This window comes from Streptomyces sp. UG1 (genome assembly GCF_049974585.1).
Classification (GTDB): Bacteria; Actinomycetota; Actinomycetes; order Streptomycetales; family Streptomycetaceae; genus Streptomyces.
This window is the reverse complement of sequence record NZ_JBNGGG010000048.1, coordinates 1-57,671: the sequence shown is the minus strand read 5'-3', so window position 1 is coordinate 57,671 and position 57,671 is coordinate 1. Positions and strand designations below refer to the sequence as shown.

General features: G+C 70.5%; 47 protein-coding genes, 1 tRNA gene, 1 rRNA gene and 1 pseudogene (1 of these 50 running past the window's edge). 20 read left to right on the top strand and 30 right to left on the bottom strand.

Annotated elements, in window-relative coordinates:
- The 5 genes from ACP4J3_RS41150 to miaA form a co-directional block, all read right to left on the bottom strand.
- Positions 1-1,392: the 5' portion of a M1 family metallopeptidase gene (locus ACP4J3_RS41150; RefSeq protein ID WP_426541698.1), read on the bottom strand. 168 nt of this gene lie to the left of the window's left edge; only the first 1,392 of its 1,560 coding nucleotides appear in the window; its start codon is at positions 1,390-1,392; its stop codon lies beyond the left edge, outside the window.
- Between the two features lie 115 nt (positions 1,393-1,507).
- On the bottom strand, positions 1,508-3,679 hold the full coding sequence (locus ACP4J3_RS41145; protein WP_426541696.1) for a RelA/SpoT family protein: 2,172 nt from the start codon (positions 3,677-3,679) through the stop codon (positions 1,508-1,510).
- Positions 3,680-3,979: 300 nt separating this feature from the next.
- Positions 3,980-4,849: a diaminopimelate epimerase gene (gene dapF / locus ACP4J3_RS41140; RefSeq protein ID WP_426541694.1), complete on the bottom strand. Its 870-nt coding sequence runs from the start codon at positions 4,847-4,849 to the stop codon at positions 3,980-3,982.
- Positions 4,850-4,895: 46 nt separating this feature from the next.
- Complete coding sequence (locus tag ACP4J3_RS41135; protein WP_426541742.1) at positions 4,896-5,402, bottom strand: hypothetical protein; 507 nt, start codon at positions 5,400-5,402, stop codon at positions 4,896-4,898.
- 108 nt (positions 5,403-5,510) lie between these two features.
- Positions 5,511-6,449: a tRNA (adenosine(37)-N6)-dimethylallyltransferase MiaA gene (gene miaA / locus ACP4J3_RS41130; RefSeq protein ID WP_426541692.1), complete on the bottom strand. Its 939-nt coding sequence runs from the start codon at positions 6,447-6,449 to the stop codon at positions 5,511-5,513.
- 182 nt (positions 6,450-6,631) lie between these two features.
- Here miaA and ACP4J3_RS41125 point away from each other — a divergent pair, with 182 nt between their 5' ends.
- Both ACP4J3_RS41125 and ACP4J3_RS41120 read left to right on the top strand, forming a co-directional pair.
- Positions 6,632-6,901, top strand: a complete 270-nt coding sequence (locus ACP4J3_RS41125) for a hypothetical protein (protein ID WP_426541690.1) — start codon at positions 6,632-6,634, stop codon at positions 6,899-6,901.
- Between the two features lie 23 nt (positions 6,902-6,924).
- Positions 6,925-7,194 (top strand): antitoxin, encoded by a 270-nt coding sequence (locus ACP4J3_RS41120; RefSeq protein ID WP_426541688.1) that lies wholly within the window; start codon positions 6,925-6,927, stop codon positions 7,192-7,194.
- A 65-nt stretch (positions 7,195-7,259) separates the two neighbouring features.
- On the opposite strand, the gene ACP4J3_RS41115 is transcribed toward ACP4J3_RS41120, so the two are convergent.
- Both ACP4J3_RS41115 and miaB read right to left on the bottom strand, forming a co-directional pair.
- Entirely contained in the window at positions 7,260-7,988 is a 729-nt protein-coding gene (locus tag ACP4J3_RS41115) for a class III extradiol dioxygenase subunit B-like domain-containing protein (protein ID WP_426541686.1), read from the bottom strand.
- Between the two features lie 355 nt (positions 7,989-8,343).
- A complete protein-coding gene (gene miaB / locus ACP4J3_RS41110; RefSeq protein ID WP_426541684.1) occupies positions 8,344-9,870 on the bottom strand; it encodes a tRNA (N6-isopentenyl adenosine(37)-C2)-methylthiotransferase MiaB in 1,527 nt (508 codons plus the stop codon).
- A 325-nt stretch (positions 9,871-10,195) separates the two neighbouring features.
- Between miaB and ACP4J3_RS41105 the strand changes: the two genes are divergently transcribed.
- Positions 10,196-11,716 carry a 2,4-dienoyl-CoA reductase gene (locus ACP4J3_RS41105; RefSeq protein WP_426541682.1) on the top strand — a complete coding sequence of 507 codons (1,521 nt, stop codon included), beginning with the start codon at positions 10,196-10,198 and terminating at the stop codon, positions 11,714-11,716.
- An 85-nt stretch (positions 11,717-11,801) separates the two neighbouring features.
- On the opposite strand, the gene ACP4J3_RS41100 is transcribed toward ACP4J3_RS41105, so the two are convergent.
- Positions 11,802-12,278 carry a MarR family winged helix-turn-helix transcriptional regulator gene (locus tag ACP4J3_RS41100; RefSeq protein WP_426541680.1) on the bottom strand — a complete coding sequence of 159 codons (477 nt, stop codon included), beginning with the start codon at positions 12,276-12,278 and terminating at the stop codon, positions 11,802-11,804.
- 172 nt (positions 12,279-12,450) lie between these two features.
- Between ACP4J3_RS41100 and ACP4J3_RS41095 the strand changes: the two genes are divergently transcribed.
- The 3 genes from ACP4J3_RS41095 to ACP4J3_RS41085 are packed head-to-tail and all read left to right on the top strand — an operon-like array spanning position 12,451 to position 14,515.
- Complete coding sequence (locus ACP4J3_RS41095; protein ID WP_426541678.1) at positions 12,451-13,119, top strand: GTP cyclohydrolase II; 669 nt, start codon at positions 12,451-12,453, stop codon at positions 13,117-13,119.
- A 41-nt stretch (positions 13,120-13,160) separates the two neighbouring features.
- Positions 13,161-13,457, top strand: a complete 297-nt coding sequence (locus tag ACP4J3_RS41090; RefSeq protein ID WP_426541676.1) for a DUF2218 domain-containing protein — start codon at positions 13,161-13,163, stop codon at positions 13,455-13,457.
- Positions 13,458-13,501: 44 nt separating this feature from the next.
- Complete coding sequence (locus ACP4J3_RS41085; protein ID WP_426541674.1) at positions 13,502-14,515, top strand: NADP-dependent oxidoreductase; 1,014 nt, start codon at positions 13,502-13,504, stop codon at positions 14,513-14,515.
- Between the two features lie 35 nt (positions 14,516-14,550).
- Here the strand turns inward: ACP4J3_RS41085 and ACP4J3_RS41080 are convergent, their stop codons facing one another.
- On the bottom strand, positions 14,551-14,955 hold the full coding sequence (locus ACP4J3_RS41080) for a MazG nucleotide pyrophosphohydrolase domain-containing protein (protein ID WP_426541672.1): 405 nt from the start codon (positions 14,953-14,955) through the stop codon (positions 14,551-14,553).
- A gap of 133 nt (positions 14,956-15,088) precedes the next feature.
- On the opposite strand from ACP4J3_RS41080, the gene ACP4J3_RS41075 reads away from it, so the two are divergent.
- Entirely contained in the window at positions 15,089-16,084 is a 996-nt protein-coding gene (locus tag ACP4J3_RS41075) for a TAXI family TRAP transporter solute-binding subunit (protein ID WP_426541670.1), read from the top strand.
- A 26-nt stretch (positions 16,085-16,110) separates the two neighbouring features.
- Here the strand turns inward: ACP4J3_RS41075 and ACP4J3_RS41070 are convergent, their stop codons facing one another.
- Positions 16,111-17,502 (bottom strand): sensor histidine kinase, encoded by a 1,392-nt coding sequence (locus tag ACP4J3_RS41070; RefSeq protein ID WP_426541668.1) that lies wholly within the window; start codon positions 17,500-17,502, stop codon positions 16,111-16,113.
- Positions 17,503-17,511: 9 nt separating this feature from the next.
- Positions 17,512-18,198 carry a response regulator transcription factor gene (locus tag ACP4J3_RS41065; RefSeq protein WP_426541666.1) on the bottom strand — a complete coding sequence of 229 codons (687 nt, stop codon included), beginning with the start codon at positions 18,196-18,198 and terminating at the stop codon, positions 17,512-17,514.
- A gap of 288 nt (positions 18,199-18,486) precedes the next feature.
- On the opposite strand from ACP4J3_RS41065, the gene ACP4J3_RS41060 reads away from it, so the two are divergent.
- The 8 genes from ACP4J3_RS41060 (at position 18,487) to ACP4J3_RS41025 (ending at position 25,060) form a co-directional block, all read left to right on the top strand.
- Positions 18,487-19,263, top strand: a complete 777-nt coding sequence (locus tag ACP4J3_RS41060) for an amino acid ABC transporter ATP-binding protein (protein ID WP_426541664.1) — start codon at positions 18,487-18,489, stop codon at positions 19,261-19,263.
- A gap of 133 nt (positions 19,264-19,396) precedes the next feature.
- On the top strand, positions 19,397-20,236 hold the full coding sequence (locus ACP4J3_RS41055) for a glutamate ABC transporter substrate-binding protein (protein ID WP_426541662.1): 840 nt from the start codon (positions 19,397-19,399) through the stop codon (positions 20,234-20,236).
- A gap of 96 nt (positions 20,237-20,332) precedes the next feature.
- Positions 20,333-20,998, top strand: a complete 666-nt coding sequence (locus ACP4J3_RS41050) for an amino acid ABC transporter permease (RefSeq protein ID WP_426541660.1) — start codon at positions 20,333-20,335, stop codon at positions 20,996-20,998.
- The gene (locus ACP4J3_RS41045) at positions 20,995-21,897 is read left to right on the top strand and encodes an amino acid ABC transporter permease (RefSeq protein ID WP_426541658.1); all 903 of its coding nucleotides are present in this window, start codon (positions 20,995-20,997) and stop codon (positions 21,895-21,897) included. The genes ACP4J3_RS41050 and ACP4J3_RS41045 overlap by 4 nt, the downstream gene beginning before the upstream one ends.
- A 174-nt stretch (positions 21,898-22,071) precedes the next feature.
- Complete coding sequence (locus tag ACP4J3_RS41040) at positions 22,072-23,706, top strand: FAD-dependent monooxygenase (RefSeq protein ID WP_426541656.1); 1,635 nt, start codon at positions 22,072-22,074, stop codon at positions 23,704-23,706.
- A gap of 219 nt (positions 23,707-23,925) precedes the next feature.
- A complete protein-coding gene (locus tag ACP4J3_RS41035) occupies positions 23,926-23,973 on the top strand; it encodes a hypothetical protein (protein WP_309506048.1) in 48 nt (15 codons plus the stop codon).
- 86 nt (positions 23,974-24,059) lie between these two features.
- A complete protein-coding gene (locus ACP4J3_RS41030) occupies positions 24,060-24,608 on the top strand; it encodes a cysteine dioxygenase (protein WP_426541654.1) in 549 nt (182 codons plus the stop codon).
- Between the two features lie 32 nt (positions 24,609-24,640).
- Positions 24,641-25,060, top strand: coding sequence for a rhodanese-like domain-containing protein (locus ACP4J3_RS41025; protein ID WP_426541652.1), 420 nt, complete (start codon positions 24,641-24,643; stop codon positions 25,058-25,060).
- Positions 25,061-25,333: 273 nt separating this feature from the next.
- Here ACP4J3_RS41025 and recX read toward each other — a convergent pair whose 3' ends face one another.
- The 4 genes from recX to ACP4J3_RS41005 form a co-directional block, all read right to left on the bottom strand.
- Entirely contained in the window at positions 25,334-26,101 is a 768-nt protein-coding gene (gene recX, locus ACP4J3_RS41020) for a recombination regulator RecX (RefSeq protein ID WP_426541650.1), read from the bottom strand.
- Between the two features lie 3 nt (positions 26,102-26,104).
- On the bottom strand, positions 26,105-27,232 hold the full coding sequence (gene recA / locus ACP4J3_RS41015) for a recombinase RecA (protein WP_426541648.1): 1,128 nt from the start codon (positions 27,230-27,232) through the stop codon (positions 26,105-26,107).
- Positions 27,233-27,644: 412 nt separating this feature from the next.
- Complete coding sequence (locus ACP4J3_RS41010) at positions 27,645-28,916, bottom strand: AI-2E family transporter (RefSeq protein WP_426541646.1); 1,272 nt, start codon at positions 28,914-28,916, stop codon at positions 27,645-27,647.
- 60 nt (positions 28,917-28,976) lie between these two features.
- On the bottom strand, positions 28,977-29,171 hold the full coding sequence (locus tag ACP4J3_RS41005; protein ID WP_426541644.1) for a DUF3046 domain-containing protein: 195 nt from the start codon (positions 29,169-29,171) through the stop codon (positions 28,977-28,979).
- An 80-nt stretch (positions 29,172-29,251) separates the two neighbouring features.
- Here ACP4J3_RS41005 and ACP4J3_RS41000 point away from each other — a divergent pair, with 80 nt between their 5' ends.
- On the top strand, positions 29,252-30,196 hold the full coding sequence (locus ACP4J3_RS41000; protein WP_426541642.1) for a hypothetical protein: 945 nt from the start codon (positions 29,252-29,254) through the stop codon (positions 30,194-30,196).
- A gap of 6 nt (positions 30,197-30,202) precedes the next feature.
- On the opposite strand, the gene ACP4J3_RS40995 is transcribed toward ACP4J3_RS41000, so the two are convergent.
- The 3 genes and pseudogenes from ACP4J3_RS40995 to ACP4J3_RS40985 all read right to left on the bottom strand — a co-directional run.
- A complete protein-coding gene (locus tag ACP4J3_RS40995) occupies positions 30,203-30,511 on the bottom strand; it encodes an AzlD domain-containing protein (protein ID WP_426541640.1) in 309 nt (102 codons plus the stop codon).
- Positions 30,508-31,230, bottom strand: a complete 723-nt coding sequence (locus ACP4J3_RS40990; protein ID WP_426541638.1) for an AzlC family ABC transporter permease — start codon at positions 31,228-31,230, stop codon at positions 30,508-30,510. The genes ACP4J3_RS40995 and ACP4J3_RS40990 overlap by 4 nt, the downstream gene beginning before the upstream one ends.
- Before the next feature lie 26 nt (positions 31,231-31,256).
- Positions 31,257-32,093: pseudogene (locus tag ACP4J3_RS40985) on the bottom strand (AraC family transcriptional regulator); the annotation flags it as partial.
- Positions 32,094-32,247: 154 nt separating this feature from the next.
- Between ACP4J3_RS40985 and ACP4J3_RS40980 the strand changes: the two are divergent.
- The 3 genes from ACP4J3_RS40980 (at position 32,248) to ACP4J3_RS40970 (ending at position 39,093) form a co-directional block, all read left to right on the top strand.
- Positions 32,248-37,350, top strand: a complete 5,103-nt coding sequence (locus ACP4J3_RS40980; RefSeq protein ID WP_426541636.1) for an ATP-dependent helicase — start codon at positions 32,248-32,250, stop codon at positions 37,348-37,350.
- Positions 37,351-37,417: 67 nt separating this feature from the next.
- Entirely contained in the window at positions 37,418-38,296 is an 879-nt protein-coding gene (locus tag ACP4J3_RS40975; protein ID WP_426541634.1) for an Fpg/Nei family DNA glycosylase, read from the top strand.
- A gap of 32 nt (positions 38,297-38,328) precedes the next feature.
- Entirely contained in the window at positions 38,329-39,093 is a 765-nt protein-coding gene (locus tag ACP4J3_RS40970; RefSeq protein WP_426541632.1) for an SDR family NAD(P)-dependent oxidoreductase, read from the top strand.
- Here ACP4J3_RS40970 and ACP4J3_RS40965 read toward each other — a convergent pair.
- The 9 genes from ACP4J3_RS40965 to ACP4J3_RS40925 all read right to left on the bottom strand — a co-directional run bounded on the left by ACP4J3_RS40965 (position 39,041) and on the right by ACP4J3_RS40925 (position 53,482).
- Positions 39,041-39,337 carry a hypothetical protein gene (locus ACP4J3_RS40965; protein WP_426541630.1) on the bottom strand — a complete coding sequence of 99 codons (297 nt, stop codon included), beginning with the start codon at positions 39,335-39,337 and terminating at the stop codon, positions 39,041-39,043. The two genes, ACP4J3_RS40970 and ACP4J3_RS40965, sit on opposite strands and share 53 nt — an antisense overlap.
- Before the next feature lie 318 nt (positions 39,338-39,655).
- The gene (locus ACP4J3_RS40960; RefSeq protein WP_062700236.1) at positions 39,656-40,036 is read right to left on the bottom strand and encodes a helix-turn-helix domain-containing protein; all 381 of its coding nucleotides are present in this window, start codon (positions 40,034-40,036) and stop codon (positions 39,656-39,658) included.
- Positions 40,037-40,145: 109 nt separating this feature from the next.
- Positions 40,146-40,691 (bottom strand): CinA family protein, encoded by a 546-nt coding sequence (locus tag ACP4J3_RS40955; protein ID WP_426541629.1) that lies wholly within the window; start codon positions 40,689-40,691, stop codon positions 40,146-40,148.
- Positions 40,688-41,482, bottom strand: coding sequence for a CDP-diacylglycerol--glycerol-3-phosphate 3-phosphatidyltransferase (gene pgsA / locus ACP4J3_RS40950; RefSeq protein WP_426541628.1), 795 nt, complete (start codon positions 41,480-41,482; stop codon positions 40,688-40,690). Before pgsA ends, ACP4J3_RS40955 begins: the two co-directional genes overlap by 4 nt.
- Entirely contained in the window at positions 41,479-42,960 is a 1,482-nt protein-coding gene (rimO, locus tag ACP4J3_RS40945; RefSeq protein ID WP_426541627.1) for a 30S ribosomal protein S12 methylthiotransferase RimO, read from the bottom strand. Before rimO ends, pgsA begins: the two co-directional genes overlap by 4 nt.
- 94 nt (positions 42,961-43,054) lie before the next feature.
- Positions 43,055-43,891, bottom strand: a complete 837-nt coding sequence (locus tag ACP4J3_RS40940) for a helix-turn-helix domain-containing protein (RefSeq protein ID WP_426541626.1) — start codon at positions 43,889-43,891, stop codon at positions 43,055-43,057.
- 280 nt (positions 43,892-44,171) lie between these two features.
- Complete coding sequence (locus ACP4J3_RS40935; protein WP_426541625.1) at positions 44,172-46,913, bottom strand: DNA translocase FtsK; 2,742 nt, start codon at positions 46,911-46,913, stop codon at positions 44,172-44,174.
- Between the two features lie 160 nt (positions 46,914-47,073).
- Positions 47,074-47,754, bottom strand: a complete 681-nt coding sequence (locus ACP4J3_RS40930; protein ID WP_426541624.1) for a response regulator — start codon at positions 47,752-47,754, stop codon at positions 47,074-47,076.
- Between the two features lie 244 nt (positions 47,755-47,998).
- Positions 47,999-53,482, bottom strand: a complete 5,484-nt coding sequence (locus tag ACP4J3_RS40925; protein ID WP_426541623.1) for a HAMP domain-containing protein — start codon at positions 53,480-53,482, stop codon at positions 47,999-48,001.
- Between the two features lie 379 nt (positions 53,483-53,861).
- Here ACP4J3_RS40925 and ACP4J3_RS40920 point away from each other — a divergent pair, with 379 nt between their 5' ends.
- Positions 53,862-56,606 carry a SpoIIE family protein phosphatase gene (locus ACP4J3_RS40920; RefSeq protein WP_426541621.1) on the top strand — a complete coding sequence of 915 codons (2,745 nt, stop codon included), beginning with the start codon at positions 53,862-53,864 and terminating at the stop codon, positions 56,604-56,606.
- 62 nt (positions 56,607-56,668) lie between these two features.
- Here ACP4J3_RS40920 and ACP4J3_RS40915 read toward each other — a convergent pair.
- The 3 genes from ACP4J3_RS40915 to rrf all read right to left on the bottom strand — a co-directional run.
- Positions 56,669-56,741 (bottom strand) — tRNA-Thr (locus ACP4J3_RS40915).
- Positions 56,742-56,817: 76 nt separating this feature from the next.
- Complete coding sequence (locus tag ACP4J3_RS40910; RefSeq protein WP_426541740.1) at positions 56,818-57,480, bottom strand: DegT/DnrJ/EryC1/StrS family aminotransferase; 663 nt, start codon at positions 57,478-57,480, stop codon at positions 56,818-56,820.
- Positions 57,481-57,594: 114 nt separating this feature from the next.
- Positions 57,595-57,671, bottom strand: a 5S ribosomal RNA gene (rrf, locus tag ACP4J3_RS40905); the annotation flags it as partial.

The window sequence follows — 57,671 nt, the reverse complement described above, 5'->3', positions numbered from 1 at the left end:
GCGTCCGGAGACCTCCTCCGCGAGCGCGACGAAGTCCCGGGTCGAGGCGGCCCCGTCCCGGTGACGGCTCACCCACAGGCGCTCGAGTCGCTCGAAGTCCTGCCTCCCGATCTCCTGCCGCAGGGCGTAGAGGATCAGGGCGGCGCCGTCGTAGACGTTGGGCCGGAAGATCCCGGTCTTCTTGCCCGGGGCCGGCACCTTCGGCGCCGCGGGCGGTCCGCCTGCCGCGCGCCAGCGGTCGGAGGCGGCGTACGCGGCCTTCATCCGCGCCTCCAGCGGCCGCCCGGCCGTTTCCGCCGCGTACAGGGCCTCGTACCAGGTGGCATGTCCCTCGCTGAGCCACAGGTCGGACCAGGTGCGCGGGCTGACGCTGTCGCCGAACCACTGGTGCGCCAGTTCATGCACCATGATCGACTCGACGTACCACTTCGGGAAGGCGCTCTGGGTGAACAGTTCCCTCTCGAACAGCGACAGGGTCTGGGTCTCGAGCTCGAAGCCCGTGGAGGCGTGGGCCATGAGCAGCCCGTACGTCTCGAACGGGAAGCGCCCGACCTTCTCCTCCATCCAGGCGATCTGCCCGGGCGTCTTCTTCAGCCACGGCTCGAGCCGCTCTCGGTCCGCGCTGGGCACGACGTCCCGCAGGGGCAGTCCGTGCGGACCGCTGCGGTGCACGACCTTGGAACGGCCGATGGACACCTGGGCGAGCTCGGTGGCCATGGGGTGCCGTGTCCGGTACGTCCATGTCGTCGAGCCGCCCGCGCGGTCCACGTCCGTCGGGAGTCCGTTGGCGACGGCGGTGTAGCCGTTGGGCGCGGTGACCCGGATGGTGAACAGCGCCTTGTCGGAGGGGTGGTCGTTGCACGGGAACACGACGTGCGCGGCGTCGGCCTGGTTGGCCATGGCCAGCCCGTCCGCGGTCCGCACCCAGCCCCCCTCCCGCTTGTCTCCGTAGACGGGGTCGCTGGTGTGCCGCACGGTGATCCGCGTCCAACTGCCTTCGGACAACGGTTCCGAGGGCGTGACCACGAGGTCCTCACCCACGCTGCGGAACGCGGCGGCCTCCCCGTCCACCTCGACGGACTCGACCTTGCCGTGCGCGAAGTCCAGGTTGACGTGCTCCAGGTCCTGGGTCGTCCAGGCGTCGAGGGTAGTGACGGCCTGCAGGGGCCGGCTGTTCTTGCCGGGATAGGTGAAGGACAGGTCGTACGACGCGACGTCGTAGCCGGGGTTGCCCAGATGCGGGTAGAGACGGTCGCCGATGCCCAGCGGCGTGGCGGGGGCACTGGCGGCGAGCAGACAGAGGGAGACGGCGGCGGAGACCATCGCGGGCACCCTCAGGCGCCGGCGGGGACGTGGAGCGCGCCGAACCTCGTTACGGGGGGTGAGCAGCATGCCCCACGGCTATCAGCACACAGTCACAGGACGTCGACGACGCGCAACCGACCCACTCGAACGGGTGGGGACGAGTCGCGGCATGCCGAAGCCGCGCAAGCCGCCGCAGGCGCCCTCACGCCCCCTGTGTCTGCGGCTGCGCCCTGCTCACGTCATACACGCCGGCGACGTTGCGCATGGCCCGCATGAGCCCCGGAAGCAGTGCCGCGTCGGGCAGTTGGACCGTGTACGTGTGCCGCACGCGCTGCTGCGTGGGAGGCTCGACCGTCGCCGAGACGATCTCCGCGTCCTTCAGAGCCATCGCCTCGGTGAGGTCCGCCAGGAGATGCGGGCGAACGAACGATTCGGCGACCAGGGTGACCCGGCACTCGGCGGTCTCCCCCCACCGCACCCCGACCTCGGCCCGCCCCGCACGCTTCATCCGCGTCACCGCGGCGCACTCGACGCGATGCACCGTCACCACGCCCCCGCGCACGGTGAACCCGGTGACGTCGTCGGGCGGCACGGGAGTGCAGCACCCGGCAAGGCGCACACTCGCCCCGGGCCGGTCGACCAGGACGTTGGCGGCGGACCGGCCGACCGCCCCGTCCGCGGCCGACCGCACGGCCGAACCCTCGGTCGTGGGCCCGTCCGCAGCCCCCCGGAAGGCCACCCCGGACTCCTTGGCCTCGGAGCCGCCCGGCGAAGGATGCGCGGCCAGCCACCGCTGGATGGCGATGCGCGCGGCCGGCGTATGGGCGTGCTCCAGCCACTCCCTGGAGGGCTCCGAGGCCGGATCCTGTCCCATCAGAAGCTGTACGGTGTCGCCGTCCCGCAGCACCGTGCTGAGCGTCGCGAGGCGCCCGTTGACCCGGGCCCCGATGCATGCGTGCGCGTCCTCCCCGTACTGCGCGTAGGCGGCGTCCACGCAGGTCGCGCCCTCGGGAAGCCCCAGGGTGCCCCCGTCGGGCCGGAACACGGTGATCTCACGGTCCTGCGCGAGGTCCTCGCGCAGGGTGGACCAGAAGGTGTCCGGATCCGGCGCCGCCTCCTGCCAGTCGAGGAGACGGGACAGCCAGCCGGGTCGCGTGGGGTCGGCACGCTCACCGTCACCGGACACGGCCTGTTCCTCCGGGGAGGGAACGTAGGGATTGCCGAGCGCGACGACTCCGGCCTCGGCGACGCGGTGCATCTGGTGCGTGCGGATGAGGACTTCGGCGACCTGTCCGTCCGCACGGGCGACGGCGGTGTGCAGCGACTGGTACAGGTTGAACTTGGGTACCGCGATGAAGTCCTTGAACTCCGAGACCACGGGCTTCATACAGGTGTGCAGTTCACCCAGCACGCCGTAGCAGTCCGCGTCCTCGTTCACCAGCACCAGCAGCCGCCCGAAGTCGGCCCCGCGCAGCCGTCCGCGCTTGCGGGACACCCGGTGCACGGAGACGAAGTGGCGCGGGCGGATGAGGACTTCGGCCTGGATGTCGGCCTCGCGCAGTACGCCGCGGACCTCGTCGGCGATCTCGGCGAGCGGGTCGTCCGCGCGGGAGGCGTTGTCGACGATCAACTCCCGGGTGTGCTCGTACTCCTCGGGATGCAGGATCGCGAAGACCAGGTCCTCCAGTTCGGTCTTGAGCGCCTGGACGCCGAGCCGTTCGGCGAGCGGGATGAGGACGTCGCGGGTCACCTTGGCGATCCGGGCCTGTTTCTCGGGCCGCATCACGCCGAGGGTGCGCATGTTGTGCAGCCGGTCGGCGAGTTTGATCGACATCACACGGACGTCGTTGCCGGTGGCGACGAGCATCTTGCGGAAGGTCTCGGGCTCGGCGGCGGCGCCGTAGTCGACCTTCTCCAGCTTGGTGACCCCGTCCACGAGGAAGCGCACCTCCTCGCCGAACTCCTCGCGCACCTGATCGAGCGTCACATCGGTGTCCTCGACGGTGTCGTGGAGCAAAGACGCCGTCAAGGTCGTGGTCTCGGCGCCGAGTTCGGCGAGGATCAGGGTCACCGCGAGGGGATGGGTGATGTACGGCTCGCCGCTCTTGCGCATCTGGCCGCGGTGCGAGGACTCGGCCAGCACATAGGCGCGGCGCAGCGGTTCGAGGTCCGCGTCGGCGTGGTGGGCCCGGTGGGCGTCGACGACATGGCTGATCGCGTCGGGCAGCCCCCGGCGCGACGCGGGTCCGAGCAGCGCCGCCCGGCCGAGGCGGCGCAGGTCGACGCGGGCGCGGGCCTTCCTGCGCGGCACGGTAGGCGGCACGGGGCCTGCTACCGGGCCTGGCGTCGCGGAATTCGTGGCCTCCGCACTCATGGGCACCTCCGGCTGCGTGGACCGGCGGACGGGGTACCCCATGGCGGACACGGCTCAGGGGATGGCGACTTGATCCCCCGTCCGGGCCGGTGCTTGATGCTACCGAGCCCATCACGTGCGACTGACCGCCTCTCGCCGACCGTGAAACGGATCACCCATTCGAGCGAGGGTTTGCAGGTTTACGGTTTTGCGCCATACGACCAGCGGCAGTTCGCTTTTTCGAACCCGTACGGCGCACGGGAACCCCTACTCCCACGACCGCGACCGGCTCACGGCTCCGCTTCCAAGCCCGCGGATCACTCAGCGAGCGATCGTTTCCAGCCACTCCGCGTCGATCTCGCCCTCGGCCACGATCACCGCGGGGCCGGTCATCTCGATCTCGCCGTCGGGCCGCTCGGTGATCACGAGTGTGCCGCCGGGCACATCGACGGTGTACATCGCGGGGGCACCGGTGACTGCCGGGTCGGCGCCGTCCCGGCGCGCGGCGGCCACGGCGACGGCGCACGCGCCCGTGCCGCACGACCGGGTCTCGCCCGCCCCGCGCTCGTGCACGCGCAGTGCGACATGCCGGGGCCCGCGGTCGATCACGAACTCCACGTTGACCCCGTCCGGGTACGCCGAGGCCGGGCTGAAGGGAGGCGGGGAGTACAGGTCGCCGGCGTGCGCAAGGTCGTCCACGAAGGCGACCGCGTGCGGGTTGCCCATGTTCACGTTCCGCGCGGGCCAGGTGCGCTCGCCGACACTCACCGTGACGTCCCCTTCGGGGAGGCGGGCCTTTCCCATGCCGACGGTGACGTCGCCGTCCTTGTCGATGTGCACGGTCTTCACACCGCCGCGCGTGGCCACGGCGAGGTCGCCCTCGCCGACGTACCCGGCGCGCTGGAGGTAGCGCGCGAAGACGCGCACGCCGTTGCCGCACATCTCCGCGATCGAGCCGTCGCCGTTGCGGTAGTCCATGAACCACTCGGCCTCGGCCGCCAGGTCCCTGGCCTCGGGGTGCGCCGCGGACCGCACGACGTGCAGCAGTCCGTCACCGCCGATGCCCGCGCGGCGGTCGCACAGGGCGGCGACGGCGGCCGGGGGCAGGTCGATGACGTTCTCCGGGTCCGGGACGATCACGAAGTCGTTCTCGGTGCCGTGACCCTTGAGGAAGGCGATCCGCGTGCTCATTCCTCGATCGTACGGTGCCGCTACGACAGCCCGGACAGGAGAGCCCTCATCTCAGGCGGGCCACTCGCCACACGGCCAGGACGACGATCGCGGCGACGACCAGGACGTACGCCAGCACGACCCGCCAGTCCGGCCGGCGCCCGCAGCCCCGCTGCGGCAGCCCGGGCCACGTGTAACCGACGCGGCGGGCGGCCATCATGCCCCAGCCGGCCGCGCAGGAGCAGATGAGGAGCCCCAGCATGGCGATCACGGCGCCGCTGTCGCCGAAGTCGAAGGCCAGCGGGAAGGCGAACATCAGGGAGCCGACCGCGGCCAGGCCCACGATGGGCGCGAGCTGCCAGATGCGCAGCCGGCGCTGCGGGCGCAGTTCCACCTCGACCTCCGGGCCGGATGCGTACATCTCCTCCGGCTCGGGTCCGTCGTCGGTGACGCCGTCGTCGGTCGTCTCGTCGAGACCCTCGGGCATCGGACGGTCACCGTCCGGTTCCCGCTCACCCGTGTCAGTGGTGACGTTCTCGGTGCCTTGTGCGGTGTCGCGAGGGCCGGCCTCCATCGCCACGCGCCCTCCCAACTCGGACTCAACTTGGTCGATCGAAGCTCGATGATGGCATGGCGCCGGAGGCCGGGAAGACGGCCGGAGCGTCCCGATGCCATCACGTGATCAGGCTGTAACCGGTCGTTCGACCAACGCCAGGGCGAGATGCGGAAGTTCTGTGAGATCTGCCGCGGCCCCACTGAGCCAGTGCACCCGCGGGTCGCGCCTGAACCATGAATCCTGGCGGCGCGCGAAGCGCTTGGTGGCGCGGACGGTCTCGGCCCGCGCCTCTTCGAGGGTGCATTCGCCGGCGAGCGCCGCGAGCACCTGCTGGTAGCCGAGCGCACGCGAGGCCGTACGCCCCTCGCGCAACCCTTGCGCCTCCAGCGCGCGCACCTCGTCCACCAGCCCGGCGTCCCACATCCGGTCCACCCGCCGTGCGATGCGCTCGTCCAGCTCGGGACGGGCCACGTCGACGCCGATCTGGACGGTGTCGTAGACCGAGTCATGGCCGGGGAGGTTGGCGGTGAAAGGCCGGCCGGTGATCTCGATCACCTCGAGGGCCCGGACGATACGGCGTCCGTTGCTGGGCAGGATCGCCTGCGCGGCCTCGGGGTCGGCGGCGGCCAGGCGGGCGTGCAGCGCGCCGGAGCCGCGCAGTGCCAGTTCCTCCTCGAGCTGGGCCCTCACCTCGGGGTCGGTGCCGGGGAACTCCAGGTTGTCGACGGCACCGCGGACGTACAGCCCCGAGCCGCCGACGAGGATCGGCCAGCGGCCCGCGGCGAGCAGCGCGTCGATGCGCTCACGCGCGAGCCGCTGGTACTCGGCGACGGACGCAGTGACCGTCACGTCCCAGATGTCCAGGAGGTGGTGCGGGACACCCTCGCGTTCGTCGGGCGTCAGCTTGGCGGTGCCGATGTCCATCCCCCGGTAGAGCTGCATGGAGTCGGCGTTGACGACCTCGCCGCCGAGTTGCCGGGCCAGAAAGACGCCCAGATCGGACTTTCCGGCCGCGGTGGGTCCGACGACGGCGATGACTCTGGGGGCGGGAGGTGCACTGCTCACCGACCCAGTCTCGCAAACCTCGCGGGGTGGACTCGAACGAGTTACGTGACGGCACACCCGGAGGGTCGTTGCCTGTTGCGAGGTTTTCGCCGCCGGTTTCGTGGAGGCGGCGACCCGGGGGCGCAAACGGACGCACCGGACGACGCGGGATTTCGCCCGCACGAGTAACGTATGGAGTGGATATGGGCGTTTTCGCACGGATTTTTCGGCGGTCGAAGGTCGCGGAGGAGGCGTCAACCGCCGAGGCCCAGGCCGACACACCAACGGCCGAGCCCGCGGCGGAGGAGGCACCAGAGGCTGAGGCGTCGGTCGAAGTGAAGGCCGAGGACGCGGCCAAGTCGGCCACGGCGGAGTCCGTCGAGGGCGAGAGCGACGACGGCGTCGAGATCCCGAAGCAGCAGTCCGCCGACGCGGCGGCCGACAGCGAGGCCGGTGAGGGCGCCCGCACATAACTGCCCCGCGCGGAAGGTGAACGATGGGTCTCCTGGAGAATTTGAAAGCCAAACTCGCCCCGGCCAAGGACAAGGTCTCCCATTTCGCACAGCGACATGAGGACCAGGTCCAGCACGGCCTGGACAGGGCCGCCAAGGCCGTCGACAAGCGGACCAAGGGCAAGTACAGCGACAAGATCCAGACGGGCACGGGCAAGGCCAAGGGCGCCATGGACCGAATCGCGCACAAGGGCGACGGCACGGCGACCGGCGACAGCGCGCCGCCGTCGGACTCACCCCCGCCGACCACCTGAAACGGCATTTCGACGGACGGCCGCGGAGCTTGCCGGCTCCCCGGCCGTCCGCCGTTCTCCGCGGCCTACGACCAGGTCGCGACGAGGTACCCCACGCCGTACGGCGCGTCCTCGTACAGCAGGGCGCCCGACAGGTCCGCCTCCTCGGCGGCGGCTGCCAGGACCTGCCAGGGAGCCCGCCCCGAGGCCTTCAGCTCGTACGCCAGCTCGGTGTCCAGCGTCCTGAGCGCGGCCAGGTCCACCTGGTCCAGCGCACGCGCGATGGACGCGTCGAAGGGCGCCGCCCGCTCGTCGAGGTAGCCGGGTGCCTTGAGCGTGCGGCAGGCGCTGGCGTCGCCCATCACCAGCAGCGCCACCCGCTCGGCCCGGGCGGCGACGTCCCTTCCGATTTCAATACACCGCTCGGGCGTCAGAGGTTCCCCCACCGCGAGTCCCTCGATCGGGGCGTCCGACCAGCCGGTCCGCTCCAGCAGCCACGCGGCCACGGCGAGCGAGGACGGAAGCCGGCGTTCCGACGCCCCGGGGGCGTCCATGTCGCCCCCGGGCCGTCCCAGTCGTACGTCGACGTCCACGCCGAACCCCCGGAACGACCCCCGCGCTCCCTCGGCGTACGCCCCGTGCTCGCGCTCCTCGCCGGGTCCGACGACGACGAGCAGGTCCGGCCGGGCCGCCGCAAGCAGGCCGAGCGCGTCGGCGCAGGCGGCACGCGCGGGGTCCAGCTCGGGTGCGGCGCCCGCGGCGACCGCGGGCACGAGCAGCGGGGGGCAAGGGCAGACCGCGGCGGCGACAAGCATGATCCGCAGCCTACGTCTCCGTGCTCGGCACCACCGCTCTGCACCCGCTCCGCGAGGCGGCGGGGCGCGGACGGTGGGTGCTGGGGGGCGGCGGGTGCCCGGGGGCCAGAGGCTCCACACGGGTCGGCGGGTGCCGGGGGCCAGAGGCTCCACAGGGGCCGGCGCATGCCGGGGGCCAGTGAGTGCAGGGGTCGGCGGGTGCCGGGGCCAGTGGCTGCACAGGGGTCAGCGCGTGCCCAAGAGCCAGTGGTGCCCAAGGGTCAGCCGGTGCCCAAGGGTCGGCGGATGCCCAAGGGCCCGCGGATGCCAAGGGCCAGCGTCCGCCTGTCGCCTCCCCGTAGCGCGGCGTGTCGGGTCAGTCGACGGCGCAGCCGCCCGTGACCACTGGCAGCGGCTCGGGGACGCCGATCTTCGGCAGGCCCAGCATCACGCCCGCCGGCTTGGACGGCTCGGCGGTGTTCCGCTTCTCCCAGGCATCGCCCGCGCGGGTGCGGCGTACGTCCAGGACGGGCCCCTCGGCGAGGAGGTGGTGCGGGGCGGCGTAGGTGATCTCGACGGTGACCACGTCGCCGGGGCGGACCTCCTGGTCCGGCTTGGTGAAGTGGACCAGCCGGTTGTCGGGGGCGCGGCCGGACAGGCGGTGGGTGGCGTCGTCCTTGCGGCCCTCGCCCTCGGCGACCATCAGCTCCAAGGTGCGGCCGACCTGCTTCTTGTTCTCCTCCCAGGAGATCTCCTCCTGGAGGGCGACGAGACGCTCGTAGCGGGCCTGGACGACCTTCTTGGGGATCTGGTTCTCCATGGTCGCGGCCGGGGTTCCGGGGCGCTTGGAGTACTGGAAGGTGAAGGCCTGCGCGAAGCGTGCCTCGCGCACGACGTGCAGGGTCTGCTCGAAGTCCTCCTCGGTCTCGCCCGGGAAGCCCACGATGATGTCGGTGGTGATCGCGGCGTGCGGGATGGCGGCGCGGACCTTCTCGATGATCCCCAGGTAGCGCTCCTGGCGGTAGGAGCGGCGCATCGCCTTCAGCACGGTGTCCGAGCCGGACTGGAGCGGCATGTGGAGCTGCGGCATCACGTTCGGCGTCTCGGCCATCGCCGCGATCACGTCATCCGTGAAGTCGCGCGGGTGCGGGGAGGTGAAGCGGACCCGCTCCAGGCCGTCGATGTTCCCGCAGGCCCGCAGCAGCTTGCTGAACGCCTCGCGGTCGCCGATGTCGGAGCCGTACGCGTTGACATTCTGACCGAGCAACGTGATCTCGGAGACGCCCTCGGCGACCAGGGCCTCGATCTCGGCGAGGATGTCGCCGGTGCGACGGTCCTTCTCCTTGCCGCGCAGCGCCGGGACGATGCAGAAGGTGCAGGTGTTGTTGCAGCCGACGGAGATCGACACCCAGGCCGCGTAGGCGCTCTCGCGCCGGGTCGGCAGGGTGGACGGGAACGCCTCGAGCGACTCGGCGATCTCGACCTGCGCCTCCTCCTGCACGCGCGCGCGTTCCAGCAGGACGGGCAGCTTGCCGATGTTGTGCGTGCCGAAGACGACGTCCACCCAGGGCGCCTTCTTCACGATGGTGTCGCGGTCCTTCTGCGCCAGGCAGCCGCCGACCGCGATCTGCATGCCGGGGCGGCCGGCCTTCTTCGGGGCGAGGTGGCCGAGGTTGCCATACAGCTTGTTGTCGGCGTTCTCGCGGACCGCGCAGGTATTGAAGACGACGACGTCCGCGTCGCCGTCCGAGCCCTCGGGCGCGCGTACGTAACCGGCCTCCTCGAGCAGTCCGGACAATCGCTCGGAATCGTGGACGTTCATCTGACACCCGTAGGTGCGCACCTCGTACGTGAGATGTCCGCGAGCTTCCACTGCCGGGGTCCGGTCACTGCTGCTGGTCATGCGTTCCAGGGTATGTGGTCCGCGGAGGAGCCTTGTCCCCGTGCTCCCGCGCGGGGTTCCGACGCCGGTGGGACGCGAGGAGTGCGGGGAACGCCTGGAGGACGGCGAGGTCGTCGGGCGTCGTGGGCGCGCAGTGGCGATAGGGGGCGGTCGGGAAACTCCGGCCCGCCTCGCCACCGCCCGCGGGGACAGCCCGGTACCGCGCCGTGATCGTGCGAGTCGCTCGGCGATGGCATGGGGCACTCGTAGCGGACGTTTACGGCGCTCACATTGCCCGCTTACTGTAAGCGCCGTTCATTGCCGGGCAGTTGAGAGGAAGCGCCGGATGTCCAGCGAACTGTTCTCCCCGCTCCGGCTACGGTCCGGGCAGGTGCTGGGCAACCGGATCGCGAAGGCCTCCATGGAGGGCGGGATGGCCGGTGCCGGCCAGCTTCCGGACCGGCGGGTGCTGTCGCTGTACCGGCGCTGGAGTGCCGGGGGTGCCGGGCTGCTGATCACCGGCAACGTCATGGTGCACGCCGAGGCGCTCACGGTCCCCGGCGGTCTGGTGCTCGACGAGGCCGCGCCGCTGGAGCCGTACGCCGAGTGGGCCGCGGCCGGCAAGGCGGGCGGCGCGGCGATGTGGATGCAGATCAACCACCCCGGCCGACAGGTCCTGGCGGGCATGCCGGGGGTGGTGTGGGGGCCGTCGGCCGTGGGGGTCGAGCTGGGCCGGCACAGCAAACGGTTCGGTCGCCCCGTCGCCATGACGCCGGAGCAGATCGAGGCCACGGTGGCGCGGTTCCGTACGACGGCGGTGCGGGCCGAACGCGCCGGGTTCGACGGGGTGCAGATCCATGCCGCACACGGCTATCTGCTGTCGCAGTTCTTGTCCCCGCGGGTCAACACGCGCACCGATGCGTGGGGCGGCTCGCTGGAGAACCGCGCGCGGCTCCTGCTGGACGTCGTGCGCGAGGTCCGCGCCGCCGTGGCGCCCTCGTTCGCGGTCGCGGTGAAGCTCAACTCGGCCGACTTCCAGCGCGGCGGGTTCGACGTCGACGACGCGCGCCGCGTCATCGCGATGCTCGACCCACTCGGCGTCGACCTGGTGGAGCTGTCGGGCGGCAGTTACGAGAGCCCGGCGATGTCGGGCCACCCGACGGACGGGGACCACTCGGCCAAGTCGGGCCATGCGACCGACGAGGACCGCCCGACCAAGTCAGATCACGCAACCGACAGAGACCACCCGGCCATGTCGCCACACGCAACCAACGGGGACCGCCCGGCCAAGTCAGGCCACGCAACCGACAGAGACCACCCGGCCATGTCGCCACACGCAACCGACGAGCGCCGCCCGGCCACGTCGGCCCGCGCGGCAGACGAGTACCACCTGGCCACGTCGGACCGCGCGGCCGACGCCCGTACCCGAGCCCGCGAGGCCTACTTCCTCGACCTCGCCTCCGATCTGGTCGCCACCAGCCCGCTCCCGCTGATGCTGACCGGCGGGATCACCCGGAGGGAGACCGCCGAGGAGGTACTCGCCGGCGGAGTCTCCCTGGTGGGCATGGGCACGGCCCTCGCGGCCACCCCGGACCTCCCCGCGCGCTGGCGCGAGGGCCGGGAGGCGGACGGCAGGCTGCGGCCGGTGACCTGGTCGGACAAGGCCCTCGCCTCGGCGGCCACGATGGCGCTGGTCCGGCACCAGATGCGCCGCGTCGCCCGCGGACTCCGGCCCGCGCTCGGCACCCACCCGGCCCACGCACTGGTATCCGACCAACTGGAGCAGCACCGGGCACTGCGCCGCTACCGCTCCTGGCTGCCCATGACGGCCGCAGCTCGCACGGAGCCGACGAACCGGAACCCGTGACGCCTGCCCGCTCCTCGGGCCCCTCGGGCCTGACCGCTTCCGCCTCCCACAGCACCGCCAGCTCCGTAGGCGCTCCCCTCAGCCCTCACCGCCCGCCACCGCCCTCGCTCTCCCGCATGCGCCGGGTGACCTCGCCCAGTCCCTCCGCGACAGCCGCGAGCTGCCCCGGTGTGAGGACGTCGATGAGCAGCTTGCGGACCAGCGCGACATGGTCCGGCGCCGCCCGCTCCAGCATCTCCCGGCCCGCGTCGGTGAGGACGGCGTAGACCGCGCGCACATCGCTGGCGCAGGTGCGCCGGGCAACCAGGCCGGCCTTCTCCAGCTGGGTGATCTGGTACGTCAGGCCGCTCTTGGAGTTGAGCAAGGCGCCGGCGAGCTCGCTCATGCGCATCTCGCGGTCCTTCGCGGCGTTGAGGCGCACGAGGATCTCGTACTGGAGGTGCGTGATCCCCGCGTCCTCCTTGAGCTGCTGATCGAGGCGGCGGTTAATGAGCGCTCCGGCGGCCACGAAGGCGTACCAGGCGCGCAACTCGTCCTCGTTCAGCCACTGCGGTTCGGCCATACGTCAACGCTAGCGCGGCGTTCAAATTCGAACTCAAGTCGCACACAGCCAGACGATGTGACTGACGCAACACCACAGCGAGATGTTCAAAATTTGAAGCTTTGGGCTATCGTCGACGCATCGAGGTTCAAATTTGAACCCTCCGGTTCGTCCCGCCCTCGAAGGAGTACTCATGGACGCCGCCCCCTCCACAGGCCCCGCATCCTCCGGCGCCTCGGTGCGCACCCGCGTGACCATCCCGCTGCGCTTCGCCGACGGCTACGAGGTCACCGCCGAGGCCGTCACGTTCCACGGCCTGGCCGACGGCGAGGAGCATGTCGCCCTGGTCCTCGGCGACCCCGCGGCGACGCCCGCGCCGCTGGTGCGGCTGCACTCCGAGTGCCTGACCGGGGACGTGTTCGGCTCGGCGCGCTGCGACTGCGGTCCGCAACTGCGCGAGGCCGTCGAGCGCATCGCCGAGCGCGGCGGCGTGCTGCTGTACCTGCGCCAGGAGGGCCGCGGCATCGGGCTCTACAACAAGCTCGACGCGTACGCCCTCCAGGACGCCGGCCTCGACACCTACCAGGCCAACTCCGCGCTGGGCCTGCCCGAGGACGGCCGCGACTACACCGCCGCCGCCCAGATGCTCACCGCCCTCGGCATCGGCGAACTGGACCTGCTGACCAACAACCCGGACAAGGCCGGTCAGTTGCGCGACCTGGGCGTCGCCGTGCGCTTCGTCCGGCCGACCGGCGTCTTCGCCACCGACAGCAACGTCCGCTATCTGCACGCCAAGGCCCAGCACACCCACCACACCATCGCGCTGCCCGAACCGGCCGGCCTCGCCGCGCTGGCCGGCTGACCCACCCCAGCGGCACGCCCACGCCTCCCCCGGAGCACTCCATGCCTTCCTCCCGCGCCCGCGTCGCCACCGACGCCGCCCCGCGCTACGCCAAGCAGCTCGCCTCCCACTTCGGCCGGAAGATCCCCGTCGAGGAGACGCCGAACGGCGGTCGGCGCCTCACCTTCCAGGCCACCGACGTCGTCCTCGAACCCCAGGACGACCACCTGCTGATCCGGGTCACCGCACCCGACGCGTCCACGCTCACCGCCATCCAGGACGTCGTGGGCAGCCACCTCGAGCGTTTCGGTCAGCGCAACGAACTGAGCGTCACCTGGGGCGAGCCCGAAGAGACGTGACCCGCACGACCTGCGCCGCATCCCACACTGCACGCACGCCCCGCATGACCCGCACGACCCGCATGAGCCGCACGACCCGCATCACAGGCGCCCCAGAGAAAGGCACCGTCATGAAGGCCGTCACCATCACCGACTTCGGCGCCGAGCCGCTCCTCACCGACCTGCCCATGCCGGAACCGGGCCCGGGCGAGCTGCTGGTCCGGCTGCGCGCCGCCGCGCTCAACCCCTTCGACTGGAAGGTCGCCGACGGAGCCCTCAAGGGCGCGGTCGAGCACGGCTTCCCGCTCGTCCTGGGCTCCGACGGCGCCGGCGTGGTCGAGCGCATCGGCCCCGGAGTGATCCACTTCCGGCCCGGTGACACGGTCTACGGCCAGTTCATGAACCTCCCGTACGGCCGCGGCTCCTACGCCGAATACGTCCTGGCCGCCGAGAGCGGAACCGTCGCCCGTATACCCGACGACCTGCCGTTCCCGGTCGCCGCGGCCCTGCCCACCGCCAGCGTCACCGCCTACCAGGCCATCGAGGCCGCCCGCCTCGACACCGGCCATGTGATCCTGATCAACGGCGCGTCCGGCAGCGTGGGCCAGTCGGCGATCCAGTTCGCGACGCTCCAGGGCGCCAGAGTGCTGGCCACCGCCACCGGCGACATCGCCGGTCACCTTCGCGATCTCGGCGCCGACGAGACCATCGACTTCACCGCCGCGCCCACCGCCGAGCAGGTCCTGGCCGCCCATCCCGAGGGCATCGATTCCGTCCTCGACCTGGTCACCCCGCCCGGCGCCGACATCGATGCCCTGGCGGGTCTGCTCAAGCCCGGCGGCACCCTCGTGAGCACCAACCGGGCCGCCGGCCCCGACATCCTGGCGGCCCGCGAGATCCACGGCGTCAATCTCGTCAACGACCCCAGCCGCAAGGAGTTGGAGTCCCTCGCCGCCCTCGCCGACGCGGGGAAACTCCGCATCACGATCGACGCCGAGGTCCCCCTGGCCGACGCCCCGGCCGCCGTGGCCCGCGCCCGCGCCGGGGGCTCCCGCGGCAAGACGGTCATCCTGCTCTGACCCCGTGGCTCACCGCGGTGCGACGCCCCGGTCGCTCAGGCCCCCTCGGCCGCCCACCCCTGGCGGCGCAGCACGGCCGACACGTCCGGCGCCTCGTAGTGCTCGCCCTTGAGGACCTTGCCGTCGGCGCGGCGGGCGACCTGGCCGTCGGGGCCCAGCTTGCTCATGTTGGAGCGGTGGATCTCGGCCAGTACGGCGTCGAGGTCGATGCCGTGCACCAGAGCCGTGCCGTACGCGACGTAGACGACGTCCGCCAGCTCGTGCGCGAGTCTGTCGAGCGGACCGCTGACGGACACCTCGGCGACCTCCGCGGCCTCCTCGGCGAGCAACTCCCCACGGTGTGCGGCGAGCTCCGGGGAGACCGCCGTCGGCGTACTGCGGGCGTCGAGCCCGAAGGCGAGGTGGAATTCACGGACCAGATCGGCGGGAGAGGAACTCATGCGGCGACTGTAGCGGCCGGGACTGACAGTCCGATCCCGGATGTCCCGGCGCCACCCACCGCCCTCCGCCTGCCCGCCCCGCTGTGACCTCGGCCCTGGTCAGCACCGTGTTCCGGCTGGCAGGATCGCCGCCATGGCCAAGGCACTCACCCGCATCGGCAGGCGCCGCGCCCTTCAGGGCGGGGTCGCCGGGTTCGTGGCCCTCGGGCTGCTGCTGTGGTGGCTGTGGCCCCTGGGCGAGGAGCCACCGAGCGGGACGATCACGTTCAGCACCGGCACGCGCGCGGGTGTCTATCACGAGTACGGCGAACTCCTGCGCAACGAGCTGGCCAAGGACATGCCGCAGCTCAAGGTGCGGCTGCTGCCGAGCGCCGGGTCGCAGGAGAACGTCGAGCGCGTGGCGAACGGCCAGGCCGACTTCACGATCGCCGCGGCCGACGCGGTGGACACGTTCAAGAGCGGCGGCAAGCCCGTCACCGACAAGCTGCGCGGTGTCGCCCGCCTTTACGACGACTACGTGCAGCTCGTCGTCCCGCCGGACTCGGACATCCGCTCCGTCGCGGACCTCAAGGGCAAGCGGGTGGCCATAGGGCTGCCCAACTCCGGCGTACGGCTGATCGCCACCCGTGTACTGGAGGCCGCCGGCATCGACCCGGAGAACGACATCACGCCCAGGGCGGACGGCATCGACACCGGGCCCAGGCGGCTGGGGCACGAGCTCGACGCCTTCTTCTGGTCGGGCGGCGTGCCGACAGACGGGCTGGCGAAGATCGCCGAGAACTCCGCGTTCCGGTTCGTGCCGATCGACGCCGACCTGGTCGCCAAGGTGCACGCCCGGGGCGACGCGGCCCACTACTACCGCGCGACCAACATGCCGGAGTCGGCCTACCCCACCGTCCAGAACGGCGACACGGTGGCCACGATCGCCGTCTCCAACCTGCTGGTCACCCGCAAGGACATGGACCCCCGCCTCACCGAGTGGCTCACCCGTACGGTGATCAAGAGCCGCGACGGCATCGGCGCCCACGTCCACTCCGCCCAGCTCGTCGACCTGCGCACGGCGATCTATACCGCCCCGCTGACCCTGCACGACGGCGCCAAGAGCTACTACCGCTCGGTCAAGCCGTAGGGCCCTAGGGCCCCTGGCCGGCTCCGCTACGCCGTGGGCGCCGACCTGGGCACGGTCACCGTCACCCGCAGTCCGTGCGGCTCATGATGGCCGTACGCCATCGAGCCCCCGCCCGCCGCGAGCAGCGCCCGGGAGATCGACAGGCCCAGGCCCGAGCCCTTGATGTTCTGGTGGCGGCCGCTGCGCCAGAAGCGGTCGCCGATGCGGGCGAGCTCCTCGTCGGTGAGGCCGGGGCCGTGGTCGGCCACCTCGATCGTGGACTCGGTGCCGTCGGAGGCGACGGTGACCTCGACGCTCTGGTCCCTCGGCGTGAACTTGACCGCGTTGTCGATCACCGCGTCCAGCGCGCTGGAGAGCGCCACCGGATCGGCCCAGGCAGTGGTCGGCGGGCAGCTCCCCACCAGCCGGACACCCTTGGCCTCGGCGGTCGGCGCCCAGGCGGCGACACGCTCGGCGGCCAGCGTGCCGACATCGGTGAGCTGGAGGTCGGCCGCGGTGTGCTCGGCCAGGGCGAGGTCGAGCAGATCGTCCAGGACCTGCGCCAGGCGCTTGCCCTCGGCCTGCACGGAGGCGATCTCCTGATTGCCTTCGGGCAGCTCGAAGGCGAGCAGCTCGATACGCAGCAGCAGCGCCGCGAGCGGGTTGCGCAGTTGGTGGGAAGCGTCGGCGACGAAGGCGCGCTGCTGCTCGAGGACGTCCTCGACGTTGTCCGCCATCTCGTTGAACGACCCGGCCAGCCGCCGAAGTTCCGGCGGACCGCTGGCCACGGCGACCCGTGACTTCAGCCGGCCGCTCGCGATTTGATGCGTGGTGGCGTCCAGTACGCGCACCGGCCTGAGCACCCAGCCGGTCAGCCTGAGGGCGGCCCCGACGGCCACCAGCATCGCGGCCGTCAGACCGGAGCCGATGATCAGCCAGCCGTGCGTGATCCGAGAGCGCATCTGCCCGGTCGGCGAGTCGGTGACGACGACCGCGACGACGTCACCGTCCCGGATCACCGGCGAGGCGACCACGAGGCGGCCCTGCTGCCAGGGCCACACCTGCTGGGGGTCGTGGCTGCGCCGGCTGAGCAGGGACTCCTCGAACGCGTCGCGCACCTCGCCGGTCTCGGGCAGGAACCAGGTCGTCGGCCCGTTGGCCAGCGGCGTGTCATTGGGCAGGAAGACGCCGACCCGGATGCCGTAGACGTCGTAGTAGCTCTCCAGCTCCCGGCTGAGGATGCGCAGCTCGTCGCGGGAGCCGGTGGTCGGGTCGGCGGCGGGCCGGGCTATGGCCGCGAAGTACGCCGTGTCGTCGATCCGGTCGACGACGACGTTCTGCTGCTGGGCCGAGGCCAGGCTGACGGCGAGCGGGATGCCGAGCGCGAGCAGCACGGCCGCCATCAGGACGATCAGCAGCGGGAGGAGGCGAGTGCGCACCCTTGCCCGCTACGAGCCCGGGGCGACGAGCCGGTACCCGACGCCGCGTACGGTCTCGATCAGCGCCGGCATGCGCAACTTGGCGCGCAGGGACGCCACATGCACCTCGAGGGTGCGCCCGGTGCCCTCCCAGCTCGTGCGCCACACCTCGCTGATGATCTGCTCCCTGCGGAAGACCACCCCGGGGCGCTGGGCCAGCAGGGCGAGGAGGTCGAACTCCTTGCGGGTGAGCTGGACGACCGAGCCGTCGACGCTGACCTGGCGCGTGGCCAGCTCGATATGAACGGCGCCCAGGCGCAGCACACCGTCACCGCCCGTCCCGGAGTCCTCGGGCGCGGTGCGCCGGCTGACGGCATGGATCCGGGCGAGCAGTTCTCCGGTGTCGTACGGCTTGACCACGTAGTCGTCGGCCCCGAGGTTGAGGCCGTGGATACGGGAGCGGACGTCGGAGCGCGCGGTGACCATGATGACCGGGGTACTGGTGCGCTTGCGGATCTTGCCGCAGACCTCATAGCCGTCCTGGTCGGGCAGGCCGAGGTCGAGCAGGACGACGCCGAAGCCGTTGCCCTCGGGGACGAGCGCCTGAAGAGCCTCCTCGCCGCTACGCGCGTGCGTGACGTCGAAACCATGCCGTGCCAGGACCGCGGACAGCGCGGCGGCGACATGGTTGTCGTCCTCGACGAGGAGCAGTCTCATCCCGGCCTCCCTCAGTTCACCGGCCGTACAATGCGGACAGATACCCAATGCGTGTGCACGCGCGCGTGCACCATGGAAGTCACGCCGATGGACGAGGACGCCGTCAAGGGGGTTCCGGTTGCGGGCCGCTTCCGTTATCCAGCCGGTACGCGCCCAGCTCGCAACTGCTACGACAGGTGTCCGATTGCTATCGGATCGTGATGCTCAGATTCCCCTCAGAACTAATGACGCAGGTCGGATACGGTTATTACTGTCCTCCGAAACCGAGGAGGACGGAGCCTGAGAGCGATGACCGAAGTATCGGTGGCCAAGGAAGATGTGGCCGCGTCCGGCGACCTGGTCGTCCTGAAGAACGTCAACAAGCACTTCGGCGCGTTGCACGTGCTGCAGGACATCGACCTGACGATCGCCCGCGGTGAGGTCGTCGTGGTCATCGGACCCTCCGGGTCCGGGAAGTCCACCCTGTGCCGCACCATCAACCGCCTCGAGACGATCGACTCCGGCGCGATCGCCATCGACGGCAAGCCGTTGCCCGCGGAAGGCAAGGAGCTGGCCCGGCTGCGCGCAGACGTCGGGATGGTCTTCCAGTCCTTCAACCTCTTCGCGCACAAGACCGTGCTCGAGAACGTGATGCTGGGCCAGATCAAGGTCCGCAAGGCGGACAAGAAGAAGGCCGAGGAGAAGGCGCGCGCCCTGCTCGACCGGGTGGGCGTGGGTTCCCAGGCAGACAAGTACCCCGCCCAGCTCTCCGGCGGCCAGCAGCAGCGTGTGGCCATCGCCCGGGCGCTGGCCATGGACCCCAAGGTCATGCTCTTCGACGAGCCGACGTCGGCTCTCGACCCGGAGATGATCAACGAGGTCCTGGAGGTCATGCAGCAGCTCGCCCGCGACGGCATGACCATGATCGTCGTCACCCATGAGATGGGCTTCGCCCGCTCGGCCGCGAACCGGGTGGTCTTCATGGCGGACGGCAAGATCGTCGAAGAGGCTGTGCCGGACCAGTTCTTCAGCAACCCGCGCAGCGACCGCGCAAAGGACTTCCTGTCCAAGATCCTGCACCACTGAGGGACAGATCCTGCACCACTGAGGGACTGTGTTCCCGCACCACTGCCGGACTGCGTCTCGCAGCCGACGACCCGCGTCACCCGCCGCCGCTCCTGACGGCATGCATCTCGTCTCCACACAAAGGATGTTCACCATGAAGCTCCGCAAGGTCTCCGCGGCGGCCGCCGCTGCAATCGTCCTCTCCCTCACCGCGACCGCCTGCGGCGGCGACGGCGACAGCGACAGCGGGTCGGGCTCCGGTGGCGGCGACAAGATCAAGATTGGCATTAAGTACGACCAGCCGGGTCTGGGCCTGAAGGAGCCGGGCGGCTACTCCGGCTTCGACGTGGACGTGGCGACGTACGTGGCGAAGGAGCTCGGCTACGAGCCCGACCAGATCGAGTGGGTCGAGACCAAGAGCGCCGACCGTGAGAACGCCCTCGCCCGCGGCGACGTGAAGTTCATCGCGGCCACGTACTCGATCACCGACGAGCGCAAGCAGAAGGTCGACTTCGCCGGCCCGTACCTGCTCGCTCACCAGGACCTGCTGGTCAAGGCGGACTCGGACATCACCGAGGCCACGGACCTCAATGGCAAGAACCTGTGCTCGGTGACCGGCTCGACCTCGGCGCAGAACGTCAAGAACGACTTCGCCCCCAAGGCCAACCTGAAGCAGGTCGGCGGCTACTCCGAGTGCATCGCCGGCCTGCAGAGCGGCGCCGTGGACGCGGTCACCACGGACGATTCGATCCTCGCGGGCTTCGCCGCGCAGGAGCAGTACAAGGGCAAGTTCAAGCTCGCCGGCCTCAAGCTGAGCAACGAGAACTACGGCATCGGTGTGAAGAAGGGCGACACCGAGACCGTCAACAAGATCAACGCCGCCCTGGAGAAGATGGTCCAGGACAAGGCCTGGGACAAGGCGGTCACGGACAACTTCGGCCCGGCCAACTACAAGAACGAGCCCGCGCCGAAGATCGGCGTCATCGTCGAGTAGCGCAACGGCCCACCGGCGTGCCGCCGCCCACCGCGATCAAGGCGGCGGCACGCCGCGCTGTCCACGTACGCCACCCACCCGGAAGCGCGGGAGATCGTGTTCGACTTTCTTGAAGGTTACGACGTCCTAGGGGCGTTCTGGACGACGGTGCAGCTCACCGTCATCTCCGCGGTCGGCTCCCTGATCTGGGGCACCCTGCTGGCCGCCATGCGGGTCAGCCCGGTCCCGCTCATGCGTGGGTTCGGCACGGCCTATGTGAACATCGTCCGCAACATTCCCCTGACCGTCATCATCGTCTTCACCTCGCTGGGCCTCGCCGACATCTTCGGCGTGACGATGGGTTCCGACCGCTTCGACGTCCAGGGATTCCGGCTGGCGGTGCTCGGTTTCGTCGCTTACACCGCAGCCTTCGTCTGCGAGGCGATTCGTTCCGGCATCAACACCGTGCCGCTCGGACAGGCCGAGGCGGCCCGCGCCATCGGGCTGAGCTTCAGCCAGACGCTCCGGCTGATCGTCCTGCCGCAGGCATTCCGTTCGGTCATCGGCCCGCTGGCCAACGTACTGATCGCCCTGACCAAGAACACGACCGTGGCGGCGGCCATCGGCGTGGCAGAGGCTGCCCTCCTGATGAAGGAAATGATCGAGAACGAGGCTCAGACGCTCGCCATTGGCGCGATCTTCGCCTTCGGCTTCGTGGTACTGACCCTGCCCACCGGCCTCTTCCTCGGCTGGCTGAGCAAGCGACTGGCGGTGAAGCGATGAGCTCCGTTCTCTACGACACGCCGGGCCCCCGCGCCAAGCGGCGCAATGTGCTCATCTCGGTGGTCTTCCTCGCCCTGCTCGCCCTGCTCGTGTGGTTCGTCTGGGACACCATGGACGGAAAGGGGCAGCTGGAGTGGGCCCTGTGGAAGCCGTTCACCGAGTCCGAGGCGTGGACGACGTATCTGCTGCCCGGTCTCGCCAACACACTGAAGGCCGCGGCTCTGGCCATGGTGATCGCCCTTCCGCTGGGCGCGCTCTTCGGCATCGCACGGCTCTCCGACCACGTGTGGGTGCGGCTTCCGGCCGCCTGGGTGGTCGAGTTCTTCCGGGCGATCCCGGTCCTGCTGCTGATGCTGTTCGCCAACGAGTTCTACGACCGCTGGACGAACGTCAGCAGTGAGCAGCGGCCCCTCTACGCGGTCGTCACCGGCCTGGTGCTCTACAACGCCTCCGTCCTCGCCGAGGTCGTCAGGGCCGGCATCCTCGCCCTGCCCAAGGGGCAGACGGAGGCCGCCAAGGCGGTCGGCCTGCGCAAGGGCCAGACGATGACCAGTATCCTGCTGCCGCAGGCCGTCACCGCCATGCTGCCGGCCATCGTCAGCCAGCTCGTGGTCATCGTGAAGGACACCGCGCTGGGCGGCGTGATGATCGGGTTCACCGAGCTGCTCAACTCGCGTGCGACCCTTGCGGCCTTCTACGCCAACGTCATCCCCAGCTTCATCGTGGTGGCGGTCATCTACATCGTGCTGAACTTCATCCTCACCAGCTTCGCGAGCTGGCTGGAGAAGCGGCTGCGGCGCAGCAAGAGGAGCACGGGGGCCGTGCTCAGCGCCGAGGACATGGAGGAGCTGAACCCGGCGGCGACGGGTGGCAGCTACGGGACCGGTGCTGCGGTCTGACCACTGGTCACATCGCTTTGGCTGGGAGGGCAGTGGCATGATCGCCACTGCCCTCCGTCACTTGACGCAAGCACCGGCAATGGGTTGCATACGTTCTGTGATCGTGCACCCTGCTCCAACTTTCTGTTCACTCGCGTTCCTGGGAACACCGCTGCGGGCAGGGGGCGCCGCGCCATGGACCCGGTGATCATCGTCGGAGCGGGGCCCGTCGGGCTCACGCTCGCCCTGGCTCTGGCCCGTCAGGACGTGCCGTGCGTCGTCCTCGACGAAGGACCCGGCAAGGACGAACCCCGTCTCGCACGCACCGTCGTCCTGCGCGAGGACACCACCGCGCTCATGGAACGCCTGACGGGCGTACCGCTCGGCGAGGTCGGCACCCACTGGGCCGGATGGCGGTCCATGCGGCGCAAGCAGGTGATGCGCGAGGTCACGTTCGACGACACCGACGAAGCGCCCGAGAACCTCACCAACCCCGCCCCCCTGCACATTGCCCAGCACGTCCTGACCGGCGCCCTGCGCACGGCTCTCGCCGGCGAACCGCTGGTCAAGGTCGCCGTGGACAGCCGCCTGGACGCCCTCGAGCAGGAGTCATCGGGCGTCACCGTCCACACGCGCGGGCCGAAGGGCACCTGGTGGCACGGCAGTTACGCGGTCGGCTGCGACGGCCCGCGCTCCACCGTGCGCAAACTCATGGACATCCGCTTCCCGGGCCGTACGGCAGTTGAGCGACACGCCGTGGCCGCGCTGCGCGCGGAACTTCCGTGGGAGGGTCGGGCGTTGCTCCATCGGATGCCGCCGTGGCGGGCGTCCGGCCCCTCGGGCGGGGAGGTCACCGGACGGCCGCTCCCGGAGGGGGTGTGGCGTCTGGACTGGCTGCTGCCGCCGGGCAAGGACCTGGTCACGCCGGAACTGCTGGTCACTCACGTCCGCGAGACGCTCGCCGGCTGGTCGGACGACGGGTCGACACCGCCGTACGAACTCCTCGACACCGGAGTGCACACGGTCCACCACCGCCTGGCGCGCCGCTGGCGCGTGGGCCGCGTCTTCATCGCCGGGGACGCGGCGCACTGCCTCGGCACGCTGGGCACGCACGGGCTCGACGAGGGACTGCGGGACGCCGACAACCTCGCCTGGAAGCTGGCGTCGGCCTGGCACCACCGGCCGCACGAGGCGCTGCTCGACAGCTACCAGGCCGAGCGGCGCGCGGTCGTCGCCGCCCGGCTGCGCGCCGCCGACCAGGCACTGCCGCTGCTGCGCGCGGGCGGAGGGCTCCGGTCGTACGTCCCCGGCTCCGCCCGGGGCCATGACGCGCTGCTGATGGACGGCCACCTGGGGCAGGGAGTGATCGGCGCGCCGGGGACGTACGCCGACTCACCGCTCGCGCCCGGGAACCTGGAGGGCGAGGTCCCCGTGGACACACCGCGTGGGGCGCCGGTCATCGATGTGCAGGTCACCGCGGAGGACGGCTCACTCGTACGGCTGCGGGACCGGCTCGGGCGCGGCGCGCTGCTGGTGCTGCTGATCGCGCCGGGCACGGGTGTGTGGGACCGCAAGCACTGGGCGACCGCCGGAGTCATGCCCCGACTGGCGGCCGCGGTGACGGCGCTGCCGTGTCCGGCCGAGCTGCTGGTCGCGGAGAGCTATCCGGGGGCGGCCGCGCACTCGGTCCTGTTGGTGCGGCCCGACGGTCATCTGGTGACGGCATTCAGCGGAGTGCGGCCGGCCGATCTGTACTCGGCGGCCGAGGTCGTGCTGGGTGGGCCGGTCAAGGCGGCGGAGGAAGCGGGGACGGCGGCCGGATCGCGCTGACGCCGCCCGCTGCCCGCCGTATGCCACACGCCGCACGCCGCCAGAAGTGGTCTGCACTTGATCAACGAGTGCTGCCGCCCGAAACCGGATCTCACCTGGAAAGGGCACTCACCGTCACTGTGCGGTCCGCGTAGTGACAGTGAGTTGACCGGTCCGCACCGGCATGGTGTACTCCGGATCGTGACCGACACCTGTGTGCGCCTGTGGCGGAGGGTCCATATGGACCTCGTCCGCTATGCGGGCTGCGTGTGTCGCCCGTCCTGCTGAACTCGCATCCCTCACTTCTTTCGCGCGCCGCGCCCTTCGCCGACGCCCGCGCGCACTCTTCGCGAACTCTCTTCAGGACGGTGCCCGTGTCTGTCTCCCCTGCCGCCGCTACCGCGTCCGAGCCGGTCGCCACGCCGAACTCCGCTCCCACGCAGGCGGACCTACTCGCCTTCGTACGGCGCGCGGCCGCCGACGCCGAACTCGTCGCCTCCCTCCCGCTCGATCCCGAGGGCCGTACCTGGGTACGCCTCGAAGGCCCGGGCGGCAGCGAGGCCTGGCTGATCGGCTGGCCGCCCGGCACGGGCACCGGCTGGCACGACCACGCCGAGTCCGTCGGGGCCTTCGTGACCGCGGCCGGCGAGCTCAGGGAGCACTCCCTCGCCGTCCGGCTGCCCGCCGACGGCTGGAAGACGCTGGAACTGACGGACGACGTGGACCGTTCACGCCGTCTGCCGGCCGGCAAGGGCCGCTCCTTCGGCCGCCACCATGTGCACGAGGTTCTCAACGAGTCGACGGACCGGCATGCGATCTCCGTCCACGCCTACTACCCGCCCCTGCCCCAGATCCGCCGCTTCAGCCGCAGCGGACCGGTCCTGCGCCTGGAGCAGGTGGAGCGCCCGGAGGACTGGCAGTGAGCGGGGCGGGGAACGAAGCTGTGGTGCGTGATGTGGGTGATGTGGACGAACGGCCGGTCGGCATAGACGAGTTGCTGGAGCGGGTACGCGCGGGCTACGAGCGGATGGCGCCCCGGGCGGCGTACGAGGCTGCCCAGGGCGGCGAGGCCCTGCTGGTCGACATCCGGTACGCCGCCCTGCGCGAGCGGGACGGCCTGATCCCCGGCGCCCTCGTCGTCGAGCGCAACGAACTGGAGTGGCGGCTCGACCCACAGGGCAGCCATCGCGCACCCGAGGCGACGAGCCACGGCCTTCGAGTCGTGGTGATCTGCAACGAGGGTTACGCATCGAGCCTGGCGGCCGAGTCGCTACGACGGCTGGGGCTGCACCGGGCCACCGATCTGGTCGGCGGGTTCCAGGCTTGGCGGGCGGAGGGGTTGCCGGTGACGCCCGGGGTGGGGGCCGAAGCCTAGAGACGGGTGCCCGGGCCCAGGGGCTGTCCGAGGGCACGCTCCGAGGTCAGTGAAGTTCAGTGAAGTGGGGACCGTATTCGATCGATCCGGCGATCTTCCCCTACGCCGATCCCGGCCCCGAACGCGATGGGCGCCCCCGCGCGTCCACCGTGTCCGGGCCGGAACCCGGCACTCGGCACCCGGAATCCCGCGATCGCTCGGCCCGCGGCGCCGGCCCCGAAGGCCAGAGCCCCCCGCCCACTCCGCCTTCCCGGACTCCACCACCGACCGGCATCAGAACCCCTCATCCCCGAGGAACTCCGTGTCCTCGCCCTCTTCCTCCAGTGCCTGCCGGACCACCCGCAGGGCCATGCCCTCGGGGTAGCCCTTGCGGGCGAGCATGCCCGCGAGGCGGCGCAGGCGCTTGTCGCGGTCGAGGCCGCGCGTGGAGCGGAGCTTGCGGGCGACGAGTTCGCGTGCGGTCGCCTCCTCCTGCTCGGAGTCGAGCTGGGCGACGGCCGCGTCGATCAGCGTGGAGTCGACGCCCTTGGTGTGCAGTTCCCGGGCGAGGGCGCGTCGGGCCAGCCCTCGGCCGTGGTGTCGGGACTCCACCCAGGCGTCCGCGAACGCGCTGTCGTTGATGAGGCCAACCTCCTCGAACCTCGACAGCACCTCCTCGGCGGCGTCGTCCGGGATCTCCCGCTTGCGCAGGGCGTCCGCGAGTTGCTTACGGGTGCGCGGGGTCCCGGTGAGCAGGCGCAGACAGATCGCCCGCGCCTGCTCCACCGGGTCCGCTGGGGGCGTCCTCTCCTCGGCCCTCGACGAGGAAGAGGCGCCTCCGTCCTCACCGGACGGCTCCGCACGGCCGCGCCCGCGTGAGCCGTCCGTGTCGTACGGCGCGTACGGCGCCCTGTCGTCGTTCCCCCTGTCCGCGTCATGGGCCGTGTCCCCTCCATGGGCGTGACCGCCCATCCTGGAGGAATCCCCGCCGCCGCTTCTCCCCCGCTCCCGTGGAGCGTCCGGATAGGCGGTGTACTCGGCCCAGTCCGTTCGCCGTGTCATGGATCAGCTCTTGGCAGTCGCGGCCTTGGCCTTGGCTCCCTTGCCCGCGGCCGGCGTGGGCACCGTCTTCGCGGCGCCGTCCGGGGTGGCGGTGACCGCGGCGTCCGCACCCGGTTCGGCGGCCGGCTCCTCCGGCCGTACGCCGACGCCCAGCTTCTCCTTGATCTTCTTCTCGATCTCGTTGGCCAGGTCGGGGTTGTCCTTCAGGAAGTTGCGCGCGTTCTCCTTGCCCTGGCCGAGCTGGTCGCCCTCGTACGTGTACCAGGCGCCCGCCTTGCGGACGAAGCCGTGCTCCACGCCCATGTCGATCAGACCGCCCTCGCGGCTGATGCCCTGGCCGTAGAGGATGTCGAACTCGGCCTGCTTGAAGGGCGGCGCGACCTTGTTCTTGACGACCTTGCAGCGGGTGCGGTTGCCGACCGCCTCCGTGCCGTCCTTCAGGGTCTCGATGCGGCGGATGTCGATACGCACCGAGGCGTAGAACTTCAGCGCCCGGCCACCGGTCGTGGTCTCCGGCGAGCCGAACATCACGCCGATCTTCTCGCGGAGCTGGTTGATGAAGATCGCGGTGGTCTTGGACTGGTTGAGCGCGCTGGTGATCTTCCGCAGCGCCTGGCTCATCAGACGGGCCTGCAGACCGACGTGGCTGTCGCCCATCTCGCCCTCGATCTCCGCGCGCGGGACGAGCGCGGCGACGGAGTCGATGACGATGAGGTCGAGGGCGCCGGAGCGGACCAGCATGTCCACGATCTCCAGGGCCTGCTCGCCGTTGTCCGGCTGGGAGAGGATCAGGTTGTCGATGTCGACGCCGAGCTTCTTCGCGTACTCGGGGTCGAGGGCGTGCTCAGCGTCCACGAAGGCGACCTGGCCGCCGGCCTTCTGGGCGTTGGCCACGGCGTGCAGGGTCAGTGTGGTCTTGCCGGAGGACTCCGGTCCGTAGATCTCGACGACGCGGCCGCGCGGCAGGCCGCCGACGCCGAGGGCGACGTCGAGCGCGGTCGACCCGGTCGGGATGACCTCGATGGGCTCCTTCGACCGCTCGCCCATGCGCATGACCGCGCCCTTGCCGAATTGCCGTTCAATCTGTGCGAGCGCGGCATCGAGGGCCTTCTCGCGGTCGGTTCCTGCCATGGGTTCCACCCGGTTTGCTTGAGTCGATCGCTTCACGTCAAAGACGCTAGCGCCTGCCACTGACAATGCGCCCCGACGCCCGTCCGGCCTGTGGATAACTCGGGCACTTCTCCATCGAAACCGTGGCGAAATGCCTACCGAGCGCCCCGCCGGCACCTCCATCAGAATGGATGTTCGATTTTCGTGTCAAGCGCACCACGCGACACCAGCGGTCGATCAACGCCTGCACGAGCGCGTCCAACAGCATCTGATCGGGGCGGGCCGATCGACGTCGCGCGCTCCGCACCGCCCAGAGCCCAACCGGTCCCAGGAGGAGCCGAGCCCGTCGAACGACCCGAGACGGGGACCCCGTCCATCGATCCACGACCGCTCATGCCGCTCCTATCGGGTTCCGATGTCCCTCAGGACGCGCTCACTCGGAGCCCTCCCCGGAGCCCGCCGCCTCCGGCAGAGGCTGCTGCCCCGGCCGGCGTATCCAAAGCTCACGCGCGCGTGAGAACAGGTTGCGTCCCGTTCCCCGCTCGCGATGTCCATGGACGCGAGGGTCGTCCGTGACGTCGTAGCGCTTGACGTAGGCCCCCAGGAACGCCTGCAATGTGGCGACCGCCGGGATGGCGATCAGCGCGCCCACCGCGCCGAGGAGGGCCGTGCCGGCGATGACCGAGCCGAAGGCGACCGCGGGGTGGATGTCGACGGTTTTGGCCGTCAGCTTGGGCTGCAGCATGTAGTTCTCGAACTGCTGGTAGATCACGACGAAGATCAGCACCCACAGCGCGTACCAGGGATCGACCGTGAACGCGATCAGCATCGGCAGGGCGCCCGCGAGGTATGTGCCGATGGTGGGGATGAACTGCGACACGAGGCCGACCCACACGGCGAGCACGGGCGCGTACGGCACGTCCAGGTTCTCCAGCAGGATGTAGTGCGCGATGCCGGAGATGAGCGCCATCAGACCGCGTGAGTACAGATAGCCGCCGGTCTTGTTGACGGCGATCTCCCAGGCCCGCAGCACCTCGGCCTGCCGGTTGGGCGGCAGTACGGAGCACAGGGTGCGGCGCAGTCGGGGGCCGTCCGCGGCGAAGTAGAACGAGAACAGCGTGATCGTCAGCAACTGGAAGAGCCCGCCGAGGACCTGGGCGGACACGTCCAGGACGCCGGTGGCACTGTTCTGCACGTAGTTGCGCAGCCAGTCGGACCGCAGCAGACCCTCCTGGACGTCCACGCGCCGCAGCTCGGTGTGGAAGTGCGCGTTGATCCAGTTGATGACGGAGTCGAGATAGTCGGGGAAGTCCTCGACGATCTTGATGATCTGGCCCGCGAGCATGGACCCCAGCAGGGTCACGAACCCGGCCGACGCGATGATCACGCCGAGGAAGACGAAGGCGGTGGCCAGTCCCCGGCGCAGGCCGCGCGAGGCCATCCAACTCACCGCGGGCTCGATCGCGAGGGCCAGGAAGAACGCGATGAGGATGTTGATCAGCAGCCCGGTGAGCTGGTGGAACGCCCAACTGCCGAGCTGGAAGACACCGACGAGCGCCAGCGCGAGCAACATGGCGCGCGGCAGCCAGCGCGGCATGCGGGCGTGCGATCCGGCGCCGCCCGTGCCCGGAGGCGGGTCGGGCGGCGTCGTGCCGAACGGGGATCCTTGCCGGGGCAGCCCGGTCTCGTCGTCAGTGCGCGCCACGGAGCAAGTCTCGCCCACGCCGCTGACAATCGGCTGCGGTCCTGCGATCTTCGTGACCTATCAGCGCTTCTCCCCCGGAACGTTCATGACAGCACAGACCACACGCCATACGTCCTTGGCGTCCCAGCCGGCTTCCAGTGCCTCGTGCACCGTACGCCCGCCGAGCTCCGCCATCACATGGTCGCGCGCGAAGGTGTCGGCGTACCCCGGACCGAAGTGGTCCGCCATCCGCTGCCAGAAGACCGTCAACCGCATGCGCCCAGTATCCCGCCCCTGAGAGTGGGCCTGTGCCGGGACCGCTTGTCGAGACCGCTTTCCGCCCTACGGTCTGACGCATGCCCGAAACAGGAGCTTCGCCACTCCCCCCTCCGTCCCTGTCGCAGTCCCCGCTCTTCCGTGCCGAGCAGTTCGTCTGGCTCACCGCGCGCGTGCTGGAGCAGCGCCTCTTCGCGTACCACTTCCTGAACGGCGCCGCCGACCCGGTGGAGACCGCGCTGGACGCCTACCGCAACGAGGACGGCGGGTACGGCCACGCGCTGGAGCCGGATCTGCGCGGCCCGGTCAGCCGGCCGCTGCACGCCGGTCACGCACTGCGTGTCCTGGACGCCATCGGGCGCTGCGGCGGACAGCGCGTGGACCGCGTGTGCCGCTATCTGACGTCGGTGTCGACGCCGGACGGCGCTCTTCCGGTGACCCACGGCGGCCGGGACGGCTATCCCACGGCCCCCTTCATTCCGCTCGTCGAGGACCCGCCCAGCTCACTCCTGGCCACCGGGCCGGTGGTCGGCCTACTGCATCGCAACGAGGTGTGGCACGCCTGGCTGTTCCGGGCCACGGACTTCTGCTGGCAGACGGTCGAGTCGCTGGAGAAGTCCCATCCCCATGAGATCGAGGCCGCCGTGGCCTTCCTGGACTCCGTTCCGGACCGCCCGCGCGCGGAGGCGGCCGCCGACCGGCTGGGCCGCCTGGTGCGCGACCAGCGCCTGGCGGTGTTGGAGCCGGACGACCTCGACGCGTATCCGGTCTCCCCCGGCTGCGCCCCAGCCGAGCACCACTTCCCGCACGACTACGCGCGAACGCCGCATTCCCTCGCGCGCGCGTGGTTCACCGACGACGAGATGAGCCGCTCTCTGGACCACCTGGCCGGCGAGCAGCAGGAGGACGGCGGCTGGCCGGTCCGCCGGCGCCAGTGGGCGCCGAGCGTCCCCCTGGAGGCCCGCCCCATGGTGACCATCCAGGCCCTGCACACCCTGAGGGCGTACGGCCGCCACATCGGCTGACCCGCCTCACCCGCCCATGGCCCGCACCCCCGCCGTCACCACCACGGCCGCCGCGACGACGAGCAGAAACGGAGCCCGCAGGACAAGCGCCAAGGCAGCCGCGGCGACCCCGGCCGCCCTCGCGTCCAGGACCAGCGCCTGCCCGTCGCCGAACGTCTGCTGAGCCGTCAGAGCGGCGAGCAGCGCGACGGGCAGCAACGCGGCGAGACGCCGTACGAGAGGCCTCTCCAGAGCACCCGCGGGTATGAGCAGCCCGACAAGCTTGACGGCGTAGCAGCCGACGACCGTGAGGCCGATGGCGATCCAGGTACTCATCGCACGCTCCCCCGCACACGTCGCCCCTGCGCCCAGAGCACGACAGGCGCCGCCAGGGCGGCCACCAGCACGGGAACCCCGGCAGGCAGCACGGGCAACAACCCGAGTCCCAGAACCACGGCCAGCCCGGCGACGGCACGCTCGGTGGCGGACTTCACCATTGGCGCGAGCAGGGCAAGGAACACGGCGGGCCCAGCGGCGTCGAGCCCCCAGGCGTCGGTGTCACCGATGGCCTCGGCCCCCAGCGCGCCCAGCAGCGTCGTGAGATTCCACAGCACATACAGACTCAGGCCCGTCGCCGCGAACCCGATCCGCGCACCGCGCCGGGTGGGCTGCGCCAACGCGACGGCAGCCGTCTCGTCGATCACCCACTGCGCGGCGAACGGCCGCACCGCGCGCGTGAGACGCAGCACCTCGGAAAGCCGCAGCCCGTAGAAGGCGTTGCGCGCCCCCAGGAAGAAGGCCCCCGCAGCCGCGGTGAACGGACTGCCGCCGGCGGCAAGCGCCCCCACCAGCGCGAACTGCGACGCGCCCGTGAAGACCAGCAGGCTGAGCAGGCAGGTCTGCACGAGTGTGAGCCCACTGCCCGCCGACGTCACCCCGAAGGCGAACCCGGACAGCCCGACGGCGACGCCGACCCCCAGGGCGTCCCGCACCACGGCGGCATCAGGTTTGTCCCCGTCCACACCGGGGTCTGCGAGAATTCTCTGTTCTGCCACGCCCGAGACGCTAGGCAACACCGCTACGGCGGGTCTTGTACGTTCTTGCGCTCCCGCTGATAGGCGCCCGGCGGCACGCCCACGATCCGCGTGAAGTGCCGATTCAGATGCGGCTGATCGGTGAACCCCACGGTCACGGCCGCCTCGGCCGGCGAGACCCCCGTGTCCAGCAACCGCCGAGCCCGCCGTACGCGCGCATCGGTGAGCCAGGCGTGCGGCGGCATCCCGTATACGTCCCGAAAGGCCCGCAACAAGGCGAACGGGCTCGCGCCGAGATCGGCAGCCAGCTTCTCCAGACTCGGCGGCGCGGCCATCCGCCCTTCGAGCACCTCACGCGCGCGTGCCGCCACCCGAGCCCCCGCGGTCCGCACCTCCCGCTGTGGCAGCGCCCCGCCGTTCAACCGCAGCAGCCGTGTCACGGCGACCCGGAGCAACGTGTCGGCGGCCAGCGCATTGCCCTCGTCAGCCGCCCGCAGCACCTGATGCACCAACCCCACCGCGTACGCGTCGTCAAGCACCGGCCGGACAAATCCCGGCGTCCCCCGAAGCGTCGTGGTCTCGGCCGCGATCTCGCCCACCAGCTCCGGCGACGGATAGACGGCCCCGTACCGCCACCCCTCGGGAACCCCCGCCCGCCCCGTGTGCGCCGTGTCCGGATTGACCAGCGCGAGAGCCCCGGCCCCCGCGTACACATCGGTCCCTCGGTGGTGGAAGACCTCCGCACCGTCGGCGATGGCTGCGATCACGAAGTGTTCGTGGGTGTGCCGCACAAACGTCTTCCGTATGTACCGCGCCCGCAGCAGATCGACACCGGGCAGGTCGGCATACCGCCAGTGCCGCGCCCGCTCGCCTGAACCCGCCATGGATCCATTGTCGGCCAGTGCGGGCATGCCCTCACAGGCGGGTAGCCGCGGTGCCGGGGCCGTCCGCAGGCCGCAGCCCGGGCATCCCGGCCCGACCGGCAGCACGTTTCCCCAGCTCAGCCGCATTGTCAGTCCCCGGGTGCAGGATGGACGCATGGTCAGCAACCCGCACCGAGCCCTAGCCGGCTTCTCCCCCGCGACCCGAGGCTGGTTCACGGGCGCCTTCTCCGCGCCCACCGCAGCCCAGGCCGGCGCGTGGCAAGCCATCCAAGAGGGCTCGGACGTGCTGGTCGTAGCCCCCACCGGTTCCGGCAAGACTCTCGCCGCGTTTCTCGCCGCCCTGGACCAGCTCGCCTCCACACCCCCGCCGGCCGACCCCAAGAAGCGCTGCCGTGTCCTCTACGTCTCCCCGCTCAAGGCCCTCGCCGTGGACGTGGAGCGCAACCTGCGCAGCCCGCTGACCGGCATCCGCCAGGAATCCGTTCGCATGGGCCTGCAGGAGCCCGAGGTGAAGGTCGGCATCCGCTCGGGCGACACCCCCGCAGCAGAGCGCCGGGCCCTGTCCACACGCCCCCCGGACATCCTCATCACCACCCCCGAGTCGCTCTTCCTGATGCTGACGTCGGCCACCCGCGAGGCCCTGACCGGCATCGAGACGGTGATCCTGGACGAGGTCCACGCGGTCGCGGGCACCAAGCGCGGCGCCCACCTCGCCCTCACCCTGGAGCGCCTGGACGAACTCCTTGCGAAGCCGGCCCGCCGCATCGGCCTGTCCGCGACCGTCCGCCCGGTCGACGAGATCGCCCGCTATCTCTCGCCCCGCCGCAAGGTGGAGATCGTCCAGCCGAAGACGGGCAAGGAGTTCGACCTCTCCGTCGTGGTCCCCGTGGAAGACCTCGGCGAGCTCGGTGGCTCCCCGGTGGCCGACGGTTCCGAAGGCGCGGAACGCCCCTCGATCTGGCCGCATGTCGAGGAGCGGATCACCGACCTCGTCCAGTCCCATCGCTCCACCATCGTCTTCGCCAACTCCCGCCGTCTCGCGGAACGCTTGTGCAACCGCCTCAACGAGATCGCCTACGAGCGGGCCACCGGCGAAACCCTCGACGAACACCACGCCCCGGCCGAACTCATGGGCGGCTCCGGCGCGGCCCAGGGCGCACCCCCGGTCATCGCCCGCGCCCACCACGGCTCGGTGTCCAAGGAACAGCGCGCCCTGGTCGAGGAGGACCTCAAGGCCGGCCGCCTCCCCGCGGTCGTAGCCACCTCCAGCCTCGAGCTGGGCATCGACATGGGAGCGGTGGACCTGGTGGTCCAGGTCGAGTCACCCCCTTCCGTGGCCTCCGGCCTCCAGCGCGTGGGCCGTGCGGGCCACCAGGTGGGCGCCGTCTCCACCGGCGTGGTCTTCCCGAAGTACCGCGGCGATCTGGTCCAGGCGGCAGTGGTCACCGAGCGCATGCGCACCGGAGCCATCGAGTCCCTCAGGGTCCCCGCCAACCCCCTGGACGTCCTGGCCCAGCAGCTCGTCGCGATGACGGCGATGGACACCTGGCAGTTCGACGACCTCCTCACCACCGTCCGCCGAGCCGCCCCCTTCGCCTCCCTCCCCGAGTCCGCCTTCACCGCGGTCCTCGACATGCTCGCCGGCCGCTACCCGTCGGACGCCTTCGCCGAGCTGCGCCCGCGCGTGGTCTGGGACCGAGTCGCCGGCACCATCACCGGCCGCCCCGGCGCCCAGCGCCTCGCCGTCACCTCCGGCGGCACCATCCCCGACCGCGGTCTCTTCGGGGTCTTCCTCGCCGGATCGGATCCCAAGAAGGGCGGCGGCAGGGTCGGCGAGCTCGACGAGGAGATGGTCTACGAGTCCCGCGTCGGCGACGTCTTCACGCTCGGCACCAGCTCCTGGCGCATCGAGGACATCACGCGCGACCGGGTCCTGGTCTCCCCGGCTCCGGGCGTACCCGGCCGCCTGCCGTTCTGGAAGGGCGACCAGTTGGGCCGCCCGCTCGAACTGGGCCGCGCGGTGGGCGCGTTCCTGCGCGAGGTCGGCTCGCTGCCCAGGGACGACGCCCGCCTGCGCCTCGTCACCGCCGGCCTGGACGCCTGGGCAGCCGACAACGTCCTGTCGTACCTGGACGAGCAGCGCGAGGCCTGTGGCCATGTCCCGGACGACCGCACGATCGTCGTGGAGCGCTTCCGCGACGAGCTCGGCGACTGGCGAGTCGTCGTGCACTCCCCCTTCGGCGCCCAGGTCCACGCCCCCTGGGCCCTCGCCCTCGGCGCGAAGCTGTCCGAGCGGTACGGCATGGACGCGCAGGTCATGCACGCCGACGACGGCATCGTGCTGCGCCTGCCGGACGCCGACCTCATGGGCCTGGACCTGCTGGACCAGGAGCCGCGGAAGGCCGGCACGGAGTACGACGCCGACCAGGCGCCCGTCGGAGCGGCGGACGTCGTCTTCGACAAGGGCGACGTCGACCAGCTCGTCACCGACCAGGTCGGCGGCTCGGCCCTGTTCGCGTCCCGCTTCCGCGAGTGCGCCGCCCGCGCGCTGCTGCTGCCGCGCCGCAACCCGGGCAAGCGCACCCCGCTGTGGCAGCAGCGCCAGCGCGCCGCCCAACTGCTCGAGGTGGCCAGCGAGTTCGGTTCGTTCCCGATCGTCCTGGAGGCGGTCCGCGAGTGCCTCCAGGACGTCTTCGACGTGCCGGGACTGACCGAGCTCATGGGCGACCTGGAGTCGCGCAGGGTGCGCCTCGTCGAGGTCACCACCCCCGAGCCGTCCCCCTTCGCGCGTTCCCTCCTCTTCGGCTACGTCGCCCAGTTCCTGTACGAGGGAGACTCGCCGCTCGCCGAGCGCCGCGCCGCCGCGCTGTCGCTGGACTCCCGGCTGCTGGCCGAGCTGCTCGGCCAGGCGGAGCTGCGCGAGCTGCTCGACGCCGAGGTTCTGACCGAGCTCGAACGAGAACTCCAATGGCTCACCGAGGATCGCCGCGTCAAGGACATCGAGGGCGTCGCGGACGTCCTGCGCCTCCTCGGCCCGCTCACGGACGCCGAGCTGGTCGAGCGGGGCGCCGAAGCGCACTGGTCCCAGGAGCTGACCGCCGCCCGCCGCGCCATCAAGGTCCGCATCGCCGGCACCGACCACTGGGCGGCGATCGAGGACGCGGGCCGCCTGCGCGACGCACTCGGCACGGCCCTGCCGGTCGGCGTGCCCGAAGCCTTCACCGAACCGGTCAAGGACCCGCTCGGCGACCTCCTCGCCCGCTACGCCCGCACCCGCGGCCCGTTCACGTCGGCCACGGCAGCGGCCCGCTTCGGCCTGGGCGTGGCGATCACGGACGGTGCCCTCCAGAGGCTGGCGGCGAGCGGGCGGGTCGTACAGGGCGAGTTCCACCCGGCCGGCATCGGCCAGGAGTGGTGCGACGCGGCGGTCCTGCGCCGCCTGCGCCGCCGCTCCCTCGCCGCACTGCGGCACGAGCTGGAGCCGGTGCCACCGGCCGCGCTCGCCCAGTTCCTGCCGCAGTGGCAGCACATCGGCAAGGGTCATGGACTGCGCGGCATCGACGGACTGGTGCGTGCCATCGAGCAGTTGCAGGGCGCGTCCGTGCCCGCGTCCGCGCTGGAGAAGCTGGTCCTGCCCTCCCGCGTCGCCAACTACACTCCCGCGATGCTGGACGAACTCACCTCGGCCGGAGAGGTCGTCTGGGCCGGGGCGGGCTCGCTCCCCGGCAAGGACGGCTGGGTGTCCCTCTATATGGCGGACGCTGCCCCTCTGCTCCTGCCGCAGCCCCATCCGCTGGAGCCGACGGCGCTGCACCAGTCCGTTCTGGACGCCCTGTCCGGTGGCTACGGCCTGTTCTTCCGCCAGATCGCCGACCAGGTCCGCGCCACCACCCACCCCGACGCCACCGACCCGCAACTCGCCGACGCGCTCTGGGAGCTGGCCTGGTCGGGCCGCCTCACGAACGACACGCTGGCCCCCATGCGCTCCCTGCTCGGCTCGGGCCGCACCGCCGGTTCCACGGCCCACCGCGCCAAGCGCACCATCCCCCGAGGACGCTACGGCTCCCTCACAGCCGCCGCCCGCCCCGCCTCCCGCACCGGGCCGCCGACCGTCGCCGGCCGCTGGTCGCTGCTCCCGGCCCACGAACCCGACCCCACCGTCCGCGCCCACGCCCTCGCCCGTACGCTCCTGGACCGCCATGGCGTGGTGACCCGGGGAGCGGTCGCCGCGGAGGGCGTCGAGGGCGGCTTCTCGGCGACGTACCGCATCCTGTCCGCCTTCGAGGAGAGCGGCCAGGCGCGGCGCGGCTATGTGGTCGAGGGCCTCGGCGCCGCCCAGTTCGCGATGGACGGCGCGGTCGACCGCCTCCGCGCGGTGTCCAACGCCCGCGACCGAGGCGACGGCCTGCCCGGCCTGGGCACCCACGGCACACCCGAGGACTTCGCCACACCCGGCGCCCGCGGCATGTCCGAAGACTCCGGCACACCCGGCACCCACGGCACGCCCGAAGGCTCCGGCACACGCGACGCCTTCGACACGTCCGAAGACTTCGGCACCCCCGACAGCGCCACCGAGACGCATGACAACCCGAACGCCACCCCCGACCCATACGGCCTTCCCGACAGCTCCCCCACCACGCACGACACCTCGAACGCCGCCCCGACCTACGACATCCCCGACCTCGACCACGACTTCCTGGACGCCCACCTCGGCCCGAGCGAATGGGTATCCCCCCTCGATCTCGCCCCCCAGGACGACCACCGCACCCCACCGGGCAACCGCCGCCCCAACGGCGGCGCACCCTACGGCCCCAGCCCCAGCCCCCGCCCCGGCTCCGCCCCCCACCGCACCCGCCCGGCACCCGACACCCGAGCCGTCGTCCTCGCCGCCGCCGACCCGGCGAACGCGTACGGCGCCGCCCTGGCCTGGCCCGAGCCTCCCGCCGGCGCCGGTCACAAGCCCGGCCGCAAGGCAGGCTCCCTCGTGGTCCTGGTCGACGGCGAGCTGACCCTCTACATGGAGCGCGGCGGCAAGACCCTGCTGGCCTGGCCCTCGGCCCCGGACACGGAGCCCGCCGACGACCCCCGCCTGCACGCGGCGGCGGAAGCGCTCGCCGCGGCCGCCCGCGCAGGCTCCCTCGGCACGGTCACGGTGGAACGCGTGAACGGCGCCCAGGCACTCACGTCCCCCATGGGCACCCTCCTGGAAGGAGCGGGCTTCATCGCGACCCCCAGAGGCCTACGCCTACGCGCCTGAGCCACCCCACACCCCACCCACACCCCACCGTCCCTCACGCATCCCCGTCCCGTGCCACCCTTGACCCATGCCCGAAGGAGACACGGTCTGGCAGACCGCGAAGCGGCTCCACACCGCCCTCGCGGGAAGGACGCTGACCCGCACCGACTTCCGGGTCCCCAAGTACGCCACGGTCGACCTCACGGGCCGTACCGTCCTGGACGTCACCCCGCGCGGCAAACACCTCCTCACCCGTATCGAAGGCGGCCTCACCCTCCACTCGCACCTCGGCATGGAGGGCTCCTGGAAGGTGTACGCCGACCAGCAGCGCTGGACCGGCGGCCCCGCCCACCAGATCCGCGTGATCCTCGCAGCCGCCCCGGACACCGAGGCTCCCGACGCCCGTCCCGCCCGCACAGCCGTCGGCTACCGCCTCCCCGTCCTCGACCTGCTGCGCACCACCGAGGAACACAACACGGTCGGCCACCTCGGCCCCGACCTGCTGGGCCCCGACTGGGACCCCGACCGCGCCCTCGCCAACCTCCTCACCGACCCGGCCCGCCCGATCGGCGAGGCCCTGCTGGACCAGCGCAACCTCGCCGGCATCGGCAATGTCTACAAGAGCGAGCTCTGCTTCCTGCTCCGCGTCACCCCCTGGCTCCCCATCGGCGCACTCCCCGCCGAGCACACCGCGCAACTGCCCGTACTGGCCAAGAAGCTCCTGGAAGCCAACCGCGACCGCCCGGTCCGCAGTACGACGGGCCGCCGCGGCCAGGACCTCTTCGTGTACGGCCGCGCCCGCCGCCCCTGCCTGCGCTGCACCACCCCGATCCGCGCGGCCGACCAGGGCGACGGCTCCCGCGAGCGCCCCACCTACTGGTGCCCGGCCTGCCAGGCGGGCCCGGCCCCGAGCACAGCTCCCGGCGCCGCCTCACACCGCAGAGCCCAGCACCGTACGACTAATTGACGCACCGTCAGAAACCCTCGTACGGTCCCTTCATGGCCGTCAAGGCGTACGACCTCACCGGACGCACCGCATTCGTCACCGGCGCAGCCAGCGGTATCGGCCGCGCCTCGGCTCTCCTCCTCGCCGAGGCCGGCGCCACCGTGCACTGCGCCGACCGCGACGCACAGGGCCTGCACGACACCGCGACCCTGATCAAGGCGAGCGGCGGCACCGCCCTCACCCACCACCTCGACGTCACCGACCGCGAGCAGCTCCGCCAGGCCGTAGCCTCCTGCGAGCGCCTGGACATGCTGGCCGCGGTCGCCGGGATCATGCACAGCAGCCCGGTGCTGGAGACGCGAGACGAGGACCTGGACCGAGTCCTGAACGTCAACTTCAAGGGTGTGCTGTACGCCTGCCAGGAGGCGGCCCGATCGATGCTCGCCCAGCACATCCGGGGCAGTATCGTCACCATGGCCTCGGGCGCCGTGGACACCGGAGGCCCCGGCCTGCTCTGCTACGGCGCGGCCAAGGCGGCCGTCGTGCAGTTGACGAAGACGCTGGCGACGGAGCTGGGCCCGCACGGCATCCGCGTCAACGCGGTCGCCCCGGGCTGGATCCGCACGCCCATGACCGACCGCCACGACACCGCGGCGCAGACCCGTACCGAGGCGCTGATGGCCCGGATGTCACCGTTGGGCCGGGTCGGCGAGCCGGAGGAGATCGCGCACGCGGTGCTTCACCTGGCGTCCGACGCGTCGGCCTTCACCACGGGGCAGATCCTGCGTCCGAACGGCGGTGTGGCGATGCCTTGGTAGCCGGCACCGGCCGTCCGGCCCGCCCCGCCCGCCAGGCCTGAGTCCACCGCCGTGCATCGACGGCTCCCTCGGCCCGTGCCTTCGGCACACAGTGCACCGGCAACAGGCTCAGCCCCCACCCTCCGGCGGCGACGGCCGCCTCCAGCGCCCCCGCGTCCGGCACCAGCGCGAGCCGCAGCACGGCCCACCACCACAGCGCCCCGAGCCCGAGAGCCACCGCCCAGCGCGCTATCGGCTGTGCCATCGCTCACCTCCAGCCCGAGGCTAGGCCGCCCGTTCACCGGCCGGGAGGTCGCGTCCACGGCACACGAAGGCGGCGCGGGCCAACGCCTTCACCACGCGTCAGGCGCCGTCACGCCCTCCACCACGCTCCACCACTCGTCAGGCGCCGTCATCACCCTCCACCATGACCCCCGGGCCATCCACCGGCAAACGGACGCCGCCTGGCCCCACACAGCACGAAACCCCGACCGCTCTCCCCCAGGTCTCCCTGGAGAAGCCCCGGCCGGGGCCTCACACAACTCCTCAGCGCACGATCACTCCATGCGCAGTGGCGGCACCGTCACGCGGCGACCACGTCCACCGCCTCGGAAGGCGCCTTGATGGTCACCCGTTCCGGTGGCACACCGGTCACCGACACGGAACCCAGCATCGGACGGACCGACGTGGGTACAGGCTCGCTGGGTGTGGCCGCAGCAGACTGGGCCAGCTCGGCGAGGGCGAGCTCGTCGCTCACTTCCCGCATGAGCTCGGACATCCGTACGTCCAACGCGTCGCAGATCGCGGAGAGCAGCTCGGAGGAAGCCTCCTTCTGCCCCCGCTCCACCTCGGAGAGATAGCCGAGTGAGACTCGGGCGGACGAGGAGACTTCGCGCAGAGTACGGCCCTGGCGCTGGCGCTGCCGACGCAGCACGTCACCCAGCAGGCGACGGAGCAGAATCATCGGTGGCTCCCTCCTCGGACCGCGTAGCCGCATCCTTCACGCCCCACCGTACCGCCTTGCGCCGCGGCCGTGCGGGGAGCGATGTCGTGTTCACTAAGGGCTGCAAACATCAAAACCCCCCGTTCTGTTCCGTATCCTGTGCCCGCTCATTCCCAATGTGTTCGCTCGCAAGCTCCCTCAGAAGCAGTGCGAGTACGCTCCGTACACTCTCCATACGAATTTCCGCGCGGCCGCCGTTCAACCGCAGGGCCTCCACTTTTCCGCCACCGGCGGAACCGGCGCCAGGGCCGAAGGGCCCGTCCACGGCCACGAAAACGGTCCCGACTGGCTGTCCGTCCTGCATTTCGGGCCCCGCGACACCGGTCGTGGCGATGCCCCAATCGGCCCCCAGCGCCTTTCGCACACCGGCCGCCATCTGGGCCGCGACCTGCGGATTCACCGCTCCGTGCTGCTCCAACAAGGTGGCGTCGACGCCGAGCAGCCCGTGCTTGAGGTCGGTGGCGTAGGCGGTCACCGAACCCCGGAAGGCCTTTGATGCCCCCGGGGCAGTTGTGATTTCCGCCGCAACCAGTCCACCGGTCAGCGACTCGGCGACAGCGAGCGTCTCGCCCTTCACTCTGAGTAGTCGCACCACGTCGGCGGCCGGGGAACTCACGCTTCCGTCTCCTCCAGGGCTGCCTTGCGCTCGGCGATTCCACGCCTGCGCAGCACAATGGCTTGTCTCACATAGTCGAGCCCGGTCGCCACGGTCAGGACGACCGCCGCAGCCATCACCCAGAACCTCAGAGTGGCCAGCCACCCCGTCAGCGCCAGGATGTACATCCCGACGGCAACGCCCTGCGTGAGGGTCTTGAGCTTGCCGCCCCGGCTCGCCGGAATGACGCCGTACCGGATGACAAGGAAACGCAGCAGCGTGATCCCGAGTTCCCGGCCGAGGATGACGCCCGTCACCCACCACGGCAGATCGCCCAGTGCCGACAGACAGATCAGCGCCGCCCCCATGATCGCCTTGTCGGCGATGGGGTCGGCGATCTTCCCGAAGTCGGTGACGAGGTTGTAGGCGCGCGCCAGATGACCGTCGAACAGGTCCGTGATCATGGCGATGGCGAAGGCCGCCCAGGCGAGCGAGCGCCATGCCGGGTCGTATCCGCCGTCTGCCAGCATCAGCGCGACGAACGCGGGCACGAGGACCAGCCGGAGCATGGTCAGGAGGTTGGCGATGTTCCAGACGCTGGCCTGGTTGACGGCCGCGGCCGCGATCTTCCCGCCGCGCGGGGATTTCGCACCGCCCTGGACACCGGTCTCGGCGCCGCCGGCGTTCGAGCCGCCGGTCTTGGGCGACCCGGCCCTGGACGACCCGGCCTTGGACGAGCCCACCGCGCTCGCCTTGCCCGTCGCACCCGCCTGGGAGGGACCACCCGCGGCGGACGCCGGAACTCCGGTCATCTGTCCGCCTCCTCACTACACGCGAGCGTGCCCAGCAGCGGCTCGGCCACCAGGTCGACGCCTTCCGTACCGACCACCTTCGCCTCGACCATACGACCGACGCTCAGCCCTTCGCCGCTCGTGAGCAGCACCTGCCCGTCGGTCTCCGGCGCCTGGTGCGTCCCACGGCCGTGGGCACCGTCCGCCGAGTCCTCGGAGCCGACCGACTCGACGAGCACGTGCACGGTCTCCCCGACGCGCTCCTCGGCCCGCTGTGAGACGAGTTCCTCGGCCAGCCGGGAGACACGTGCCAGCCGCTCGGCGACGACGTCCTCGTCGAGCTTGGTGTCGTACGTCGCGGCCTCGGTGCCCTCCTCGTCGGAGTAGCCGAAGACGCCGATGGCGTCCAGCCGCGCGTGGTTCAGGAAGCGCTCCAGCTCAGCCAGGTCGGCCTCGGTCTCGCCGGGGAAGCCGACGATGAAGTTGGAGCGCACGCCGGCCTGGGGGGCCTTGCCGCGGATGGTGTCGAGCAGTTCCAGGAAGCGGTCGGTGTCGCCGAAGCGGCGCATCGCGCGCAGCACGTCGGGCGCGGAGTGCTGGAAGGACAGGTCGAAGTACGGGGCGACCTTCGGCGTCGAGGTCAGCACGTCGATCAGGCCGGGCCGCATCTCGGCCGGCTGGAGGTAGCTGACGCGGACCCGCTCGATGCCGTCGACCTCGGCGAGCTCGGGCAGGAGGGACTCCAGCAGGCGGATGTCGCCCAGGTCCTTGCCGTAGGAGGTGTTGTTCTCGGAGACCAGCATGATCTCCTTGACGCCCTGTTCGGCCAGCCACCGCGTCTCGTTCAGCACATCGCTGGGGCGGCGCGAGATGAAGGAGCCGCGGAAGGACGGGATGGCGCAGAAGGAGCAGCGCCGGTCGCAGCCCGAGGCGAGCTTCACCGAGGCGACCGGGGAGCCGTCGAGGCGGCGGCGCAGCGGCGCACGGGGCCCGGAGGCCGGAGCGAGTCCTTCCGGAAGATCGACGGGGCCATGCCCGGGCAGCGCGACCTCGGCCGCGGACTCCTGGCGCTCGGCCGGGCTGATCGGCAGCAGCTTGCGGCGGTCGCGCGGGGTGTGCGAGGCGTGGATGCCGCCGTTCAGGATGGTCTGGAGGCGGTCGGAGATGTCGGCGTAGTCGTCGAAGCCGAGCACGCCGTCAGCCTCGGGGAGGGCCTCGGCGAGCTCCTTGCCGTACCGCTCAGCCATGCAGCCCACCGCCACCACGGCCTGGGTTCTTCCATGATCCTTGAGGTCGTTCGCCTCCAGGAGCGCGTCGACGGAGTCCTTCTTGGCGGCCTCGACGAAGCCACAGGTGTTGACGACGGCGACGTCCGCTTGCGCGGCGTCCTCCACGAGGTCCCAGCCGTCCGCCTCCAAGCGGCCTGCGAGCTCCTCCGAGTCCACCTCGTTACGGGCGCAGCCAAGAGTGACGAGTGCGACGGTACGGCGTTCAGGCATGGGCTCAAGACTACTTTGTCTCACTGACAGCCCACGTCGACGGGGTTGGCCGATCTTGGCCAACCCCGTCCGCAGCTCACCCCTTCAGCCGGACTTATCCGGCCTGGGGGTCGCCCTTGGTGTAGGTGAGGTGCTCCACCGCACCCGGCTGCCAGTCGTCCTCGATCTTCTTGCCGTTGACGTAGAGGTCGACCGCGCCTGCGCTGCCGAGGACGAGGTTGATCTTCTCGCTGTCCTGGAAGGTCTTGGAGTCGCCCCGCTTGAGGAGGCCGTCGAAGAGCAGCTTGCCGGTGTGGTCCTTGGCCGAGATCCAGCTCTCGTCGTCGACGGCGCTGACCTGGACGGTCACCTTGCCCTGCGGGACGGCGGCGATGGCGCTGTCCGACGGCTCCGGCTTGGGGACCTTGGGCTTGTCGGTCTTCGGTGTGGGTGTGGTCTTGTCGGCCGTCGGCGTCGAGCCGCCCTCGGCGACGGCGGACTTCCCGCCTGAGTCGTCGCCCTTGAACGCGGTGAACCCGACGAACCCGATCACCGCGACGATCGCCGCGACCATGGCCGCGGTCCAGTTCGGCCCGCGCCGCTCGGGACGGATGCGCTCCGCCTCGAACAGCGGGGCAGCCGGGGTCGGCGCCGGTCGTCCGCCGTGCGAGTCGTCGTACTGGGCGAGCAGCGGCGCCGGATCGAGGTGGACGGCCTTGGCCAGGGTCCGGATGTGGCCTCGGGCGTACACGTCGCCGCCGCAGGCGGCGAAGTTGTCCGCCTCGATGGCATGCACGATGGCGATACGGACCCGGGTGGCGTTGGTGACGTCGTCGACGGTGAGCCCGGCATCGATGCGCGCCTGCTTCAGGGCACGGCCGATCGAGGGACGGGATTCGTCGGAAACGTCTTCGAACGGACGCTCGTCTTCAGGGGAGTTGCCGATGGACACGGGGGCGCCTTTCGAGCGTTTAAGCCACCTGTGCTGCAGGTTCAGTCTAGGGGGGTGACGAAAGGGTGGGGCAACCGGGCGGTGGGACTTTATACGCCATCAGAATGGCCGGACACGCTGATGGTGGGGTCGGTGCTTGTCGTTTCGCTCAACTTGACGTATGTCGACGGGAAACGGTTGCTCAATGATCCCTCACAGGTGAGTCACGATCAGACATCGGCTCATCCCGCACCCGCCCGCGAGGCGACCACTGCGTCCGGTTTCCCTCTCCGGACTCGTGTTAAGCCTCCCCGCGGATCACGGCGAGCACTCCGTCCAGCTCATCAGGTTTCACAAGAACGTCACGAGCCTTGGAGCCCTCGCTCGGGCCCACGATCCCGCGGGACTCCATGAGGTCCATCAGCCGCCCCGCCTTGGCGAACCCGACCCGCAGCTTGCGCTGGAGCATGGACGTCGACCCGAACTGCGTGGAGACCACCAGCTCCGCCGCCTGGCACAGCAGGTCGAGGTCGTCGCCGATCTCCTCGTCGATCTCCTTCTTCTGCTTGGTGCCCACGGTGACGTCGTCCCGGAAGACGGGCGCCATCTGGTCCTTGCAGTGCCGGACGACCGCCGCGACCTCCTCCTCGGTCACGAATGCGCCCTGCATACGCACCGGCTTGTTGGCGCCCATCGGCAGGAACAGCCCGTCGCCCTTGCCGATCAGCTTCTCGGCACCAGGCTGGTCCAGGATGACGCGCGAGTCCGCGAGCGAGGACGTGGCGAAGGCGAGCCGTGAGGGGACGTTGGCCTTGATGAGACCGGTGACGACGTCGACGGACGGCCGCTGGGTTGCGAGTACGAGGTGGATGCCGGCCGCGCGCGCGAGCTGTGTGATGCGCACGATCGCGTCCTCGACGTCGCGCGGCGCGACCATCATCAGGTCGGCGAGCTCGTCGACGATCACCAGCAGATACGGGTACGGCTGAAGCTCGCGCTCGCTGCCCTCCGGCGCCTTCACCTTGCCGCCCCGGACGGCCTCGTTGAAGTCGTCGATGTGCCGGTAGCCGTAGGCCGCCAGGTCGTCGTAGCGAAGATCCATCTCCCGTACGACCCACTGGAGCGCCTCGGCGGCCCGCTTCGGGTTGGTGATGATCGGCGTGATCAGGTGCGGGATGCCCTCGTAGGCGGTCAGCTCGACGCGCTTGGGGTCGACCAGCACCATGCGCACGTCCTCCGGGGTCGCCCGCATCATGATCGAAGTGATCAAGCAGTTAATGCACGACGACTTACCGGAACCGGTCGCACCGGCAACCAGCACATGCGGCATCTTCGCGATGTTGGCCATCACATAGCCGCCCTCGACGTCCTTGCCGAGCGCGACCAGCATCGGATGCTCGTCCTCGGCGGCGGCCGCAAGGCGCAGCACGTCACCGAGGTTGACCATCTCGCGGTCGGTGTTGGGGATCTCGATGCCGACCGCGGACTTGCCGGGGATCGGGCTGATGATCCGCACGTCCGGGCTGGCGACGGCGTAAGCGATGTTCTTGGTCAGCGCGGTGATCCGCTCGACCTTCACGGCCGGTCCGAGCTCGACCTCGTAGCGCGTGACCGTCGGCCCGCGCGTGAAGCCGGTGACGCGCGCGTCGACCTTGAACTCGGAGAAGACGGTGGTGAGCGACTCGACGATGGCGTCGTTGGCGGCGCTGCGCGCCTTGCCCGGCCCACCGCGCTCGAGGAGGTCGAGCGCCGGCAGGGAGTAGGTGATGTCGCCGGAGAGCTGGAGCTGTTCGGCGCGCGGCGGCAGGTCCCGCATCGCGTCGGGCGCGGCCTTGGTGAGATCCGGAACCTCGGACTTGGTCAGGTCCGGGACCTCGGACTTCGGGAGCTTCTCCTGCTTGGGCCGCGCGGCCGGGACGGGCGTCGGAACCGGGGTGGTCTCCTCGCGGTCGCCCACGCTGACGCCCTGGGTCAGGTCGGCGACGATCGGCGAGGGCGGCATCCCGTGCATGACGGCGCCGTCGAGGGCGGCAGCGGCGGCCGCCGCGACGTCCACAGCGTCCATGGGACGGTCCATCTCGGGCTGCGGCACCGCGGAGCGCCTCGGACGCCCACGACGCCGCGAGAGGGCCTCCTGCTCGGCGCTGTCGGGGTCGTACGCCTCACGCGCCGGGCTCCGCTTGCGGCCGCGCGACGCGGGCAGCGCCTCGCGCCACTGGTCGTCGTAGCGCTGGTCGTCGTCGGTGTACTCGTCCTCCTCCTCGGGGTCGGGGAGGATGCCGAGCTTGATGCCCAACTGCCGCAGCCGCTGCGGGATGGCGTTGACCGGGGTCGCCGTGACGACCAGGAGGCCGAAGACCGTCAGCAGCACGAGCAGCGGTACGGCGAGGACCTCGCCCATGGTGTACGTCAGCGGAGTCGCCGCGCCCCAGCCGATCAGCCCGCCGGCGTCCCTTATGGCCTGCATGCCGTCGCTGCGGGCGGGCGCGCCCACGGCGATGTGGACCTGGCCGAGCACGCCGATGACGAGCGCGGACAGGCCGATGACGATACGGCCGTTGGCCTCGGGTTTCTCGGGGTGCCGGATGAACCGTACGGCGATGACCGCGAGCAGAATCGGCACGAGCAGGTCGAGCCGGCCGAAGGCGCCGGTGACGATGATCTCGACGAGGTCGCCGACGGGGCCGCGGAGGTTGGACCAGGTGCCGGCGGCGACGATCAGCGCGAGGCCGAGGAGCAACAGCGCGATGCCGTCCTTGCGGTGGGCGGGGTCGAGGTTCTTCGCGCCCTGCCCTATCCCGCGGAACACCGCGCCGACCGCGTGCGCGAGCCCGAGCCAGACGGCGCGCACGAGCCGGTAGATGCCCCCGGTGGGGTTCGGCGCGGGCTTGGGCGCGGGCGCGGCTTTCTTCGCCGCGGCCTTCTTGGCCGGCGCCTTCTTGGCGGGGGCTTTCTTGGCGGCGGCCTTCTTCGCCGGAGCCTTCGCGGAAGCGGCCGCCTTCTTCGCGGGCGGCTTCTTGGCTGCGGAGGAACGTGAGGCCATGGATGTGAGGTTACCGGTGGAGAAGACAGTGGACACGTGTGCCCACTGCTTCACCCGTTCGTGTCGCCCTCGCGGGGGCGGCAGACTGACGCCGGTTCACGAACCGGTCGGACACAGGACGATCCGGCGTCGCCACTCGGCAACCAGGGCCTTCGCGAGGTCAGTTCTGCGACGGCACCGACGAGGTGCTCCCGGTGCCCGGCTCCAGGGCGTCCAGCGCCCGCCGCAACCCCGTGAGTTTGCGTTCGAGATGGGCCGCGGTGGCCACCGCGGCCGCGTCCGCCGACTCGTCGTCCAGTTGCTTGGACAGCGCCTCGGCCTGCTCCTCGACCGCGGCCAGCCGCGCCGAGAGCTCGGCCAGCAGCCCCGCCGGCTCCTTGGAGTCGCCGCCCGCGGACTTGCCGCCGCCCTCCAACTGGAGCCGCAGCAGCGCCGCCTGCTCACGAAGCTGGCAGTTCTTCATGTACAGCTCGACGAAAACGGAGACCTTCGCCCGCAGCACCCACGGGTCGAACGGCTTGGAGATGTAGTCCACCGCGCCCGCCGCGTAGCCGCGGAAGGTGTGATGCGGGCCGTGATTGATCGCGGTGAGGAAGATGATCGGGATGTCCCTGGTCCGTTCTCGCCGCTTGATGTGCGCGGCGGTTTCGAAACCGTCCATTCCCGGCATCTGGACGTCCAGCAGAATGACCGCGAAGTCGTCCGTCAGCAGTGCTTTGAGCGCTTCCTCCCCGGACGATGCCCGCACCAGGGTCTGATCGAGCGCAGAGAGGATCGCCTCCAGCGCCAGCAGATTCTCCGGCCGGTCATCGACCAGGAGGATCTTGGCCTTCTGCACCATGGCCCGCCCTCCTCGCCCCGGCAGTGCACCGGGCTCCGCCCCAGGGGACGACTCCCTTACGCCGCCCGCCCTCGTGCCGGTCATGGTAGCCGCACCCCGCCTGTCGCCACACCCTGTCACCGCGATGTCACTGTGCACGTAGCAGAAACGCGGCAGGAGACCAGAAGGTTCCCCGAATCCCGCACTTCTACACGGCTTCGAGCACACTGAGTCAGCGACTCCGTGTGAACACTGTCGGCTGCCGTCACTGCTCCCTCATCCACTGGTTCATCACCGCCAGGAGATGATCCGGGTCGACCGGCTTCGTCACATAGTCCGAAGCACCCGACTCGATCGCCTTCTCCCGGTCGCCCTTCATCGCCTTGGCGGTCAGCGCGATGATCGGGAGCCCGGCGAACTGCGGCATCCTGCGGATCGCCGTCGTCGTCGCGTACCCGTCCATCTCCGGCATCATGATGTCCATCAGGACGACCGCCACGTCGTCGTGCTGCTCCAGCACCTCGATGCCCTCGCGGCCGTTCTCGGCGTACAGCACGGACAGGCCGTGCTGCTCCAGGACGCTGGTCAGCGCGAAGACGTTGCGAATGTCGTCGTCGACGATCAGCACCTTCTCGCCGCCGAACCGGATGCCCCGGCGGGACTGCGGTGCCGTGGTCTGCTCGGCCGGCGCCGACCACTGCTCCTGCGGCGCCGGACGCTGCTCCAGCTCCCCCGCGGCCTTGCGGCGGCGCCTGAAGAGCGCGGCGGCGCCGTTCTGCGTCTCCCGGTACGACCGCACCTCGGCCGGCGTCTCGATCGCCCCGTCCGAAACCTCCGCCAGCCCCGCCAGGTCGGCCGCCGAGGCCACCAGGGCGCCCGCGTCCAGGGGCGGCAACTGCTGCTGGTAGCCGTGCGGAGGCAGTTCGCTCGGGTGCAGCGGCAAATACAGCGTGAACGTCGATCCGCGTCCCGGCTCGCTCTGCGCGTGGATCTCACCGCCGAGGAGTTGCGCGATCTCCCGTGAGATCGACAGCCCCAGCCCCGTACCGCCGTACTTGCGGCTGGTCGTGCCGTCCGCCTGCTTGAACGCCTCGAAGATCACCCGCATCTTGCTGGCCGCGATCCCGATGCCGGTGTCGGTCACGGAGAACGCGATCAGCGGAGCGTCCGCCTCGGTCAGCGATCCGGCCTCCAGAAGCTGCTCGCGGATCTGCATCGGCACGTCCATCCCGGCGGGCCTGATGACCAGCTCGACCGAGCCGGAGTCGGTGAACTTCACCGCGTTGGACAGCAGATTCCGCAGCACCTGCAGCAGCCGCTGCTCGTCGGTGTGCAGCGTGGCCGGCAGCTCCGGCGAGACCCGTACGGACAGGTCCAGGCCCTTCTCCGCGGTCAGCGGGCGGAAGGTGGCCTCCACGTAGTCCACGAGCTGGACGAGCGCGATGCGCGTCGGGGAGACGTCCATCTTGCCCGCCTCGACCTTCGACAGGTCCAGGATGTCGTTGATCAGTTGGAGCAGATCGGAGCCGGCGCCGTGGATGGTCTCGGCGAACTCGACCTGCTTCGGCGAGAGGTTGCCCTCGGCGTTGTCGGCGAGCAGCTTGGCCAGGATCAGCAGCGAGTTCAGCGGCGTACGCAGTTCGTGCGACATGTTGGCGAGGAACTCGCTCTTGTAGCGCATCGATACGGCCAACTGCTCGGCGCGCTCCTCCAGGACCTGCCGCGCCTCCTCGATCTCGGTGTTCTTCACCTCGATGTCGCGGTTCTGCTGGGCCAGCAGTTCGGCCTTCTCCTCCAGCTCGGCGTTGGAGGCCTGCAGGGCCTTCTGCCGGTTCTCCAACTCGGCCGACCGCTCGCGCAGTTGCTCGGTCAGCTCCTGCGACTGCTTCAGCAGCACCTCGGTCTTGGTGTTGACGGAGATGGTGTTGACGCTGGTCGCGATCATCTCGGCGATCTGGTTGAGGAAATCCTTCTGGATCTGCGTGAAGGGAGTGAAGGAGGCCAGCTCGATGACGCCGAGCACCTGGCCCTCGAAGAGCACCGGAAGGACGATCACTTGCGCGGGAGGCGCCTCGCCGAGTCCGGAGGAGATCTTCAGATAGCCGCTGGGCGCGTTCTCCACCAGGATCGTGCGCTTCTCCATGGCGGCCGTCCCGATCAGCCCCTCTCCAGGCCGGAACGAGGTCGGCATGGACCCCATCGAGTAGGCGTACGACCCCAGCATCCGCAGCTCGTACTGATCCTCGCCCTCGGCACTCGCATCCTTGCCGTCGACCAGCGGCATCGCCAGGAAGAACGCGCCGTGCTGCGCGGAGACGACCGGCGTCAGCTCGCTCATGATCAGCGAGGCCACGTCCTCCAGGTCCCGGCGGCCCTGCATCAGCGCCGAGATACGCGCGAGGTTGCCCTTGAGCCAGTCCTGCTCCTTGTTGGCGATGGTGGTGTCACGCAGGTTGGCGATCATCTTGTTGATGTAGTCCTGAAGTTCCTGGATCTCGCCGGACGCGTCGACGTCGATCTTCAGGTTCAGGTCACCACGGGTCACCGCGGTCGCCACGCGCGCGATGGCGCGCACCTGCCGGGTGAGGTTTCCTGCCATTTCGTTCACGGACTCGGTGAGGTCGCGCCAGGTTCCATCGACGTCACGCACGCGTGCCTGACCGCCGAGCTGTCCCTCGGTGCCCACCTCGCGGGCGACTCGGGTGACCTCCTCGGCGAAGCTGGAGAGCTGGTCGACCATCGTGTTGATCGTCGTCTTGAGCTCGAGGATCTCGCCGCGGGCATCGATGTCGATCTTCTTGGTCAGGTCACCCTTGGCGATGGCGGTGGTGACCATGGCGATGTTGCGCACCTGTCCGGTCAAGTTGGACGCCATCTGGTTCACGGACTCGGTGAGGTCCTTCCACGTACCGGCCACACCGGGTACGTGCGCCTGGCCGCCGAGGATGCCGTCCGTGCCCACCTCGCGGGCCACCTTGGTGACCTGGTCGGCGAACGAACTCAGCGTCTTCACCATGGTGTTGAAGGTGTCGGCGAGCTGCGCCACCTCACCGCGCGCCTCGATCGTCACCGTCCGCGTCAGATCGCCGTTGGCGACGGCCGCCGCGACCTGGGAGATGTTGCGCACCTGCATGGTCAGGTTCTTGGCCATCAGGTTGACGTTGTCGCTGAGGTCCTTCCAGATGCCGACGACGCCGGCGACGTGCGCCTGGCCGCCCAGAATGCCCTCGGTGCCCACCTCACGGGCCACCCGGGTCACCTGCTCGGCGAAGCTGGAGAGCTGGTCGACCATCGTGTTGACGGTCGTGACGAGCTCGAGGATCTCGCCCTTGGCGTCGACGGTGATCTTCTTGGACAGGTCGCCCTTGGCGACCGCGGTGGTGACCTCGGCGATGTTGCGGACCTGACTGGTCAGGTTGTTCGCCATGAAGTTCACGGACTGGGTGAGGTCCTTCCAGGTGCCGGAGACGCCCTGCACCTCGGCCTGACCGCCGAGCTGGCCCTCCGTACCCACCTCACGGGCGACCCTGGTGACCTCCTCCGCGAACGACGAGAGCTGGTCGACCATCGTGTTCAGCGTGTTCTTCAGCTCCAGGATCTCGCCGCGCGCGTCGACCGTGATCTTCTGCGACAGGTCACCGCGAGCCACCGCGGTGGCGACCTGCGCGATGTTGCGCACCTGGGCCGTAAGGTTTCCTGCCATTCCGTTCACGGAGTCGGTCAGGTCCCGCCACACCCCGGCCACGCCGGGCACCTGCGCCTGCCCGCCCAGGCGGCCCTCCGTGCCCACCTCGCGGGCGACCCGGGTCACCTGGTCGGCGAAGCCGGAGAGCTGGTCGACCATCGTGTTGATGGTGTTCTTCAGCTCCAGGATCTCGCCACGTGCGTCGACGTCGATCTTCTGCGACAGATCACCCCGGGCCACCGCGGTGGTGACCTGGGCGATGTTGCGCACCTGGGCGGTAAGGTTTCCTGCCATTCCGTTGACGGAGTCGGTGAGCTCCTTCCACGTTCCGGCAACACCCGGTACCACCGCCTGACCGCCCAGCCGGCCCTCGGTGCCCACGTCCCGGGCCATCCGCGTGACCTGGTCGGCGAAGGACGACAACTGGTCCACCATCGTGTTCACGGTGTTCTTGAGCTGGAGCATCTCGCCGGAGACGTCCACGGTGACCTTCTGCGACAGATCACCGTTGGCCACCGCCGTCGTCACCTGGGCGATGTTCCTTACCTGTCCGGTGAGGTTCCGGAACGCCGTGTTGACGGAGTCCGTCAGGTCCTTCCAGGTCCCGGCCGCCCCCGGCACCTGCGCCTGGCCGCCCAGCTCACCCTCGACACCGACCTCACGCGCGACTCGCGTCACCTCGGCACCGAACGACGAGAGCTGGTCGACCATGCCGTTGACGGTGTTCTTCAGCTCCAGCATCTCGCCGGCCACGTCGACCGTGACCTTCTGCGAAAGGTCACCGTTGGCCACCGCCGTCGTCACGGCGGCGATGTCCCGCACCTGAATGGTCAGATTCCGGAACACGGTGTTGACGGAGTCCGTGAGGTCCTTCCAGGTCCCCGCGGCACCCGGCACATTCGCCTGGCCGCCCAGTTGCCCCTCGGCGCCGACCTCGTTGGCCACGCGTGTGACCTCGTCCGCGAAGATCCGCAGTGTCTCGGTCATCTGGTTGATCGTGTCCGCGAGCTGGGCCACCTCGCCGCGTGCGGACACGGTCACCTTCTGCGACAGGTCACCACTGGCGACCGCGGTCGTGACCTGGGCGATACCGCGCACCTGCGCCGTCAGGTTGCCGGCCATGAGGTTCACCGAATCGGTGAGGTCCTTCCACACACCGGCCACACCCGGCACCTGCGCCTGGCCGCCGAGCTCGCCCTCGGTGCCCACCTCGCGCGCGACTCGCGTCACCTCGGAGGAGAAGGACGACAACTGGTCCACCATCGTGTTGACGGTGTTCTTCAGCTCCAGCATCTCGCCGGCCACGTGAACCGTGACCTTCCGGGACAGATCACCCTTGGCGACCGCCGTGGTCACCAGCGCGATGTCCCTCACCTGGGCCGTCAGCCGGTACGCCATCGTGTTGACGGAGTCCGTCAGGTCCTTCCACGAACCCGACATCCCGCGCACGCGTGCCTGCCCACCGAGCTTGCCCTCGGTGCCCACCTCGCTGGCCACGCGCGTGACCTCGTCGGTGAACGACGAAAGCTGATCGACAAGGTTGTTTACAGTCCGCCCGACCTTGAGGAACTCACCCCGCAGCGGATGCCCGGCCCCGTCCGGGGACTGCGTACGCAGCTCCATGCGCGGCGAGAGATCACCCTCGGCCACCGCGGACAGCACCCGGCCGACCTCGGAGACCGGCCGTACGAGGTCGTCGACCAGCGCGTTGGAGTTGTCGACGGCCGCCGCCCAGGAGCCCTCGCAGGCGCCCGTCTCCAGCCGCTCAGTGAGCTTGCCCTCACGTCCGACCATGCGCCGCACGCGCGCCAGCTCACCCGTGAGGTGGAGATTTCGGTCGGCCACTTCGTTGAAGACGGCGGCGATCTCCGACATCACGCCGTCCCCGGACACCGTGAGCCGCTTCCGGAAGTTCCCGTCACGCATCGCCACCAAGGCCGCCAGCAGCCGGTTCAGGGCAGCCGTGTCCACCGCAGTGGTACCACGCGTCTTGCGCTCCTTACTCAGGGACTGTCCGCCTTTCGCGCGCGTCTTCGTGCCCCGCGTCGCTGCGCCAGACTCCACTGTGTCCCTCCCGCAGGGGTCGACCGTTACTGCTGTGCTCGGGTTCTACTGCTTCGCGTACCCATTACTGCTGGGTATTCCTGCCGGATATACCAGGCCACACCACGTGCTGCTGCCCGCGGTACGCGAATGACACTCAGCCTGCCCGGACCTTCACAAGAAGCTTGCCCAGTGTTTCACCCCTGCTGAACCCGGCCATAACAGTTCGGCAGCTTCGCACATCGTCCGCACACCCTCCGGGCGGAAACACTGCAGACCGGCATCCGCATGGACGGCGAAGGTAAGTAACCTTGCATGCGGCTGTCCAGCCGCGCCGGTCCCCGTCCGGCCTGGGCGGTGACAGGAGGAGCACGAACGGGCATCGGAGGGGCAGCCGGACATGACCACCGGACTGATCCCGGGGGGACCATCCCCGGATCGGCCGACGGGCGCGCAGATGCCGCACCAGCGGCGCGAGCCCGACGGCCACGGAGCCCTGCACGTCGACAACCGGACGAGGAGTTCTGTGATCACCGCGCGCGCGGCAGCCAGCTTCGATCCCGTCGGGCGATCGGTCGCGAGCGCCCGCTCCTTCGTCCGGGACACCCTCCAGGGCTGGGGCTTCGCCGACATCGTCGACGACGCCGTAGTCCTCACCAGTGAACTGGTGACCAACGCCGTCGTGCACGCCGGCACCTCCGCGGACGTTCTGTGTCTGCGCAGTGACGAAGGTGTGCGGATCGAGGTGGCCGACCGGTATCCGGAGCGTGAGATCCCTCTCCAGGGCTCGCCCGTCAACATGGGCAGCCCGGATCGCGAGGGCGGCCGCGGCCTCCAACTGTGCGCGGCCCTGGCCGGCCGCTGGGGCGTCGAGTACACGCCCACGCACAAACAGGTCTGGTTCCAACTCAACCTCCCCGAACGCGCGGTGGGCACCCGCGCCGCGGGCCCGTCCCTGCCCTCCGACCTCCTCCCGCTCGCCGACAGCCGCGTCCGCGTCGCGGTGGTCCAGATCGACCGTACGGGCGCCATCTCGTCGTGGAACGAGGACGCGGAGGAACTCTTCGGCTACGCGGCCGAGCAGGTCACCGGCAAGCCCCTGACCGACCTCGCGGCCTGGCCCCACACCCCGGGCACCAGCACCGGCATCGCGGAGGCGCTCCAACTCTCGCGCTGGGAGGGCAGCTACGGCATCCGTGGCGCCAACGGCCGCGTCACACCGGTGTACGCCTCCCACCTCCGCGTCCGCGACACGGGCGGCGAACCCTCCACCGTCTGCCTCCTGGTCCGCGACCACGAACGCGCGGTCCTGCAGACCCCGTTGCGCGTCCCCGCCTCCGACAGCGCCACCGAGGCCCAGAGCACCGACCCGTTCGAGGTGTTCATCGGCTCGCCCGCCCCGGACGACCTCGACGGCCTCCTGCAGCGCACCGTGGAGCGCGCCCGCGACATGCTCGACGGCGACTCCGCCTTCCTGCTGCTCGCGACCGACGACGAGACGGAGCTGGAGGTCCGCGCCTCCACCGGCCTGCCCTCCGCCCGCCAGCGCTTCGCGCGCGTGCCCGTCGAAGCGGGCCCCGGCCGCTACGGCTCGGCCCGTATGCCGGCGGTCCACGAGGACCTCACCATGGTCCCCGGCGCCGTACCCCTGCTGCGAGGCACCGGCATGCGCTCGATCGTCACGGTCCCCCTGAAGGTCGAGGGCCGCCTCACCGGCTCCCTCGGAGTCGCCGCCGAGGCCCCCGGCAGATACTCCAACGAAGAGGCGCTGCGCCTCCAGTTCGCCGCCGACCGCATCGCGCTGGCCGTCGAGTCGGCCCGCCTGGGCGAACTCGAGCGCCTGCGCCGGGGCTCCCTCAGCTTCCTGGTCGAGGCCTCCGACCTCCTCGCAGGCACCCTGGACCGCGACCAGACCCTGGCCCTGATGGCCCAGATGACGGTCCCGACCCTGGCCACCTGGTGCGCGGTCTACACGATCGCCGACCAGGCGTCGGAACCGTATCTGTCGTACGTCCTGCACGAGGACGAGGAACTCATCGACGGCATTAAGTCGTTGCTGTCGAAGATCCCCCCGCCGGATCCGGTACCCACCCCCGGCGCCCGCGTCTGGTCGGCCCCGGCCGAGTCGGCCCACCAGGCGGCCCTGCGCACGTCCATGCGCAGCCTGGGCCTGGGCGAGCCGGTCGGCCGCATCAGCGCGGGCATCGGCCCCACCCTGGCCACGGCGTCCGCGGTGGGCGGAGAGACCGTCGTACTGCCCCTGGTGGCCCGCAACCGAGTCATCGGCATGCTGACACTGGGCAAGCCGACGGACGAACACTTCCGCCAGGAGATCCTGGAGCTGGCGGAGGACCTCTCCCGCAGGGCCGCCCTGGCCCTGGACAACGCCCGCCTCTACTCCGAGCGCACGGCCATCAGCCAGTCCCTCCAGCGCAGCCTCCTGCCGCCCGAGCTCCCCGAGATCGGCGGCGTCGAGGTCGAGGTCATCTACCGCGCGGCCGGCGAGGGCAACGAGGTCGGCGGCGACTTCTACGACCTCTTCCCGATCAGCGACGGCGCATACGGCTTCGCCATCGGCGACGTCTGCGGTACGGGCCCGAACGCGGCGGCGGTCACGGGCCTCGCCCGGCACGCCCTGCGCCTCCTGGCGCGCGAGGGCCTGAGCGGCCCGGCGGTCCTGGAGCGCCTGAACTCCGCGATCCTCGACGAGGGCGCCCGAAGCCGCTTCCTGACCCTCCTCTACGGCGAGTTGAGGCCGCAGGAGGACGGCAGCGCCGAACTGAAGGTGGTCTGCGCCGGCCACCCGCTCCCGCTGCGCCTGCGCCAGGACGGCACGGTCGAACCGGCGGCCGAACCCCAGCCCCTGCTCGGCGTCATGGACGACCTGGAGCTCTACGAGCAGACGGTCACCCTCGACCCGGGCGATGTCCTGCTGTGCGTCACGGACGGCGTCACCGAACGCCGTGAAGGCAGCCGCATGCTGGGCGACGACGGCCTCACCGACGTCCTCACCACCTGCACCGGCCTCACGGCGGGCGCGGTGGCGGCCCGCATCATGCGCGCGGTCGAACGCTTCGCCTCTGACGCCCCGTCCGACGACATGGCGATCCTGGCGATGCGCGTGCCGGGCATCCACAAGGACTGAGGAAGACAGGGAGAAGGACATGAGAAAGGCCCCGCCCAAATGGACGGGGCCTTTCTGTGCGGAGCCCCCAAACGGAATCGAACCGTTGACCTTCTCCTTACCATGGAGACGCTCTGCCGACTGAGCTATAGGGGCCTGCTGCCTGTGCGAAGTCTCCCGCGCGGCAACGGAATAGATCATACCCTGAACGCGCCCGTGCTCCCAAATTCGCTCAGAAGGCGGGCTGGAGCAGTCCTCCGAGCGCGTTGCAGGCGGACACGACCCGCTGCATGTCCCGCTTCGTCAGAGACGCATCGACCGGCAGCGCCAACGTTTCGTCCGCAGCCCGCTCGGTCTCCGGCAAGGACACACACCGCCGGAACTCGGGCAGCCGATGCACGGGCGTCTTCACCGGAACCCGGCACTCAACTCCCCTGGACCGCACGGCCCGAGCGAACGCGTCACGATCCGGCCGCCCATTCCCCGGCACCCGCACGACGTACTGCTGATAGGTGTGCCCGTCACCCCCGTCGGGAGTAAGCACACCCTTCAGCTTCGCATCCAGATACGAGGCCCGCTGCCTGCGCTGCGCGATCTCGTCGTACGGGACCTCCGACTCGCCCTGCTCCAGCACCAACAGCCCATGCCGCTGTCCGATCTGGTGCAACCGCGCGATATCGGCCGACCGACCGAATCGGTGTACGGCCACCACGGCCGCCGTGCGCTGGGTGACGACAGCCTCGACGGCGACGACGTCCAGGCAGTACGTCACCGGATCTATGTCGGCGAACACCGGCCGCGCTCCGGCCAGGACGACGGCCTCGGCGACTTCTATGTTCCCGAAGGCCGGCACGACAACCTCGTCACCGACTCCGACGCCGGCGGCCCTGAGCATTGCAGCAGTACCCATATGGGCGATGCTGGTAGCGCAACGTGAACTTCAGGTGACGCACAACAAAAAAGGGTTGGACCCGGAACCGAAGTTCCAGGTCCAACCCTATTAAAAGGAGTTCGGCGGCGTCCTACTCTCCCACAGGGTCCCCCCTGCAGTACCATCGGCGCTGTAAGGCTTAGCTTCCGGGTTCG

Coding starts and splice junctions, on each gene's coding strand:
- ACP4J3_RS41145 (WP_426541696.1), bottom strand. CDS start 3,679: ATGAGTGCGGAGGCCACGAATTCCGCGACGCCAGGCCCGGTAGCAGGC.
- dapF (WP_426541694.1), bottom strand. CDS start 4,849: ATGAGCACGCGGATCGCCTTCCTCAAGGGTCACGGCACCGAGAACGAC.
- ACP4J3_RS41135 (WP_426541742.1), bottom strand. CDS start 5,402: ATGGAGGCCGGCCCTCGCGACACCGCACAAGGCACCGAGAACGTCACC.
- ACP4J3_RS41125 (WP_426541690.1), top strand. CDS start 6,632: ATGGGCGTTTTCGCACGGATTTTTCGGCGGTCGAAGGTCGCGGAGGAG.
- ACP4J3_RS41120 (WP_426541688.1), top strand. CDS start 6,925: ATGGGTCTCCTGGAGAATTTGAAAGCCAAACTCGCCCCGGCCAAGGAC.
- ACP4J3_RS41115 (WP_426541686.1), bottom strand. CDS start 7,988: ATGCTTGTCGCCGCCGCGGTCTGCCCTTGCCCCCCGCTGCTCGTGCCC.
- miaB (WP_426541684.1), bottom strand. CDS start 9,870: ATGACCAGCAGCAGTGACCGGACCCCGGCAGTGGAAGCTCGCGGACAT.
- ACP4J3_RS41105 (WP_426541682.1), top strand. CDS start 10,196: ATGTCCAGCGAACTGTTCTCCCCGCTCCGGCTACGGTCCGGGCAGGTG.
- ACP4J3_RS41100 (WP_426541680.1), bottom strand. CDS start 12,278: ATGGCCGAACCGCAGTGGCTGAACGAGGACGAGTTGCGCGCCTGGTAC.
- ACP4J3_RS41095 (WP_426541678.1), top strand. CDS start 12,451: ATGGACGCCGCCCCCTCCACAGGCCCCGCATCCTCCGGCGCCTCGGTG.
- ACP4J3_RS41090 (WP_426541676.1), top strand. CDS start 13,161: ATGCCTTCCTCCCGCGCCCGCGTCGCCACCGACGCCGCCCCGCGCTAC.
- ACP4J3_RS41085 (WP_426541674.1), top strand. CDS start 13,502: ATGACCCGCACGACCCGCATGAGCCGCACGACCCGCATCACAGGCGCC.
- ACP4J3_RS41080 (WP_426541672.1), bottom strand. CDS start 14,955: ATGAGTTCCTCTCCCGCCGATCTGGTCCGTGAATTCCACCTCGCCTTC.
- ACP4J3_RS41075 (WP_426541670.1), top strand. CDS start 15,089: ATGGCCAAGGCACTCACCCGCATCGGCAGGCGCCGCGCCCTTCAGGGC.
- ACP4J3_RS41065 (WP_426541666.1), bottom strand. CDS start 18,198: ATGAGACTGCTCCTCGTCGAGGACGACAACCATGTCGCCGCCGCGCTG.
- ACP4J3_RS41060 (WP_426541664.1), top strand. CDS start 18,487: ATGACCGAAGTATCGGTGGCCAAGGAAGATGTGGCCGCGTCCGGCGAC.
- ACP4J3_RS41055 (WP_426541662.1), top strand. CDS start 19,397: ATGAAGCTCCGCAAGGTCTCCGCGGCGGCCGCCGCTGCAATCGTCCTC.
- ACP4J3_RS41045 (WP_426541658.1), top strand. CDS start 20,995: ATGAGCTCCGTTCTCTACGACACGCCGGGCCCCCGCGCCAAGCGGCGC.
- ACP4J3_RS41040 (WP_426541656.1), top strand. CDS start 22,072: ATGGACCCGGTGATCATCGTCGGAGCGGGGCCCGTCGGGCTCACGCTC.
- recX (WP_426541650.1), bottom strand. CDS start 26,101: ATGACACGGCGAACGGACTGGGCCGAGTACACCGCCTATCCGGACGCT.
- recA (WP_426541648.1), bottom strand. CDS start 27,232: ATGGCAGGAACCGACCGCGAGAAGGCCCTCGATGCCGCGCTCGCACAG.
- ACP4J3_RS41005 (WP_426541644.1), bottom strand. CDS start 29,171: ATGCGGTTGACGGTCTTCTGGCAGCGGATGGCGGACCACTTCGGTCCG.
- ACP4J3_RS41000 (WP_426541642.1), top strand. CDS start 29,252: ATGCCCGAAACAGGAGCTTCGCCACTCCCCCCTCCGTCCCTGTCGCAG.
- ACP4J3_RS40995 (WP_426541640.1), bottom strand. CDS start 30,511: ATGAGTACCTGGATCGCCATCGGCCTCACGGTCGTCGGCTGCTACGCC.
- ACP4J3_RS40980 (WP_426541636.1), top strand. CDS start 32,248: ATGGTCAGCAACCCGCACCGAGCCCTAGCCGGCTTCTCCCCCGCGACC.
- ACP4J3_RS40975 (WP_426541634.1), top strand. CDS start 37,418: ATGCCCGAAGGAGACACGGTCTGGCAGACCGCGAAGCGGCTCCACACC.
- ACP4J3_RS40970 (WP_426541632.1), top strand. CDS start 38,329: ATGGCCGTCAAGGCGTACGACCTCACCGGACGCACCGCATTCGTCACC.
- ACP4J3_RS40965 (WP_426541630.1), bottom strand. CDS start 39,337: ATGGCACAGCCGATAGCGCGCTGGGCGGTGGCTCTCGGGCTCGGGGCG.
- ACP4J3_RS40960 (WP_062700236.1), bottom strand. CDS start 40,036: ATGATTCTGCTCCGTCGCCTGCTGGGTGACGTGCTGCGTCGGCAGCGC.
- pgsA (WP_426541628.1), bottom strand. CDS start 41,482: ATGACCGGAGTTCCGGCGTCCGCCGCGGGTGGTCCCTCCCAGGCGGGT.
- rimO (WP_426541627.1), bottom strand. CDS start 42,960: ATGCCTGAACGCCGTACCGTCGCACTCGTCACTCTTGGCTGCGCCCGT.
- ACP4J3_RS40935 (WP_426541625.1), bottom strand. CDS start 46,913: ATGGCCTCACGTTCCTCCGCAGCCAAGAAGCCGCCCGCGAAGAAGGCG.
- ACP4J3_RS40930 (WP_426541624.1), bottom strand. CDS start 47,754: ATGGTGCAGAAGGCCAAGATCCTCCTGGTCGATGACCGGCCGGAGAAT.
- ACP4J3_RS40920 (WP_426541621.1), top strand. CDS start 53,862: ATGACCACCGGACTGATCCCGGGGGGACCATCCCCGGATCGGCCGACG.
- ACP4J3_RS40910 (WP_426541740.1), bottom strand. CDS start 57,480: ATGCTCAGGGCCGCCGGCGTCGGAGTCGGTGACGAGGTTGTCGTGCCG.